Origin of the sequence: Dickeya sp. CFBP 2040 (assembly GCF_012273755.1) — a bacterium.
GTDB lineage: Bacteria > Pseudomonadota > Gammaproteobacteria > Enterobacterales > Enterobacteriaceae > Dickeya > Dickeya poaceiphila.
Genome location: NZ_JAAVXH010000086.1, coordinates 1 through 57,671, shown reverse-complemented (window position 1 = coordinate 57,671; position 57,671 = coordinate 1). Strand labels below are relative to the sequence as shown.

At 53.5% G+C, this 57,671-nt stretch carries 51 protein-coding genes and 1 tRNA gene (1 of these 52 running past the window's edge); 28 read left to right on the top strand and 24 right to left on the bottom strand.

Going from position 1 to position 57,671, the window contains the following annotated elements:
* Positions 1–1,083 carry the 3' portion of an oxygen-independent coproporphyrinogen III oxidase gene (hemN, locus tag Dpoa2040_RS11750; protein ID WP_168641357.1) on the top strand. 291 nt of this gene lie to the left of the window's left edge, so the window shows 1,083 of its 1,374 coding nt (coding positions 292–1,374); its start codon lies off the left edge, out of view; the stop codon is at positions 1,081–1,083.
* Between the two features lie 114 nt (positions 1,084–1,197).
* Here the strand turns inward: hemN and Dpoa2040_RS11745 are convergent, their stop codons facing one another.
* From Dpoa2040_RS11745 to glnA, 4 genes are all read right to left on the bottom strand, one after another.
* Positions 1,198–1,320, bottom strand: coding sequence for a YshB family small membrane protein (locus tag Dpoa2040_RS11745; RefSeq protein WP_022635449.1), 123 nt, complete (start codon positions 1,318–1,320; stop codon positions 1,198–1,200).
* A gap of 170 nt (positions 1,321–1,490) precedes the next feature.
* The gene (gene glnG / locus Dpoa2040_RS11740; RefSeq protein ID WP_168641356.1) at positions 1,491–2,903 is read right to left on the bottom strand and encodes a nitrogen regulation protein NR(I); all 1,413 of its coding nucleotides are present in this window, start codon (positions 2,901–2,903) and stop codon (positions 1,491–1,493) included.
* Between the two features lie 8 nt (positions 2,904–2,911).
* Positions 2,912–3,961: a nitrogen regulation protein NR(II) gene (glnL, locus tag Dpoa2040_RS11735; protein ID WP_042867534.1), complete on the bottom strand. Its 1,050-nt coding sequence runs from the start codon at positions 3,959–3,961 to the stop codon at positions 2,912–2,914.
* A 206-nt stretch (positions 3,962–4,167) separates the two neighbouring features.
* Positions 4,168–5,577: a glutamate--ammonia ligase gene (gene glnA / locus Dpoa2040_RS11730; RefSeq protein ID WP_168641355.1), complete on the bottom strand. Its 1,410-nt coding sequence runs from the start codon at positions 5,575–5,577 to the stop codon at positions 4,168–4,170.
* A 374-nt stretch (positions 5,578–5,951) separates the two neighbouring features.
* Between glnA and typA the strand changes: the two genes are divergently transcribed.
* The 4 genes from typA to fabY all read left to right on the top strand — a co-directional run bounded on the left by typA (position 5,952) and on the right by fabY (position 10,043).
* Entirely contained in the window at positions 5,952–7,775 is a 1,824-nt protein-coding gene (gene typA / locus Dpoa2040_RS11725; protein WP_042867539.1) for a ribosome-dependent GTPase TypA, read from the top strand.
* A gap of 218 nt (positions 7,776–7,993) precedes the next feature.
* Complete coding sequence (gene yihX, locus Dpoa2040_RS11720; protein ID WP_168641354.1) at positions 7,994–8,605, top strand: glucose-1-phosphatase; 612 nt, start codon at positions 7,994–7,996, stop codon at positions 8,603–8,605.
* A gap of 7 nt (positions 8,606–8,612) precedes the next feature.
* Positions 8,613–9,050 carry a D-aminoacyl-tRNA deacylase gene (gene dtd / locus Dpoa2040_RS11715; protein ID WP_168641353.1) on the top strand — a complete coding sequence of 146 codons (438 nt, stop codon included), beginning with the start codon at positions 8,613–8,615 and terminating at the stop codon, positions 9,048–9,050.
* A gap of 51 nt (positions 9,051–9,101) precedes the next feature.
* Positions 9,102–10,043: a fatty acid biosynthesis protein FabY gene (gene fabY / locus Dpoa2040_RS11710; RefSeq protein WP_168641352.1), complete on the top strand. Its 942-nt coding sequence runs from the start codon at positions 9,102–9,104 to the stop codon at positions 10,041–10,043.
* Positions 10,044–10,108: 65 nt separating this feature from the next.
* Here the strand turns inward: fabY and Dpoa2040_RS11705 are convergent, their stop codons facing one another.
* The 7 genes from Dpoa2040_RS11705 to gmk form a co-directional block, all read right to left on the bottom strand.
* The gene (locus tag Dpoa2040_RS11705; protein WP_168641351.1) at positions 10,109–11,866 is read right to left on the bottom strand and encodes an AsmA family protein; all 1,758 of its coding nucleotides are present in this window, start codon (positions 11,864–11,866) and stop codon (positions 10,109–10,111) included.
* A gap of 281 nt (positions 11,867–12,147) precedes the next feature.
* Entirely contained in the window at positions 12,148–13,536 is a 1,389-nt protein-coding gene (locus Dpoa2040_RS11700; protein WP_168641350.1) for an NCS2 family protein, read from the bottom strand.
* 169 nt (positions 13,537–13,705) lie between these two features.
* The gene (recG, locus tag Dpoa2040_RS11695) at positions 13,706–15,787 is read right to left on the bottom strand and encodes an ATP-dependent DNA helicase RecG (protein WP_168641349.1); all 2,082 of its coding nucleotides are present in this window, start codon (positions 15,785–15,787) and stop codon (positions 13,706–13,708) included.
* The gene (gene trmH, locus Dpoa2040_RS11690; RefSeq protein WP_168641348.1) at positions 15,788–16,480 is read right to left on the bottom strand and encodes a tRNA (guanosine(18)-2'-O)-methyltransferase TrmH; all 693 of its coding nucleotides are present in this window, start codon (positions 16,478–16,480) and stop codon (positions 15,788–15,790) included.
* Between the two features lie 6 nt (positions 16,481–16,486).
* Positions 16,487–18,589: a bifunctional GTP diphosphokinase/guanosine-3',5'-bis pyrophosphate 3'-pyrophosphohydrolase gene (spoT, locus tag Dpoa2040_RS11685; RefSeq protein WP_146410925.1), complete on the bottom strand. Its 2,103-nt coding sequence runs from the start codon at positions 18,587–18,589 to the stop codon at positions 16,487–16,489.
* Positions 18,590–18,613: 24 nt separating this feature from the next.
* Complete coding sequence (gene rpoZ / locus Dpoa2040_RS11680) at positions 18,614–18,889, bottom strand: DNA-directed RNA polymerase subunit omega (RefSeq protein WP_042867559.1); 276 nt, start codon at positions 18,887–18,889, stop codon at positions 18,614–18,616.
* A 54-nt stretch (positions 18,890–18,943) separates the two neighbouring features.
* Positions 18,944–19,567: a guanylate kinase gene (gene gmk / locus Dpoa2040_RS11675; protein WP_042867562.1), complete on the bottom strand. Its 624-nt coding sequence runs from the start codon at positions 19,565–19,567 to the stop codon at positions 18,944–18,946.
* Positions 19,568–19,584: 17 nt separating this feature from the next.
* Between gmk and Dpoa2040_RS11670 the strand changes: the two genes are divergently transcribed.
* The 3 genes from Dpoa2040_RS11670 to Dpoa2040_RS11660 all read left to right on the top strand — a co-directional run bounded on the left by Dpoa2040_RS11670 (position 19,585) and on the right by Dpoa2040_RS11660 (position 21,788).
* Entirely contained in the window at positions 19,585–19,827 is a 243-nt protein-coding gene (locus Dpoa2040_RS11670; protein ID WP_168641347.1) for a hypothetical protein, read from the top strand.
* A 31-nt stretch (positions 19,828–19,858) separates the two neighbouring features.
* Positions 19,859–21,544 carry an NAD-dependent DNA ligase LigB gene (gene ligB, locus Dpoa2040_RS11665; protein WP_168641346.1) on the top strand — a complete coding sequence of 562 codons (1,686 nt, stop codon included), beginning with the start codon at positions 19,859–19,861 and terminating at the stop codon, positions 21,542–21,544.
* A gap of 167 nt (positions 21,545–21,711) precedes the next feature.
* A tRNA-Pro gene (locus Dpoa2040_RS11660) sits at positions 21,712–21,788 on the top strand.
* A 392-nt stretch (positions 21,789–22,180) separates the two neighbouring features.
* On the opposite strand, the gene Dpoa2040_RS11655 is transcribed toward Dpoa2040_RS11660, so the two are convergent.
* From Dpoa2040_RS11655 to Dpoa2040_RS11630, 6 genes are all read right to left on the bottom strand, one after another.
* A complete protein-coding gene (locus Dpoa2040_RS11655; protein WP_168641345.1) occupies positions 22,181–22,336 on the bottom strand; it encodes a hypothetical protein in 156 nt (51 codons plus the stop codon).
* A gap of 23 nt (positions 22,337–22,359) precedes the next feature.
* Entirely contained in the window at positions 22,360–23,157 is a 798-nt protein-coding gene (locus Dpoa2040_RS11650) for an SDR family oxidoreductase (protein WP_042867566.1), read from the bottom strand.
* A 3-nt stretch (positions 23,158–23,160) separates the two neighbouring features.
* The gene (locus Dpoa2040_RS11645) at positions 23,161–23,805 is read right to left on the bottom strand and encodes an iron-containing redox enzyme family protein (RefSeq protein WP_168641344.1); all 645 of its coding nucleotides are present in this window, start codon (positions 23,803–23,805) and stop codon (positions 23,161–23,163) included.
* Positions 23,806–24,189: 384 nt separating this feature from the next.
* A complete protein-coding gene (locus Dpoa2040_RS11640) occupies positions 24,190–25,470 on the bottom strand; it encodes a histidine-type phosphatase (RefSeq protein WP_168641343.1) in 1,281 nt (426 codons plus the stop codon).
* A gap of 204 nt (positions 25,471–25,674) precedes the next feature.
* A complete protein-coding gene (locus Dpoa2040_RS11635) occupies positions 25,675–26,145 on the bottom strand; it encodes a GNAT family N-acetyltransferase (RefSeq protein WP_246867292.1) in 471 nt (156 codons plus the stop codon).
* 14 nt (positions 26,146–26,159) lie between these two features.
* Entirely contained in the window at positions 26,160–27,530 is a 1,371-nt protein-coding gene (locus tag Dpoa2040_RS11630) for a D-serine ammonia-lyase (protein ID WP_168641342.1), read from the bottom strand.
* A 394-nt stretch (positions 27,531–27,924) separates the two neighbouring features.
* Here Dpoa2040_RS11630 and Dpoa2040_RS11625 point away from each other — a divergent pair, with 394 nt between their 5' ends.
* From Dpoa2040_RS11625 to Dpoa2040_RS11600, 6 genes are all read left to right on the top strand, one after another.
* On the top strand, positions 27,925–28,206 hold the full coding sequence (locus Dpoa2040_RS11625) for a hypothetical protein (RefSeq protein WP_168641341.1): 282 nt from the start codon (positions 27,925–27,927) through the stop codon (positions 28,204–28,206).
* A gap of 186 nt (positions 28,207–28,392) precedes the next feature.
* Positions 28,393–28,644, top strand: coding sequence for a DUF1471 domain-containing protein (locus tag Dpoa2040_RS11620; RefSeq protein WP_168641340.1), 252 nt, complete (start codon positions 28,393–28,395; stop codon positions 28,642–28,644).
* Between the two features lie 571 nt (positions 28,645–29,215).
* Positions 29,216–30,169 carry a hydroxyacid dehydrogenase gene (locus tag Dpoa2040_RS11615; protein ID WP_168641339.1) on the top strand — a complete coding sequence of 318 codons (954 nt, stop codon included), beginning with the start codon at positions 29,216–29,218 and terminating at the stop codon, positions 30,167–30,169.
* 10 nt (positions 30,170–30,179) lie between these two features.
* Positions 30,180–30,878 (top strand): RraA family protein, encoded by a 699-nt coding sequence (locus Dpoa2040_RS11610; RefSeq protein ID WP_042867583.1) that lies wholly within the window; start codon positions 30,180–30,182, stop codon positions 30,876–30,878.
* The gene (locus Dpoa2040_RS11605; protein WP_371810648.1) at positions 30,854–32,032 is read left to right on the top strand and encodes a metallo-dependent hydrolase; all 1,179 of its coding nucleotides are present in this window, start codon (positions 30,854–30,856) and stop codon (positions 32,030–32,032) included. Before Dpoa2040_RS11610 ends, Dpoa2040_RS11605 begins: the two co-directional genes overlap by 25 nt.
* Before the next feature lie 188 nt (positions 32,033–32,220).
* Entirely contained in the window at positions 32,221–34,095 is a 1,875-nt protein-coding gene (locus Dpoa2040_RS11600) for a sigma 54-interacting transcriptional regulator (RefSeq protein ID WP_168641338.1), read from the top strand.
* 60 nt (positions 34,096–34,155) lie between these two features.
* On the opposite strand, the gene Dpoa2040_RS11595 is transcribed toward Dpoa2040_RS11600, so the two are convergent.
* Entirely contained in the window at positions 34,156–35,343 is a 1,188-nt protein-coding gene (locus Dpoa2040_RS11595) for an NAD(P)/FAD-dependent oxidoreductase (protein ID WP_168641337.1), read from the bottom strand.
* 307 nt (positions 35,344–35,650) lie between these two features.
* Here Dpoa2040_RS11595 and pitA point away from each other — a divergent pair, with 307 nt between their 5' ends.
* Positions 35,651–37,159 (top strand): inorganic phosphate transporter PitA, encoded by a 1,509-nt coding sequence (gene pitA, locus Dpoa2040_RS11590; protein WP_168641336.1) that lies wholly within the window; start codon positions 35,651–35,653, stop codon positions 37,157–37,159.
* Positions 37,160–37,315: 156 nt separating this feature from the next.
* Here pitA and uspB read toward each other — a convergent pair whose 3' ends face one another.
* Positions 37,316–37,651 (bottom strand): universal stress protein UspB, encoded by a 336-nt coding sequence (gene uspB, locus Dpoa2040_RS11585; protein WP_042867590.1) that lies wholly within the window; start codon positions 37,649–37,651, stop codon positions 37,316–37,318.
* Between the two features lie 41 nt (positions 37,652–37,692).
* On the opposite strand from uspB, the gene Dpoa2040_RS11580 reads away from it, so the two are divergent.
* A complete protein-coding gene (locus Dpoa2040_RS11580) occupies positions 37,693–37,956 on the top strand; it encodes a hypothetical protein (RefSeq protein ID WP_168641335.1) in 264 nt (87 codons plus the stop codon).
* A gap of 268 nt (positions 37,957–38,224) precedes the next feature.
* Complete coding sequence (uspA, locus tag Dpoa2040_RS11575; protein WP_042867592.1) at positions 38,225–38,659, top strand: universal stress protein UspA; 435 nt, start codon at positions 38,225–38,227, stop codon at positions 38,657–38,659.
* Between the two features lie 100 nt (positions 38,660–38,759).
* Here the strand turns inward: uspA and Dpoa2040_RS11570 are convergent, their stop codons facing one another.
* Positions 38,760–40,769, bottom strand: coding sequence for a methyl-accepting chemotaxis protein (locus Dpoa2040_RS11570; protein ID WP_168641334.1), 2,010 nt, complete (start codon positions 40,767–40,769; stop codon positions 38,760–38,762).
* 224 nt (positions 40,770–40,993) lie between these two features.
* On the opposite strand from Dpoa2040_RS11570, the gene yidA reads away from it, so the two are divergent.
* Positions 40,994–41,809: a sugar-phosphatase gene (gene yidA / locus Dpoa2040_RS11565; RefSeq protein ID WP_042867596.1), complete on the top strand. Its 816-nt coding sequence runs from the start codon at positions 40,994–40,996 to the stop codon at positions 41,807–41,809.
* Positions 41,810–41,845: 36 nt separating this feature from the next.
* Here yidA and uxuA read toward each other — a convergent pair whose 3' ends face one another.
* Positions 41,846–43,030, bottom strand: coding sequence for a mannonate dehydratase (uxuA, locus tag Dpoa2040_RS11560; protein WP_168641333.1), 1,185 nt, complete (start codon positions 43,028–43,030; stop codon positions 41,846–41,848).
* A 465-nt stretch (positions 43,031–43,495) separates the two neighbouring features.
* Here uxuA and Dpoa2040_RS11555 point away from each other — a divergent pair, with 465 nt between their 5' ends.
* On the top strand, positions 43,496–44,194 hold the full coding sequence (locus Dpoa2040_RS11555; protein ID WP_146410934.1) for a FadR/GntR family transcriptional regulator: 699 nt from the start codon (positions 43,496–43,498) through the stop codon (positions 44,192–44,194).
* Positions 44,195–44,291: 97 nt separating this feature from the next.
* Here Dpoa2040_RS11555 and Dpoa2040_RS11550 read toward each other — a convergent pair whose 3' ends face one another.
* A complete protein-coding gene (locus Dpoa2040_RS11550; RefSeq protein ID WP_042867600.1) occupies positions 44,292–44,552 on the bottom strand; it encodes a YdgH/BhsA/McbA-like domain containing protein in 261 nt (86 codons plus the stop codon).
* 248 nt (positions 44,553–44,800) lie between these two features.
* On the opposite strand from Dpoa2040_RS11550, the gene Dpoa2040_RS11545 reads away from it, so the two are divergent.
* The 7 genes from Dpoa2040_RS11545 (at position 44,801) to Dpoa2040_RS11515 (ending at position 54,199) form a co-directional block, all read left to right on the top strand.
* Positions 44,801–46,084: a DUF3748 domain-containing protein gene (locus tag Dpoa2040_RS11545; RefSeq protein ID WP_168641332.1), complete on the top strand. Its 1,284-nt coding sequence runs from the start codon at positions 44,801–44,803 to the stop codon at positions 46,082–46,084.
* 240 nt (positions 46,085–46,324) lie between these two features.
* On the top strand, positions 46,325–47,911 hold the full coding sequence (locus Dpoa2040_RS11540) for an FGGY-family carbohydrate kinase (protein ID WP_168641331.1): 1,587 nt from the start codon (positions 46,325–46,327) through the stop codon (positions 47,909–47,911).
* Between the two features lie 48 nt (positions 47,912–47,959).
* Complete coding sequence (locus tag Dpoa2040_RS11535; RefSeq protein WP_168641330.1) at positions 47,960–49,612, top strand: signal transduction protein; 1,653 nt, start codon at positions 47,960–47,962, stop codon at positions 49,610–49,612.
* 3 nt (positions 49,613–49,615) lie between these two features.
* Positions 49,616–50,575, top strand: coding sequence for a dihydrodipicolinate synthase family protein (locus Dpoa2040_RS11530; RefSeq protein WP_168641329.1), 960 nt, complete (start codon positions 49,616–49,618; stop codon positions 50,573–50,575).
* Positions 50,576–50,590: 15 nt separating this feature from the next.
* The gene (locus Dpoa2040_RS11525; protein ID WP_168641328.1) at positions 50,591–51,637 is read left to right on the top strand and encodes an exo-alpha-sialidase; all 1,047 of its coding nucleotides are present in this window, start codon (positions 50,591–50,593) and stop codon (positions 51,635–51,637) included.
* A gap of 113 nt (positions 51,638–51,750) precedes the next feature.
* The gene (locus tag Dpoa2040_RS11520; RefSeq protein WP_146410937.1) at positions 51,751–53,094 is read left to right on the top strand and encodes an MFS transporter; all 1,344 of its coding nucleotides are present in this window, start codon (positions 51,751–51,753) and stop codon (positions 53,092–53,094) included.
* 100 nt (positions 53,095–53,194) lie between these two features.
* Positions 53,195–54,199, top strand: a complete 1,005-nt coding sequence (locus tag Dpoa2040_RS11515) for a LacI family DNA-binding transcriptional regulator (protein WP_168641327.1) — start codon at positions 53,195–53,197, stop codon at positions 54,197–54,199.
* Here the strand turns inward: Dpoa2040_RS11515 and Dpoa2040_RS11510 are convergent.
* Entirely contained in the window at positions 54,193–54,564 is a 372-nt protein-coding gene (locus tag Dpoa2040_RS11510; RefSeq protein ID WP_042867614.1) for a YceK/YidQ family lipoprotein, read from the bottom strand. The two genes, Dpoa2040_RS11515 and Dpoa2040_RS11510, sit on opposite strands and share 7 nt — an antisense overlap.
* Positions 54,565–54,910: 346 nt before the next feature.
* On the opposite strand from Dpoa2040_RS11510, the gene ibpA reads away from it, so the two are divergent.
* Together ibpA and ibpB are read left to right on the top strand one after the other, a co-directional pair.
* Entirely contained in the window at positions 54,911–55,324 is a 414-nt protein-coding gene (ibpA, locus tag Dpoa2040_RS11505; protein WP_042867616.1) for a small heat shock chaperone IbpA, read from the top strand.
* 158 nt (positions 55,325–55,482) lie between these two features.
* Positions 55,483–55,929 carry a small heat shock chaperone IbpB gene (gene ibpB / locus Dpoa2040_RS11500; RefSeq protein WP_042867618.1) on the top strand — a complete coding sequence of 149 codons (447 nt, stop codon included), beginning with the start codon at positions 55,483–55,485 and terminating at the stop codon, positions 55,927–55,929.
* A gap of 85 nt (positions 55,930–56,014) precedes the next feature.
* Here ibpB and Dpoa2040_RS11495 read toward each other — a convergent pair whose 3' ends face one another.
* Complete coding sequence (locus Dpoa2040_RS11495) at positions 56,015–57,466, bottom strand: anion permease (protein WP_042867620.1); 1,452 nt, start codon at positions 57,464–57,466, stop codon at positions 56,015–56,017.
* Positions 57,467–57,671 lie beyond the last annotated feature (205 nt).

Sequence of the window (57,671 nt, the reverse complement as noted above, 5' to 3'; positions counted from 1 at the left end):
CCGTTATTTGCCAACCGCACAGTCACTCAGATGCACTGGGGCGGCGGAACGCCGACCTTTCTGAACAAGACGCAAATTAGCCGCCTGATGGCGTTGCTTCGCCAGCATTTTCGCTTTTCTGAACATGCCGAGATGTCGTTGGAAGTCGATCCGCGAGAAATTGAACTGGATGTACTCGATCATTTGCGCGCCGAAGGATTCAATCGCCTTAGCATGGGCGTGCAGGATTTCAATAAAGAGGTGCAGCGGCTGGTTAACCGCGAGCAGAATGAAGCGTTCATTTTCTCGCTAATTGAGCGGGCCAGGGCGTTGGGATTTGCCTCCACCAATATCGACTTAATTTATGGTTTGCCAAAACAAACGCCGGATAGTTTTGCCTTTACCCTGCAGCGGGTGGCTGAACTACGTCCGGATCGCCTGAGCGTGTTCAATTACGCGCATTTGCCCAGTTTGTTTGCTGCCCAGCGCAAGATCAAAGAGGCTGATCTACCGGATGCGGAACAGAAGCTGGCAATTTTGCAGCAGACCATCCAAAGCCTGACCGCTGCGGGTTATCAGTTCATTGGTATGGATCATTTCGCCCGGCCTGACGATGAACTGGCGGTAGCGCAGCGCGAAGGCAAGTTGCATCGCAATTTTCAGGGATACACCACACAAGGCGATACCGACTTACTGGGGCTGGGTGTATCTGCCATCAGCATGATTGGCGACAGTTATGCCCAGAATCAAAAAGAACTAAAGCAATACTACGCTGACGTTGAACAGCGCGGTCATGCGTTGTGGCGCGGTTTGTCGTTGACTCGTGATGATTGCATCCGCCGTGATGTAATTAAGGCGCTGATTTGTCATTTCCAACTAGACTTTGCTGCAATTGAGCAGGCTTATGGTCTGTCATTCGGTGACTATTTCCGCGAGGATTTGGCGCTGCTGGCACCGATGGCACAGGACGGATTGGTGAATATTCAGCCGGATCGCATTCAGGTTACACCCAAAGGACGGCTGCTGATCCGCAATATTTGCATGTGCTTTGATGTGTATTTGCGCAGCAAAATGCGTGAACGTCAGTTTTCCAGAGTGATTTAATTTTGTTCGGATCGACGCGTGTTGGTTGCTAGGCGCCTGGCATTGCTTCGGTGAGACGATGACAAAAGAAAAGAGCCTGTCGTTATGACAGGCTCTTTTCTTGTCAGCATTGGTTTAGCTGAAGAAATTGATCAGCGCTGCGCACAGCACTGCTGCAATCGCAGTTTGCGATGAGTGACCCACCGCACTGCTGATTTCAGCGCCGTGTGTTACGGCAGAAAAAATGGATTCCAGCATGGTTACCCTCTCCAGTCAGCGACACGATCATACTGCTGGTTCGGCGCAAGTAAAGTATAAAATAGTGGCGAAGTTGTGCGGTGTATTGCACTTTTTATCGCCACCTTATCGCTATCATCTACTACCACTGTAATTGATGATCGGTAATGGGATGAAACGGCGGATTGCCGTTACTCCATACCCAACTCCTTAAGTTTACGCGTCAGAGTGTTGCGACCCCATCCGAGTAGCCTTGCCGCTTCCTGCTTATGGCCTTGGGTATGGCGCAATGCTGTTGTCAGCAGTGTGCGTTCCATTTCCGGTTGCGCTTCGGCCAACAGGTTTTGATGACCGGCGCGTAACGCGCGGTCGGCCCATTGCGCCAGCAACGTGGCCCAACTGTCGGGCATCACATGCACAGTGGCATCCGGCGCGGTGGTTTCAAACAGCTCTGGCGGCAAGTCCTGAATCAGCACTTCCTGCCCGGCGGCCATCACCGTCAACCAGCGACACGTATTTTCCAACTGACGTACGTTGCCTGGCCAGGGCAAGCGGGTGAGCGCTGCTTCAGTTTCCGGGTGCAGGTTTTTCGGCTCCACTCCCAGTTCTTTGGCGGTTGCCTGCAGGAAGTAGCGCGCCAGACGTGGAATATCTTCCCGACGTTCGCGCAGCGGCGGTAAATGAACACGAATCACGTTCAGACGATGAAACAGGTCTTCGCGGAATTTGCCTTCCTGAACGCGTAATTCCAGGTTCTGATGTGTGGCGGCGATAATACGTACGTCTACTTTCACTGCGGCGTAACCACCGACACGATAGAACTGACCATCAGCCAGTACGCGCAGCAGGCGGGTTTGCACATCCAGCGGCATGTCGCCGATTTCATCAAGAAACAGCGTCCCGCCATCCGCCTGCTCAAAACGCCCCTGCCGAATTTGGTTCGCGCCGGTAAACGCGCCTTTTTCATGGCCGAACAGTTCTGATTCGATCAAATCCTTAGGGATTGCCGCCATATTCAGCGCGATAAAAGGGGCTTTGGCGCGTGGGCTGTGGCGGTGCAGCGCATGAGCGACCAGTTCTTTACCCGTGCCGGATTCACCGTTGATCAGTACACTGATCGATGAGCGGGAGAGACGACCGATAATGCGGAACACATCCTGCATCGCCGGCGCTTCGCCGATAATATCGGTGGTCGGCCCACTGATGGGCTGACTACGTACCGGTTGCTGCTGTTCCATGTAATGGCTGATGGCGCGTTCAACCAGCGCTACCGCTTCATCAATGTCGAACGGTTTGGGCAGATAATCGAAAGCCCCTTGCTGGTAGGCGCTAACCGCTGCGTCTAAATCAGAATGTGCTGTCATGATGATGACCGGCAGCATCGGGTGGCGCTGTTTAATCTGTTGCAGCAATGCCAGCCCGTCCATACCGGGCATACGGATATCCGACAACAGTACATCCGGCGTTTGGGTGGTCAGTGCGTTTAACGCCTGAGTGCCGTTATCAAAGGTGGCGCAAGTTAATCCCGCCCCGGTAAGCGCACGTTCAAGCACCCAACGGATGGAGCTATCGTCATCGACAATCCAGACTATCCCTCGTTGCATCGTGAACCTCACTGGCGAATAGGCAGATAAACCGAGAATTCGGTATGACCTGGCCAACTGTTAAATTCAATTTTTCCGGAATGCTGATCGATAAGGTTACGGGCAATCGACAAACCCAGCCCGGTACCGCCTTCCCGACCACTAACCATCGGGTAGAACAGCGTGTCCTGGAGATGGGCTGGCACGCCGGGACCGTCGTCTTCAATGTCGATGCGGGCAACCAGACGGTAACGCACGCCATGCAGCGTCAACTGAAATGCAGTACGGGTGCGGATGGTAATCGTGCCGCCTTCTTCTCCCAGCGCCTGCATGGCATTGCGGGTGATATTGAGCAACACCTGTTCAATTTGATCCGGGTCGTGCATCAGTTCCGGCAGGCTGGGGTCGTAGTCTCGTACCAGTGTTACGTTGTCCGCTTTTTCAAGCGATACCAGTTGGAATACCCGTTCGGCCACCTGATGAATGCTTTGTGTGACATGCAGACCGGGCTGCTGTGGGCCGAGCAGGCGATCAACCAGATTACGCAGGCGATCTGCCTGTTCAATAATAACCTTGGTGTATTCCATCAGTGCCGGATCGGGCAAGGCTTTGGACAGTAACTGGGCTGCGCCGCGCAAACCACCAAGTGGGTTCTTGATTTCATGCGCCAGACCGCGCACCAGATCGCGTGCCGCCTGCTGCTGGGAATGTTGAAGTTGTTCTTGACTGAGACGGCGTTGGTTATCCATTGGCGCCATTTCCAGCAGGATAAAATCGTGCTGAATGCGCTGAGCGGTCAGCGACATAATGTGCGCACGGCCATCTACGACAAGCGTCACTTCGTTGTCAGTAAAACCTTGCCCGGAATTGAGGCTTTCACGCATTAAATCGATATTCAGTGAAAAATAACCGAGCAGCTCCGGTAGTGGCGTTCCTGAGAGTTTGCGGGAACTTTGGGCTAAAAGCTGTTGGGCTGCCGGGTTAGAGTAGTGAATAGCCAGATCTTTATCCAGCAGCAAGATACTGTTTATTAAAGAATTGAGGATCTGCCCAGCATCGGGCAGCGTGCCTGTTGCCATAACGCAGACTCCCGCACCATTTTAGTGCACACTATTCTGGATTGTAATTTAAGTAGCAACTGTAAGATATCTTGTGGAGAAAAAAGCCCATCCGAAGATGGGCTGAAAAGTTTCCACGGCAACAAAAATAAACATAAATAAAAAACAGTCATCAGACGGCAGTATGAACATCATTTTCTTTGTCCTGCCGTCCAGATGTGGGGGGGTTACACACTGTAGTACAGTTCGAACTCAACCGGGTGCGGCGTCATGCGAACGCGGTCGTTTTCAACACGGCGCAGTTCGATGTAAGCATCGATAGCGTCGTCGGTGAATACGCCGCCACGGGTCAGGAACTCGCGGTCCGCATTCAGGGCATTCAGCGCTTCTTCCAGAGAACCCGCTACGGTTGGGATCTCTTTCGCTTCTTCCGGCGGCAGATCGTACAGGTTCTTGTCCATGGCATCGCCAGGGTGGATCTTGTTGATGATACCGTCCAGGCCGGCCATCAGCAGTGCAGCGAAGCACAGGTACGGGTTGGCAGCCGGGTCCGGGAAGCGCACTTCGATACGACGTGCTTTCGGGCTGGATACCACCGGAATACGGATGGAGGCAGAGCGGTTACGGGCAGAGTAAGCCAGCATAACCGGTGCTTCGTAACCCGGAACCAGACGTTTGTAAGAGTTAGTGGTCGGGTTGGACAGCGCGTTAATTGCTTTAGCATGTTTGATCACGCCGCCGATGTAGAACAGCGCAGTTTCAGACAGGCCGCCGTATTTGTCACCGGAGAACAGGTTGGCTCCATCTTTAGCCAAAGACATGTGGCAGTGCATACCAGAACCGTTATCGCCGAACATCGGTTTTGGCATAAAGGTTGCGGTTTTTCCGAAGGCGTGCGCTACGTTGTGAACAACGTATTTGTAAATCTGAATTTCATCAGCTTTCTTGGTCATGGTGTTGAAGCGGGTAGCCACTTCATTCTGACCAGCGGTTGCTACTTCGTGGTGATGTGCTTCAACCACCAGGCCCATTTGTTCCATGGTCAGACACATGGCGGAACGCAGATCCTGTGCAGAATCTACCGGCGGAACCGGGAAGTAACCGCCTTTCACAGCCGGACGGTGGCCTTTGTTGCCGTCTTCGTATTTGGTGCTGGAGTTCCAGGCACCTTCGATGTCGTCGATAGCAACGTGAGAACCGGAGATGCTGCTGCCAAAGCGCACGTCGTCGAACAGGAAGAATTCCGGCTCAGGCCCGAACAGCACGGTGTCAGCGATGCCGGAAGCGCGCAGGAAATCTTCGGCGCGTTTGGCAATGGAACGCGGATCGCGGTCATAGCCCTGCATGGTACCCGGTTCCAGAATGTCACAACGGATGATCAGAGTCGGCTCTTCGAAGAACGGGTCCAGAACCGCAGTAGTCGGGTCCGGCATTAACACCATGTCGGATTCGTTGATGCCTTTCCAGCCGCCAATCGAGGAACCATCAAACATTTTGCCGTCTTCGAAGAAGTCAGCATTAACCTGGTGGGCTGGAATGGTGACGTGCTGCTCTTTACCTTTGGTGTCAGTGAAGCGAAGGTCAACAAACTTCACCTCATGTTCATTCAGCATCGTCAAAACGTGTTCTACTGACATACTTGGTTCTCCCGATTGTGTCATTTATCGTCGTGGAACGAATATCGTTGTGGAATGATGTTGTTACCGTACAAAACATATAGCTAAAACTGTGCCAACTTTTAAGAATAGTTCTAATCGGCATTCCTGCTGGTTTTTTGTGTCCTCATGTATTGTACCAAGAGGGTTTTTTGCACCAATTTGGTGCTCTGTTTTGGTGTTGTTGCACTAAATAAGTGCTCTATATTTGCGTGGTGCTGATTTATTGCACCGTGAAAGGGATCACAGAGCGGCTATCTGCAGGTTGTTTGTGGAAGATGATTGTGATCTTGTTCAGTCGCTCGATTAATACGTGTACAATAGCGCGCTATTTCTAAAATGCCTGAGGCAAAGCTGTGATCGAAAATTTGCGTAACATCGCTATTATTGCGCACGTTGACCATGGAAAAACCACCCTGGTTGACAAGCTGCTGCAACAGTCCGGTACGTTGGGTGAGCGTAATGACGCTACCGAACGTGTTATGGACTCCAATGATTTGGAAAAAGAGCGTGGGATAACCATCCTCGCTAAAAACACTGCCATCAACTGGAACGACTACCGCATCAATATCGTCGATACCCCAGGACACGCCGACTTCGGCGGTGAGGTAGAACGTGTGATGTCCATGGTGGACTCTGTACTGCTGCTGGTAGACGCGATGGACGGCCCGATGCCGCAGACGCGTTTCGTGACCCAGAAAGCTTTTGCTCATGGCCTGAAGCCGATTGTTGTCATTAATAAGGTTGACCGCCCCGGCGCGCGTCCTGACTGGGTAGTCGATCAGGTCTTTGATCTGTTTGTGAACCTGGGTGCGACTGACGAACAACTGGATTTCCCGATTGTTTATGCGTCCGCGCTGAACGGCATCGCCGGTCTGGACCATAACGATATGGCGGAAGACATGACCCCGCTGTTTGAAGCCATCGTGAAACACGTTGAAGCGCCGAGTGTTGATCTCAACGGCCCGTTTCAGATGCAGATCTCCCAGTTGGACTACAACAACTACGTTGGCGTTATCGGCATTGGTCGTATCAAACGCGGTGTGGTGAAACCGAACCAGCAGGTCAGCATCATCGACAGCGAAGGTAAAGTACGCAACGGTAAAGTGAGTCAGGTGCTGGGTCACCTTGGTTTGCAGCGTATTGAAAGCGCGCTGGCGGAAGCAGGTGACATTATTGCCATCACCGGTCTGGGTGAACTGAATATTTCCGACACCATTTGTGATACGTCCTGTGTGGAAGCGCTGCCGGCGCTGTCGGTAGATGAACCGACCGTAACCATGTACTTCTGCGTCAACACCTCGCCGTTCTGCGGCAAGGAAGGCAAGTACGTGACATCACGTCAGATTCTGGATCGCCTGCGCAAAGAGTTGGTGCACAACGTGGCGCTGCGTGTGGAAGAAACTGAAGATCCGGATGCATTCCGTGTATCTGGTCGTGGTGAACTGCACCTGTCTGTTCTTATCGAGAACATGCGTCGTGAAGGTTTCGAACTGGCGGTATCCCGCCCGAAAGTTATCTTCCGCACTATCGATGGTCGCCGTCAGGAACCGTTCGAGCAGGTGACTGTGGATATCGAAGAACAGCATCAGGGTTCGGTGATGGAAGCGCTGGGCCTGCGTAAAGGCGAGATGCGCGACATGATTCCGGATGGTAAAGGTCGCGTACGTCTGGATTACGTGATCCCAAGCCGTGGCCTGATCGGTTTCCGTACCGAATTCATGACCATGACCTCCGGTACTGGCCTGCTGTACTCCACTTTCAGTCATTATGATGACATTCGTCCGGGTGAAATTGGTCAGCGTCAGAATGGCGTGCTGATCTCCAACGGTCAGGGTAAAGCGGTTGCTTACGCGCTGTTCAGTTTGCAGGATCGCGGTAAGCTGTTCCTGGGCCACGGTGCTGAAGTGTATGAAGGCCAGATCATCGGTATTCATACTCGTTCCAACGACCTGACCGTTAACTGTCTGACCGGTAAGAAACTGACTAACATGCGTGCTTCTGGTACTGACGAAGCCACCGTGTTGGTACCGCCGGTGAGAATGTCTCTGGAACAGGCGCTTGAGTTCATCGATGACGATGAACTGGTTGAAGTCACGCCGAACTCTATCCGTCTGCGTAAACGTCACCTGACGGAAAATGATCGTCGCCGTGCCAACCGTTCCGCTAAGGACGAGTAATTCACTTTTGAGTGAGACATAAGGCGGATTACGGTATTAACCGAGCTGCCTTGCGATAAGGCCCCAATTTGGGGCCTTTGTTTTTTTCAGACCACCATTTTCGGTTCCTGAACCGACTCTGCACCATTTTTGACCTTGAGATGAGCCTGCTTATCCTCCCTGTTCAGCATGGATTTTTCTCGCTACAGTGAAAACCTACTGGCCTATCTGGAGGACATATGCTGTATATCTTTGATTTAGGTAATGTCGTTATCGATATTGATTTCAATCGTGTACTGGGAGTGTGGAGCAACCTGAGCGGTGCGCCGCTGGCGATCCTGCGTGAGCGTTTTATTATGGGGCACACGTTTGAGCAGCATGAGCGTGGTGAAATCAGCGATGAAGAATTTGCGTCACGGTTGTGCCATGAGCTGGGGATTACGCTCAGTTTTGAACAGTTCTCGACCGGCTGGCAGGCAATTTTCATGGGGATACGCAAAGATGTGATCAATATCATGCATCGTTTGCGGCAGGAAGGGCATCGCGTAGTAATACTCTCCAATACCAACCGCTTGCACTGTCAATTCTGGCCGGATGAATACCCCGAAGTACAGCAAGCCGCAGACCGGCTTTATCTGTCGCAGGAGCTTGGCCTGCGTAAACCAGAGGCGGTGATTTACCACCATGTTTTGCGTGAAGAGGGATTTGATGCCGGTGAAGCGCTCTTTTTTGACGATAATGCCGCCAATGTGGATGCGGCTAATGCATTAGGCATCCGTTCTATTTTGGTCAGTGATCGGCAGGTGGTGCCGGATTTCTTTGCCAGTCAGGTTTTTAAGCAGGAGTCGTAAGATTGTTATGATCGCATTAATTCAGCGGGTATCTGCCGCCAGTGTGAAGGTTGATGGGGCGGTGGTTGGGGAGATTGGCCATGGTCTGTTGGTATTGCTGGGCGTAGAGCAAGGTGATAATCAACAAAAGGCCACCCGTTTGTGTGAAAAGGTGATCGGCTATCGGATTTTCAGTGATGATAACGGCAAGATGAATCTGAATGTTCAGCAAGCCGGGGGCAGTGTGTTGGTGGTGTCGCAGTTTACGCTGGCGGCGGATACGCAAAAGGGGATGCGCCCCAGTTTTTCCCGCGGAGCTGCCCCGGCAGAAGCTGATCGGCTGTATCAGTATTTTGTCGCCCAATGCCGTGAGCATGGGCTAACGACGGAAACTGGCCGTTTTGCCGCGGACATGCAAGTGTCTCTGGTGAATGATGGGCCTGTAACCTTCTGGTTGCAGGTATAGTCTGGTTATGGGTATGGGTTGCAGCATGAGTATGCGTTGAGAGGGACGGTTATGTATTACCTGAGAGTACCGGAAAGCGCTGAAGAGCTGGATGCCTATTACCAGTTCCGTTGGGAAATGTTGCGTAAACCGTTGCATCAACCGCTGGGTTCCGAACGAGATGCCTATGATGCGCTGGCGCACCACCAAACCATTGTCGATGCCCAAGGTAATTTGGTGGCGGTTGGTCGTCTCTCAATCAATGCCGACAATGAAGCGTCGATACGTTTTCTGGCGGTCCATCCTGATGTTCAACGTAAAGGACTTGGCACCCTGATGGCGATGGCGCTGGAGTCGGTGGCGCGTCAGGAAGGGGTAAAGCGGGTAGTGTGTAGCGCCCGCGAAGATGCAATGGCGTTTTTCTCCCGCCTTGGCTTTGTCAATCAGGGTGAAATCACCACACCGATGACCACGCCGTTGCGCCACTTTTTAATGATTAAGCCGGTGGCAACGCTGGATGACATTTTGCATCGCCCAGACTGGTGTGGTCAGCTACAACAGGCATGGTACAACCATATCCCTCTCAGTGAAAAAATGGGTGTACGCATTAGCCAGTATACCGGGCAGAAATTTATTACCACCATGCCGGAGACGGGGAACCAGAATCCGCACCATACGCTGTTTGCCGGTAGCATGTTCTCACTGGCAACCCTGACTGGGTGGGGGCTTATCTGGTTGCTGCTGCGTGAACGGAAACTGGGCGGCACCATTATTCTGGCTGACGCGCATATTCGCTACAGCACACCGGTAACCGGGCGTCCCTGCGCGGTGGCAGATTTAGGGTCGCTGAGCGGCGATCTGGATCGGCTGGCTCGTGGCCGTAAAGCACGGGTTCAGTTACAGGTAGAACTGTTTGGCAATGATAAAAAAGGTGCCGTGTTTGAAGGTGTCTACATTGTGCTGCCGCCAGATCAGAATGAATCGCTGGAGCAGGGGGGATCGGCCATTCGCTGATTTTAAAGTCGGATATAGAAACAGCCACCATGATGGTGGCTGTTTGTTTTATAGCGTTTCAGTGTTCAAGGCTGGGGGGATGCTGGTGAAGCTGACGATACCGCAGGTTCTGCCGGTGTGGTGACCGCAGCGGGCGCACTGTCTGCCACAGTTCCCTGATGCATGGTCTGGCTGATGGTGTGCCCGGCGCTGTCTATACCTTGCAGCGAACCGCTGAGTGTTGGTTTAAGCGGGCTTGCCGCTTCCAGCCGACCGTTCAGATGCAACTGCAAGTTGGTATTGCCGGTGGGGGCGGTGGCTGGTGTTGGCCAACCCCATCCGGTCAGCACATCAAACGCCACGGCTTTGCCGGTCAGATCCAGCGTAAAATTTCGCGTGGGCTGCTGTGCAATCACTGCCTTGGCTTCCAGTAAACCACTTTGGGTAAATGCGCTCAAATCTGTCAGCGTGATTTGGTTGTCGTTAGCGTTTAACGCCAGTGAGGGACGACGAACATCGACCTTGTTGAAGGTGGCGTCACTGGCATTCAGGTTTAGAGCACCTTGCCATACGCCCCACTGATGGTTACGTGCCAGCAGCAGATTATTGCCGAAGCCGTCCAGGGCGGTGAGCTGGAACGGGAACGCGGGGTTAATATCAATCAGCAGGTTGTGATTGGCGCTGAATTTTCTCAGCTCTACTTCCGCCAGCCAGTCGGGCAGCGTTTGCTGCCAGCGTTGACGCCAGTCCGTCGGCAGCGTGTATTCCATGCCGGCTACCACCAGTTCATCCAGCGTCAGTCGCTGGTTGCTGCGTTGCCAGTTGCCGTTGGTGCGCAGTAAACCTCCTTCCCAACGGGTGGAGAACTGTTTGATGTTTACACCCTGTTTTGACAAAACCAGGCTGACAATCGGGTCAACCAGATGCATGTTGCCGTTGACGATATCGGTAGCATTGAATGACAGCGAGCCGTCGTCGCTCTGCCAGTCATTCTGCCGGAAAGTCACGTTTTGCAGGGTGACGTCCAAATCGGTAAACGCCCAGTTTTGCCCTTCGATACGGGCATCGATCAGGTCGAAGCGATTGACGGTTACCGCAGGCAGACGAGTTATCGGTTGCCAGAAATCCGCCATTGATTGTCGGGTTTGCAACCGGACATTACTCAGCCGCAGGTTATTGACAAGCCAACTGCCGTCCGCCGCACGGGAAGCGTTACCGGTCAATTCGCCCCGCGCCACATCGGCGCCGAGGTTTTCCAGCGTCAATTGCTGACCATTAAACTGCCCTTGCACCAATACTTTGCTGGCAGGCAGGTCATTGAGGAGCAGGGAGTTCGCACTGAGCTGGAAAGCGGCCTTTTTACCCAGCAGAGAGCCGGGTTCTGGCTGCCACGGAGTAATACCGCCGGTTACCTGCTCACCTTTCAATCGCCAGTCGCCATCCTGCGCATGTAAAGCCATGGCTTTCAGTTGCAGAACATCCGCTTCAATCGGCAGTGTAAAATCGGTCTGACCCAAATTGAGCGTACCGCCTTCCAGCATCAGGCTGGAAAAATGGCGCGGCTCGGTAATCTGACGCACGCTGAATCCCACAGCTATGCGTTGCGCGACCAGTGTGACAGGTTGGTTTTTATGGCCGAAATTAACGTCCAGCAATTGAATACTGCCGGGGGAAGACCAGTCATGCGCCATCTTTCTGAATGACACCTGGTATTCGGTACGTTGATTGACCCACTGACTGATATGCCTGGCACCCCATTCAGTTTGGGCCAGTACGTACAGCACCACCACAGCCAGTAGCGCCAGTAACAGCATCGTGAGAAGAAGTTTCCCGATAAGTTTCATTGCTTAAGTCCGCGCCAGTCGCAAAGGATGATGGTGTTATGCCGTAATTATCCAGTCGTCTCAACAAGTAACTTATTACAGACAATAAATAAGGGCCGATATTATACCCGTCATACTTCAAGTTACAGGTGCGTTGGCTGCGCTCAGTCACCCGAATCACTTACCTGAGTAAGCTCATCGGGATTCCTTCCCTTGCCGCCTGCCTGAAACTCGAATTATTTAGGGTATACCGCCATCGGCCCTTATTATCACGTAAGACGAAAAATTTCTGGAAGCGCGGCTTACGCTTTTTCGTGAGGAAAGACCAGATTCAACACAATCGCTGTGATACCGCCCGCAGCAATGCCTGATGACAGCAGCGTTTTCAGCCATTCCGGCGCGAACTGCAAAATCAGCGGCTGCTGGGAGACACCCAGACCAACGGCCAGCGACAGCGCGATGATCATAATAGCGCGACGATTAAGCGGCTCGCGGGAGACAATTCGTACTCCAGATGCGGCGATAGTGCCGAACATGACGATGGTTGCGCCGCCCAGAACCGGCTCTGGAATATGCTGCACAAAACCGCTCACCGCAGGGAACAGACCCAGTACTATCAGCATCAACGCTACTACGAAACCGACATAGCGACTGGCAACCCCGGTCAGTTGAATCACGCCATTGTTCTGCCCAAAACAGGAGTTGGGGAAGGTATTGAACACGGCAGACAGGCAAGAATTCAGGCCGTTCGCCAGTACGCCGCCCTTCAGGCGCTTCATGTAGAGCGGGCCGCTGACCGGCTGCTCGGAGACGTCGGAAGTGGCGGTGATATCACCGATGGTTTCCAGCGAGGTCACCATGAATACCAGCATCAGCGGGATCAGAAGATTCCAGTCAAAGCCAAGGCCATAGTACAACGGGGTGGGGACGTTAATCAGCGAGTGGTTTGATGTGCCGGTGCTTTCCGGCAGCATACCCATTAGCCCGGCAGCCAGATAACCGACAGCCATAGCGATCACCAGCGACGCCACACGCAGGTAAGGGTTACGTTGACGGTTCAGGATGATGATCACCGCCAGCACGATGGCTGCCAGCAGCAGGTTCTTCGGTGCGCCGAACGTGTGGTTACTCATGGCGGCAAAACCGCCGCCGATTGAGGTCAGGCCAACCTGAATCAGCGACAGGCCGATGATCATAACGACGATGCCGGAAACCAGCGGCGTGATGATGCGACGCGCCAGGTGTAAAACGCGCGACAACAGGATTTCAGTGCAGGAGGCAACCATCAGCGTGCCGAATAGCGCTGCCATCATCGTCGGCACATCGGCACCGCCGTTTTTCAGCGCCATACCGCCCATGATTAACGGGGTGACGAAGTTGAAGCTGGTGCCCTGAATGGACAACAAGCCGGAGCCAACCGGTCCCCAGGTTTTGATTTGCAGAATAGATGCCAGGCCGGAAGCGAACAGCGACATGCTGATGATGTGCTGGGTATCCTGCGCTGGCAGGCCCAACGCCTGACAAATCAGCAATGCCGGGGTAATCACCGCGACGAACATGGCCAGCAGATGCTGGCAGGCGGCAAACAGGGTTTGCGGTAAAGGAGGCCGGTCCTCCAGACGGTAAATCAGTTCGCTGTGCGCTGGGGTGGCGGCATCGGCCTGAGGTAGCTCGGTGGTGGAAAGACTCATGATAGTGGGGCGCTCCTGAACGGCAAAAAGCGCATTTTAATCATCTGCACTGTAAAAGCAATCGATTGCGGGATGGGATTTACTTATCGCGGAACATAATGGCTTGTTAACCATCAGATATAAGGCGAACTTGAAACAAAGTGGGGGAAATAGAGCGCTGGAGTTATTCTCAGGCGTTGGTATAACGGGTGCGCTCTGGTAACCAGCGTTCAATCAACGCTCTGGCATGTTCCGGGTAGTGTTCATGGATATGCCGCGACACCCGCTGAACCTGTGGAATCAACGCCTGATCGCGCAGTAAATCCGCCACCTTGAAGGCGGCGTTACCGGTCTGACGGGTGCCCAGCAATTCACCCGGTCCCCGAATTTCCAGATCGCGTTGGGCGATCACGAAGCCGTCGTTGCTGTCGCGTAGAACCTGTAGCCGCATCTGGGCCGTTTTACTCAGTGGCGATTTGTACAACAGTACACAGTGGGAGGCGACTGCGCCGCGCCCTACGCGACCACGTAACTGATGCAACTGCGCCAGCCCCAGTCGTTCCGGATTTTCGATGATCATCAGGCTGGCGTTCGGCACATCCACCCCAACTTCAATTACCGTGGTGGCGACCAGCAAGTGGAGTTGATTGGCTTTGAATGCTGCCATGACGGCCTGCTTTTCCTGAGCTTTCATCCGGCCATGCACCAGACCGACAGCGAGGTCGGGCAACGCGGCTTTCAGTTCCTGACAGGTGGCTTCGGCTGCCTGCGCTTCCAGCAATTCGGATTCTTCGATCAAGGTACAGACCCAGTACGCCTGCCGCCCTTCCTGCAGACAGGCGTTGCGCACCCGCTGGATAATGTCATCGCGTCGGGTATCTGGAATAGCGACAGTAGTAACCGGCGTGCGACCTGGCGGTAGTTCATCAATCACCGAGGTGTCCAGATCGGCATAGGCGGTCATCGCCAGCGTCCGGGGGATCGGCGTGGCAGTCATGATTAACTGATGAGGATGGAAGCCCTGCTCCTCGCCTTTTTCCCACAACGCCAACCGCTGATGCACGCCAAAGCGATGTTGTTCGTCGATGATCACCAGCGCCAGACCGTTGAACTGCACCTGTTGCTGAAAAATAGCATGGGTGCCGACCACCATAGATACCTGTCCACTGGCGATAGCGTCCTGCTGGGCCTGTCGCGCCTTGCCTTTTTGCTTGCCTGCCAGCCAGCCAACCTCAATACCCAGCGGTTCAAACCAGCGACGGAAGTTGGCGGCGTGTTGCTCAGCCAGAAGTTCGGTCGGCGCCATCAGCGCCACCTGTTTGCCGTGAGCGATGGCTCGCAGCGCTGCCAGCGCGGCTACCAGTGTTTTACCAGAGCCTACGTCGCCCTGTACCAGACGCATCATCGGAAACGGTTTGTTCATATCCTGTTCGATTTCCGCCACCACACGCTGTTGCGCACCGGTGGGGCTGAACGGCAGGACGGCCAGCAGTTGTTGTTTCAGGTCGTCTTTGGTATCAAGCGCCAGCGCCAGGTGGCGTTGTGCACCCGCGCGCACCGCCAGCATACTCAGGTGGTGCGCCAGCAGTTCTTCTATTACCAGACGCTGCTGTGCCGGATGTTTCCCTTGTTCCAGCTCCGCCAGTTTCACATCCGGCGGTGGGCGGTGCAGGGTCCGTAATGCATCCGGCAGGCTTGTCAACCCGTGGCGCATCTCCTGGGGCAGCAGTTCGTCAATCGGGTGGGTATCTAGCAGTTTCAGCGCCTGATCGGTCAGTTTGCGCAGCGTAGCCTGCCGTATACCTTCGGTAGTGGGGTAGACCGGCGTCAGGGTTTCCTGCAATTCGACCTCGCTGCTTTCTCCCTGAACCCGGTATTCCGGATGGATCATTTCGCCGCCCAGCTTGCCGCGCCGTATTTCCCCATAAGCCAGCACACGCTGGCCCGGCGACAGGCTGTTTTTCATGGCAGCGTTAAAATTAAAGAAGCGTAGCGTCAGCATACCGGTGCCGTCGCTGATCTGGCAGGTTAACATCCGGCGGCGACCAAACGTGATGTCGCTGCGCAGCACTTCACCTTCGACGGTAACGTACATGCCTGGTAGTACATCGTTAATCGGGTAAAGGTGGGTGCGGTCTTCATAGCGCAATGGCAGGTGCAGCAGCAGATCCTGCACGGTTTCCAGACCGAGACGGGCCAGCTTTTCCGCCTGGCTGGCCCCGACGCCGGCAAGAGTGCTCAACGGCTGGGTATGCAGCAGGCGGCTATTCACTTATTGCTCCGTGGATTGCATCGCCGCCCACCAGGGCGCATCGGCAATCACCTGACCGGTCTGGTCAATATGTGGGCGCGCTAACCCTTTTCGTTTGGCGACGCGGGCCAATACCGGGTAACCCCCTTCAAACAGCAGGCGCTGCTGTTCCTCCTCATCCAGAGGGCTGCATTCGCGCTGGTACATACCGGCCAGTTGGCGCTGGCGTTGCGCTTCGTACAGAATCAATGCGGAAGCCACCGAGACATTCAGTGACTGCACCATACCGATCATCGGAATGATGATGTCTTGATCAGCAAGCGCCAGTGCATCGCCGGAAATGCCGGTTTTTTCCTGTCCAAGCAGGATGCAGGTAGGGCGGGTGTAATCTACATCACGGAAGTCAACCGCGTTGGCAGACAGATTAGTCGCCAGAATTTGCATCCCCTGCATTTTCAGCGTGCTGACTGCATCCTGAATGGTGCGGTGGGTTTTGACCTGTACCCAACTGTTGCTGCCTGCGGCGGTAGACACCAGGGTTTTCATGCGGTTGGTGGGCCACACGGCATGAACCTGATGTACACCAACCGCATCAGCTGTACGGATAACGGCGGAGACGTTGTGAGGCTTATGCACCTGCTCCATGCACACCGTCAGATCAGGCTGACGGTTGTTGAGCATCTCGCGGATACGTGTGTAACGTTCTGGGGTCATAACAGGCTAATTTCGGTTACGGTTCACTTTAATCACGTCCGGCATTACGCGGATCTTGCGCATAATATTCGCAAGATGGATACGGTCGCGTGTGGTGAGGCGAATAAAGGCGCTGTACACCCGGCCATCCCGTTCTTCGGTGTTGATACTCTGAATATTGGAGTTTGATGAGCTGATAGCCGCCGTCAGGTTGGCCAATGCCCCTTGATGGTTGAACATATCGACCTTGATCTCCGTCATGAACTCCTGCTCGGTCACTTCATCCCACTCTACCGCCATGAATTTTTCCGGTTCTTTTTGGTAGCCACGGATATTGCGGCAGGACTCATGATGAATCACCAGCCCTTTGCCGGGGCTGACATGCGCGATGATTGGGTCGCCGGGGATCGGGCGACAGCATTTGGCGAAGGTGATTAAGACACCGTCAGCGCCCTTGATAGGCAATTTGCGGATGCCGTCAGCACCGGTTTCGGCGTGTTCTTCCAGCAGGTTGCGCGCCACCACCACGCTCATGGCGTTGCCCAGACCAATTTCAGCCAGCAGGTCATCCAGTGAGGCGAGCTTCATACGATCCAGCTCTCGCTGAATATTCGGTTCCGGAATGTCAGACAGTTTACGGCCACTTCCCAATGCGTGGTTAATCAGACGACGCCCCAGGCTGACGGAATCGTCACGCTTGAGGTTTTTCAGCATCTGGCGAATTTTGGCGCGCGCTTTAGAGCTGACCACGAAGTTGAGCCAGGCGGCGTTAGGTCTGGCACCCGGTGCGGTAATAATTTCGATGGTTTGTCCGCTGGACAGCGCCTGAGACAGCGGGTACGGCTGGCGGTCAACGCGGGCGCCGACACAGGCGTGACCGATATCGGTATGCACCGCATAAGCAAAGTCCACCGGCGTTGCTCCGGCAGGCAGTTCGACGATGCGGCCTTCTGGCGTGAATACGTAAATTTCGTCTGGAAACAGATCGGATTTGACGCTTTCGATGAATTCGAACGAGCTACCGGCGCTTTGCTGTAGTTCCAGCAGGCTTTGCATCCAGCGTTGGGCGCGTACCTGCGCCGTGGTGGTACTGCTTTCGCCCTCTTTGTAAGCCCAGTGCGCAGCCACCCCCATTTCTGCCATCTGGTCCATGTCCTCAGTACGGATTTGGACTTCAACCGGCACACCGTGCGGGCCGATAAGGGACGTATGGAGCGACTGATAGCCGTTAGCCTTGGGAATGGCAATATAATCTTTCATACGGCCAGGGCGCGGTTTGTACAGGCTGTGTACCTGCCCCAGCACGCGATAACAGGTATCCACTTCCCGGACAATCACCCGAAAGGCATAGATATCCATAATCGAGTGGAAACGCTGTTCTTTCAGATGCATCTTGCAATAAATGGAGTACAGATGCTTTTCGCGGCCACTAACGCGACAGCTGATGCCGGCTTCTTTCAGGCGCCCTTCAATCTCGGAGAGGATTTTTTGAATCATCTCTTTGCGGTTGCCACGGGCGGCCTTCACGACCTCTTTAATGACCCGGTAGCGGTTGGGATAAAGCGCTTCAAACCCCAGCTCTTCCAGTTCAGTTTTCAGGTGATGAATACCGAGACGGTGAGCAAGCGGGCTATAGATTTCCAGCGTTTCTCTGGCGATACGCCGGCGCTTGTCCGGGCGTAATGAACCCAGCGTACGCATGTTGTGGGTGCGGTCAGCCAGTTTGATCAAAATGACGCGGATATCCTGCACCATCGCCATGATCATTTTGCGGAAGTTTTCTGCCTGGGCCTCTTTCTTATCGCGGAATTTCAGCTTATCCAGCTTGGAAACGCCTTCCACCAGTTCAGCCACGCTCTTGCCGAACAGCTGTTCTATATCCTGATAGGTGGTGGGTGTATCTTCGATGACATCATGCAGCAAGGCGGCCATCAACGTTTCGTAGTCGAGACGCATTTCAGCCAGAATGCCGGCCACCGCAACAGGATGGGTGATATAAGGCTCACCGCTGGAGCGAGTCTGGCCCTCGTGAGCATCACGTGCAACGAGATAAGCCTGCTTGAGGCGCGCTATCTGGTCTTCCGGCAGATAACGCTGAATCAGCAGATTGAGGCTTTCAAACAGATACAAGGGCGACTCTCGACCAGATGCGAATTAACGACGACCTTCAGCGATAGCAGTAACTGCTTGAATTTCTGCTGCTTCCTGCTCCTGCTGTTCCTGGCGGTCACGAGTATCCAGAATCTGATTGTTGATCAAACCCTCTTCGATTTCGCGCAGGGCGATAACGGTGTATTTGTCGTTTTCTTCCGGAACCAGCGGCTCTTTGCCACCCACCTGGATCTGACGGGCGCGACGAGCTGCGACCAACACCAGGTCAAAACGGTTACCAATTTTTTCTACAGCGTCCTGAACAGTTACGCGTGCCATAGTGTGTACTCCAGTGGGGAAATAAAATGACTGGGCATCATACTGAAAGTGCCGTCAGTCTGCCAATAGTTTGGTGATTAAAGCGTCATGTCGAACTTTCTGACGACTCAAGCGCAGACGTTCGGCGCGAATAATGGTTTTCAGATCCAACAATGCCAGATCGAAATCATCATTCACAATCAGATAATCGTATTCGGCGTAATGGCTCATTTCCGCCACCGCCTGTTTCATCCGGCGGGCGATAACCTCTTCACTGTCCTGGCCGCGCCCGCGCAAGCGCCGTTCCAGTTCTTCCTGAGATGGCGGCAATATAAAGATACTGCGCGCTTGCGGCATACGTTCACGAATCTGGCGGGCGCCCTGCCAGTCGATGTCCAGAAAAACATCAACGCCGGTGGAGAGTACTTGTTCGATAGCCGCACGGGACGTACCGTAATAATTGCCGAAAACTTCGGCATATTCCAAAAAATCGCCCTCTTCGATCATTTGCTTGAATTCATCTACCGGTACGAAGAAGTAGTGTTCGCCGTGTACTTCTCCGGGGCGCATGGCGCGGGTCGTGTGTGAAATGGAAACCTGGGTGTCATACAGCGGCTGCGTTTTCAGCAAGGCCTGAATTAAACTGGATTTTCCTGCACCGCTGGGGGCGGAAACAATGTACAACGTACCTTGAGCCATAGTGAATTCTGTGTCTGATGAAAAAGATAGGAGAGTGCGGCCAGTCGCGCATTTTCCCGTATTATACACGCCGTTGTGTGGGTCGTCGCGTGATGAAATACAGCCTGACGCTCTGCCTGTTATCTGTCATCCCGTTTCTTTCTGCTTTGCGAAGCGCTTTCCTGCTTTTATCTCGGTTGCTGCAACCGGCGCGATGCTGTGCGGCGCGTATCGTATTCCCTGATGTTCGTGCTCGTATTTCCTTCTTGTCTGCGCATTAATGCCTGGGTTTTCGCTCAGGGAGGAAAGACGATGCAATATCGATATGCGCTGGCTGCTGTGGGGTTGCTTATGGCGAGCGGACTGACCGAAGCGGCGTCTTGTCCGGCATGGTCATCAGCACGGGCTGAACAGGAGATAACCCAACTGGGGAAGCAACTTACGCAGTGGGACAACGCGTATTATGAACAGGGCCAGAGTCCGGTGGATGATCAGGTTTACGATCAGTTGCGTCAAACGCTGGCGACCTGGCAAGTCTGTTTTCAGGTGGATGGCGGGCGTTTTGCGCTCAGCTTGCCGTCAACCGGCAAACAACCGCATCCAGTGGCGCATACCGGCTTGAAAAAATTGTCGGAACCAACCGAACTGAAACAGTGGATTGCACAACATCATGATCTGTGGATACAACCCAAGATAGATGGGGTGGCGGTGACGCTGGTGTACGAACAGGGAAAACTGGTGAGAGCAATCAGTCGTGGCAATGGGCGTCAGGGCGAGGACTGGACCGACAAAGTACGTCAGATAAATGCGGTGCCAAAGCAATTCTCCGGTATGTCTGGCCGACTGGTTCTTCAGGGGGAGTTGTATCTACCTGTGGAGGGGCACCGTCAGCAGCAGTCCGGCGGTATCAACGCGAGATCTCAGGTGGCGGGTGAAATGCGGCGGAAACAGCCGTCGCCGCTGCTGCCGCGCATTGGCATATTTATCTGGGCCTGGCCGGATGGTCCTGTGGACATGCCGACGAGGCTTGCAGCATTACGGGAACTGGGGTTTGGGCTGACCGCCGATTACACGCAGCCTGTTTCCTCGCTGGAAGCGGCGACGCAGTGGCGTGAGCGCTGGTATCGTGCGCCGTTGCCGTTCGTGACTGATGGCGTGGTCGTGCGTCAGGCGCGTGAGCCTGCCGGGCGTTACTGGCATGATACGCCAGCGGAGTGGGCTATCGCCTGGAAATATCCGCTGGTGAACCGGGTAACGGAGGTCACCGGTGTTGATGTTGAGATTGGACGCACAGGCAGAATGACTGTGCTGCTGCAACTGCAACCAGTCATGCTGGATGATAAAACCGTCAGCAGGGTCAATCTTGGTTCGGTATCACGTTGGCGGCAATGGGATGTGCTGCCGGGGGATAGGGTCAGCGTCAGTCTGGCGGGGCTGGGTATTCCCCGGTTAGATGCTGTGGTGTGGCGTGGTGCTGTACGTGAAGCGATAACCGTACCGGACATGTCACATTTTGATGTTTTCAGTTGCTTGCGATGGAGCCGGGAGTGCCAGCCACAGTTTTTGGCCCGACTGGTATGGATGAGTGGGCGCAATGGCTTATCACTTAATGGCATCAATGAAGCCACCTGGCAGCGCCTGATCCAGCGTGGTGCGGTGGTTGACGTGGTGTCATGGCTGGCGCTTGAGCCAGCTCAACTGGCGACGGCTGGTGATTTCGGTGAACGACAGGTGGAGCGGATTTATCGCCAGTTTCAGCAGGCGCGCCGCCAGCCATTGCGACACTGGTTGCTGGCGTTAGGGTTGCCGGTGCCATCCAGCGCTCGACACGTGCTGGATGGCGTATCGCTTGAACAATTACAGCAGCGCTCAGTTGCACAATGGCAGCAGTTTTCCGGTATTGGCGTCCGACGAGCGCAGCGTATTCGGGACTTTCTGCACCATCCTGAGATTGTTCGGCAACTGACATGGCTCAACGAACAAGGGGTGAAATCATGACAGGTATACGTCAGAATTTATCAGGCCATAGCTGAGGTGGTCAGGGAGAGCTGATGGGCTATCACGATATTTCATCGCGGCGTCGGATACTTTGTCATCAACCTATTGGCTTTGATGAAAAAGGGATTGACGCTATGGTAGGCGCGCAGTAATATGCGCCCCGCATTCGGTGAGTGGCGCAGCCTGGTAGCGCACTTCGTTCGGGACGAAGGGGTCGGAGGTTCGAATCCTCTCTCACCGACCATTTTTAGAGCGGTAAAATCCCGATTGCCGTGACATAAAACTCGCATCTTACAGATAGCGAGTTTTTTTGTTTCTATCGTCTGGCGTGGTGTTTTTTTAACCGGTTCTTTCGCTTTTCAGATATGTTCATGTCAAATTCTGATTACAGTGTTATTTCTTCGAAATTTTAATGTCTTACTCCCCATTTTTTTGCCAGATTTTTTTTGGTTTTATTTATTATCTTGTTGTTTGTTTTTTATTTTTTTTCATTAATTTATATTATTGCTGCTTTTTGGGGTATTTTCGATTAGGTGAGAAAATAATCAAATTTATCATGAAATTATTAGGCTTTTTAATCTGGGTAAGCGAATAAAAGGTGAAAAAAACGACATGACTACGCCTGATAATTTTCAGTTAAGCCTGCGACTGCTGGCTTAGCGTGCCGATACAGGGTGCTTTCTGGGTTGCCAGCGTTTTGTACTGGCAGAGCAGCCATTGTCGGTGGATATCCATCGATATATCGCTGGCATGGGCCACAACTGCTATCAGTAGCCCACCGAGCAGTAACATTATCGACGGTTTATCATGCTGATTTATCTATTCTTCTGCGACGCTACATAACGCTGGATAACGGCTAACTGACGTTTGATAGCATTATCCACCACAGCAGGCAGCAGAGCATTGAGCCGAACGAACAACTTTTCCGGCCACCCCAGCCACCGACGTACGCTTTCCCGCTCCAGTACATTCACCGCGTGTTCCGCTACCTGGGACGGGCTGTCACTACGATAACCCAACTCCTGAGTCAGAATGTTTATTGCTGAGTTACTGTCGTTGGTTTTGATGGCTCTGGGTGCCAAATGCAGTACTTTAATTCTTTTGTGTGACAATTCGCGGTGCAGCGCTTCACTAAATCCGCGCAAGGCAAACTGGCTGGCGCAATATACGCTGTATCCCGGATAACCGATGCCGCCCAACGTAGAACCGATATTCATAATGATGCCGGGCGCATTGATGCTATCGAGCAGAGCATGAGTCAACAGGATCGGTGCTTCGGCATTCAGCAAAAGCTGTTGATGGATAGTCTCGTGGCTCTGATCCTCAAACAGACTGAACGTTGAAAGCGCCGCGTTATTAATCAGCACGTCCAGTCTGGCGTTGTCCGGAAAACATTCGGCCAGTGCGTCACGATCCTGTTCGTCGAAGAGATCCGCCAGCAGAATATTATGGTGATTGGCGTCAGGCAGCCTGCGCTGCAACGCCAGCAATGCCTGTTCGTTACGGCCAACCAAATAGAGTCTGGCACCTCTTGCAGCCAGCGCCAGCGCCAGTTCCTGGCCCAGATCGCTGCTGGCACCGGTCAGTAGAATACGTTTATTTTCGAGCTTCATAACTTAGTGCTCCGTGAAGCTGTGCAGCATATCGCCGTACAGCCGATACACCACGTGAGCGGCGTGAATAATGGCAGCCTGATCGGCTACATCGTTGATGTTATCCATCAGTTCCGCGCAGCAAGGGGGCAGAGTCTGATCTGAGTGATCTGGTGAATGCGGCTGGTGCGTGGCGTCGGATGACTGTTCGGTTGCAACTTGCCCGGCGATGTTGGGAGCGATATGCATATGAATGCTCTCTAATACATGCATCAGGCCGAAAATACTCATCGGATTGCCGCGTTGGATCTGGTCGTAAAAATAGGCTGCCATTAACTCTATCCACTGAGCGGACGCGCGCTGACGCCAGGTATCCGTTTCAACGCCACAGGCGCGAATGGTGTCGAGGAGCGATGCCTTATAGCCGTACTCGGCGTCAATGTACCGCACAATTGCCTGACGTACCCACTCCTGATGCTGGGGCACGCGCCCGCTCGCAGCCATTAATAGCGGCACGCTATAACTAACGTGATGGTAAATCTGTATCAGGAAGGCGATGTACATGTCCCCTGTAATTGTCCCCTGACGGCAGGCGTTAATCACCGGAGCCGACATCAACAGTTGTTGCGATGTTGACGTTGCTGATTGTAGTTGCTGATAAAAACTCATGTCTTACTCCTGTATGGCGCGTTGACAGTCGTTAAGGCGGCACCTGAGGATGCGATAGAGTCATGCTAGCGGGAGAGCATTAAGAGAGACTTAAGACAATTAAAAAATCGTTCCAATGTCAGCGCGTTGTTTTATTTGTTTGATAAACAGATAAATTTTCAATCATCAGGTGATGGCGGTCATCAGCGCAGGCATCGGCGTTGATGTTACTATCCGAAGGTGATGTTGATATCCAGTATAATAATCGGCCCGATAAGCAATGATAGAAACAGAACGGAGAAACGGCATGTTGACGTCGCGCCGTGCGCATCAGTTGGCGATTCTGGTGGTGATGGCCGGTGCCTCGCTAATCACGGACGCGACCCGCCCGTGATGGCCGTAAAATTACATCGTGTAGCGCACCCGCAACAACGCGGTGCGATCTACCGACCCGTTAAGACGCGCCATGACGGCATCGTATGGGCACAGGGTGCCGACCTCGGTTTTCTGACAGCCTTCCATTGAAAATTCACTGCGCAGCGGCGGATTTTCATTATCCAGCACGGTCAGCCCGCGAATCTGATCCAGTGATTGCGCCTGAAAGTAGATGCGTATGAAGCGTTGATCAGACCGCAGGTTGCGCCAGCGTTCGAAAACCAGACTACCAGCCGGTGGAATATTACCGCGCGGGTAATCTCCCATCTGCCAGGTGAAGCCCATCATGGCGCGTAGTCTGGCGATATTGGTATCGTGGGCTACGTATAACAGCCATTTGGCATCGGGCGGGTCATCTGCCTGATGCTTCGGGTTGAGCGCCAGCGCTATCTGGTTCATCAACACCGAACTGCCGCGACGAGCTACGTAGGGTAAGTCGTTAGTGAAGTCATAGCTAGCGGTTAGCAGCGGCATCAGTTCGGCGACCTCAGCGGCGGTTCTGACGTTACCGAATGCCACCTGACTGAGCGGATTATTGTTGCTGTAGGCCAGCACGATGGTTTCCACGATGTTGGCTAGCGCCTTGGGACCGTGCAGCGAGATGGTCCCTCTTTTGCTTTCCTTCACTTCCCAGGTCGTGCTGAATGCCGGGCAGGATTTATCTGGCAGGCAGACCGCGCGTTTCAGGCGGTCAATCGACGGCTGCCATTCCGCCTGGATCTGCGCGGCATTTTTGCCCTGCATCGCTTTTTGCAGGTCGGCTTTTACCCGCTCCTGATCAATCGATACGCCAGCCGTTTCGGCATGGAACAGCGGATCACTCTCTTCGCTTTCCGGGCCGTGAATGGCAACGCCACAGCCGGGGAAGACACCATCCATCAACGCCATAGCGGTTTCCCGTGTGCGTTGCAGCGGGCTGGCCCAGACGAACACATCGCCGGGCTTTGGGCAGCGTTGTTGAAGTAGCGCGTGCTGGCGTAGATAGCGCCCTTCATACTGTCCTTTTAATACTGCCGCCGCATAACCGTGACCAGTCAGTTCACCGTAATTTGTCAGCCAGGTCGGCCAGTTGCGACTGGTACCTGCCTGAATCGTTCTGACATTGCCTTCAGTCGGTGGTCGCACACCATGGCGGCTGACCTCCACCACTTTTTCCAGCGCCCAGCTTGTCGGGACGGTTTCCGCCTGTGCCCCTGCCCAGGGTAGGGTCGATAACAACAACCCGGCAACGCGCTTGCGTGTCAATAACATAATTAATCCTCAGTAATGTCTTTTGGCTACTGCCAAGGTTAAGCGATGGTGGCGACGGGAAGAATATTTTTTCTATGTAAGAAGCGAGGGGTTTTTTTTCAGTCTGTAAACAAGGCGGTGGTGGGAAAATATCTTTGGTTTTACCGATTAATCTGGGATGACAGTACATTAACTGAAACGTCGAAAAGCTGAGGTATTACAGCTTCAGGTGCATGAAAGTATCAGACGCATAGTCGTTAATTCCAGCCCCTTATCACCAAACGGTGCGACGGCAGCGATGTGAAAGTCAAGCGACTGATAACAGCGCATCGCGCTGTGGTTATGGCTAAATACCGACAACGAAATGGTATGCGCCCCAAATTGTTGCGCCGCCCGTTGGATGGCGGCCTTTAACATCGCTTGCGCCAGCCCAACCCCACGGAAGGCTGGGTCGATAAACACCCGACACAAGCGGCTGTGGTGTGGTTCTACCTGATACAACTCGATAAATCCCACAATGTTGCGCTGATGTTTGAACAGATAAGGGACAAACTGTGGGTTAGCAAGATGATTGGTAATCTGTGCGGTCGTGAGTGGAAACGAATAAGTGGGTCCGCCCCACAGCAGATTCAGTTCGTCACTCTCTATCCAGCGAGTCAGGCGCGGATAATCCGCTGGCGTAAAATCGATAAGCATCAGGGGTTGTTTCCTTACCTGTGTAGCGATTGGCGGCTGGCGACGCCAGCTTGCAGATAGCGAGTCATCTCGTCTTCCGGCACCATGCCGCCGCCGGTAGCCCAGATGACATGGGTACCTTGCAGACAACGCTGTGGCGTCAACGGGGCGCGTTGGCGGTAGCCCTGCTCTTCCTGCAGCAGCCGCAGAAAGCCCGGCGCGCCCGCCAGTGCGGACGGTTCCAGCAGAATGTGCTGGGTGTCGTGCATCACATGCAACAGCGCCAGCATGTCCTCATCCGTCAGCGTGTAGTAACCATCAATCAGTCGCTGCATGGCTTTGCCGACAAAGCCGGAAGGACGGCCAACCGCCAGACCGTCCGCCGTGGTGCGGTTACTGATACCAAAGTCCTGCACCGCTAATTGATCATGCAAGCCGGTGTAGACGCCCATCAACATGCAGGGGGATTCGGTCGGTTCGGCGAAAATGCAGTGCACGTGATCGCCAAATGCCAGTTTCAGCCCGAAGCTAATGCCGCCGGGTGCACCGCCGACGCCGCACGGCAGGTAGACGAACAACGGGTGATCGGCATCCACTGCCCGGCCCTGCTCGGCAAACTGTGCTTTCAGCCGTTCGCCTGCTACGGCGTAACCAAGAAACAGCGAGGTGGAGTTTTCATCGTCGATAAAGTGGCACAGTAGGTCGGACAGCGCTTCCCGGCGGCCTTGCGCCACCGCCTGACCGTAATCGCCATCGTACTCCACCACCCGCACGCCGTGCGTACGCAGCCGGTCTTTCTTCCACTGTCGGGCGTCGGCGGACATATGTACGGTGGTATCAAACCCCAGCCGGGCGCTGGCAATGCCGATCGACATGCCCAGATTGCCGGTAGAGCCGACCGCTATCTTGTGACGGCGCAAGCACTGTTGGCAGTCGTCATCCAGCAGGCGGCGATAATCATCGCTTTCCCGCAGCAGACCGTGGCGCAACGCCAGCTGTTCGGCATGGTACAACACCTCGTAAATGCCGCCGCGTGCTTTGACCGAACCTGCTACCGGCAAGTGACTGTCCAACTTCAGTAAAACTGACGGCGGCGCTTCCAGCCCGGCCTGTTGGGCGATGGTAGCGGCAAATGCCGGCACGGGCACCAGCTCTGATTCGATGATGCCGTTGCTGGCTTCCAGCTCCGGAAAAGCCTGTTGCAGCAAGGGGGCGAAACGTTGCAAACGCTGACTGGCGTCGGCCACGTTGGCAGCGGTTAACGGCACGTCACTCAGCGCGTCATTTACGGAAGTTGCCGCTGGGTTGAACCAACACACCGGCTGGCGATTCACCAGCAGAGCCAGCAGCGGAAAGTCGTGGAACCATTGCTGCAACGGTTTGCCGTGTAAGGTCTCGGCCATCATCGTCGTCTCCTGTTAATCGCCGTTGGTCATGTACTGTCGTTCATGCAGTAGTTGTTCATGCATGGTTGTTCATCATGCCTGTATTGACGGGAATTTGCCTGCCAACATAGCGGCTCTGATCGTTGGTGGTGTGGTTTTTTTATTTAATAATCAAATTGATATTTATTTTTTTATTCCCTATACAGAATTTTTATACTGGGACAAACGGCTTTTACGACAAATTTACCGCCCGGCGAGTAGCCTGACTGCGTGTCCCCGAATGGTGCGGCGGTAACCGAAGACGAATGGGGCCGGCAGGGGACCGTGATATGGCTCAGATACGCTGTGCGGCAGGCCCATTTCATCGGTGAAGTGAGCCTGCCATAGCGGGTCGTTGCAAGAGGAGGAGGCAATCATGAAAGTAAACGTGCTGGCAGCAGGTGGACTGTTACTGATGTTGCCATTAGGTGTGCTGGCGGTAGCGCCTTATCCGGTGGATGACAGCCATGAATTTACCGAGGCACAACGGGCGGAAATCCGTCGAATTGTGACGGAATATCTGCTGGCGCACCCGGATAAAGGGCAGGCGAGCGACCAGGCGCCTACTGGCGACAGATGCAGGTCGGCACATCCGGTGGCTGACAACGGCAAACTGAGTTCGTGCACCAACACGCAGTGGATGTGTTTGTCACAGTAAACCCGCGGGAGAAGCAGGAGGAAAAGGTAGTAAACAATAGGGTGGTTTTATTTCATTTATTTTGAATAATATCTGCAAATAAACTTGATTTTAACACTGAGTTAACAGGTCTATTATCACTTCCATCGAAAGCGAAGACGCTTTCAGTAAAGAAATAAACCGAATTCAACGTGAAGGATATTGACCATGAACGCTATCAAAAATATTGTTGCAGTTATCACCCTGACTACCGTTTCTTTCGGCACTTTCGCCGCAACAGAAGTTCAGCAGTCTGCCAGTCAGTCCATCGGCACCGTCAGCGCGACTGCCAATACGCTGGATGGTCTGCAGGCCAACCTGTCTGAAAAAGCGAATGCCGCTGGCGCTAAATCGTTCCGTATCATCTCTGCGACCGGCAGCGATAATCAACTGCGTGGTGTGGCTGAACTCTATAACTGATAACCGGTTTATCGTTATCACGCGCAACAATGGCCGCCTTCGGGCGGCTTTGTTGTTGGTGTACTACGCTGAACCTCGCATCACTTGCGTCGCTGATACTGACCTGATAGCGGTTATCAGGAAGATGGGCAACGTTCTGCGGTGCCTTGCTGAGTACATGGTGCAAATGCTGTTGTCCTGAAATAAGGTGGATAAAAACATTTATTCATTCCATATCGATTACCCACTCTCTATCTACATCCCCCAAATAAGCATTGAATGCTTTATCTCTCCAATAGAACCATCAAACAATCAGTCACAGTCAATCAATAAATAAATGTACGACCATGCTTTGTGACGCCGGTTAAATTAGTCATTTCAAAATGAAATTCATTGTTTTCATATTTAAATGCAGTGAGTTTGCAGAGTAATCAGAAACGTGATTCATATCACCAGGATAATCAACAACAAGAAAACAACATTTTTTAAATGGCTTTAAATATCAATGTATTGTGAGTGTAAGGGCGAGTGTGGATGGTTCTGGCATACGACGTGCATTTATAGGAGGGTAATTAATACTGGAGATAGTTAAATGGCGTACAAAATTTTGCTTCCTCAAGAAATTATGCAAGAAGGAAGAGAATATCTGGAAAGTCGTGGTTATGAGTTAATCACAGGTTCCGGGATGGAAGAAGAAGATATTATCCGTGATATCCCGGATTGTGACGGCATTATTGTCCGTTTATCTAAAATGTCCGACCGTGTATTTGAGGCGGCGAAAAAATTGAAAGTCGTGGTGCGTCATGGCGCAGGCTACGACACCGTAGATTTAGAGTCTGCGAAACGCCATGGAGTCGTGGTATTAAATGCACCGCTCGCCAATAGTATGTCTGTAGCCGAACTGGCAATATTTTATATGTTGCATTGCTCGCGTAATTTCAAGCTGGTTGAAGAAAAAATGCTTGAAGATTATTACTGGGCAAAACTGCGTACGCCGAAAGTCGAATTAGATGAAAAAACGCTGGGTTTAATTGGTGTAGGTAATATTGGCTCACGCGTGGCAATTAAGGCGTTACATGGCTTCAATATGAAAGTCATTGCTTATGATCCGTATAAAAACCAGGACCAGGTTCCTGAAGGCGTTGAGCTGACCGACGATTTCGACCGTATTTTTAAAGAAAGCGATTTTGTCTCTCTGCACTGCCCGACAACCGTAGAAACCATGGACTTTATTGGTGAAAAACAATTCTCAATGATGAAGCCGACGGCTTATTTCATCAATACGGCACGGGGCAAACTCGTGGATGAAAAAGCGTTGTATCACGCGTTAACCAGCAATGTAATTGCAGGCGCGGGTGTTGATGTGTTGAAAAAAGAACCCTTCGACCCGAACGACCCTATTTTCCAATTAAACAATATCGTTATTGGTCCGCATATCGGTGCGGCAACCAAAGAAGCGACTGATCGTGCGTCGCTGCATTCCGCCATCGGCATTGATGAAGTGCTGTCAGGTAAAAAACCATCCTGGCCAGTGCCGGGTTTTTAAGGAGAACATCATGTCTATTGGTAATCGTGTTTTTACTCAACGCCCGGCATTTGACGTTGAATTACTGAAACAGTATGAACAACTTCCGGCTGCGAATATCGCGGATACGATGAACCGAATTGCCGTACTGGGAAATGGTATTAAGCGCATATCTTCTCCCAAAAAGCCGATTATGGCGGGCTACGCCATTACGGTAAAAGCGCGTGCTGGCGATAATTTAATGTTGCACGCCGCACTGGATATGGCTAGCGAAAATGATGTGATTGTGGTGTCAAATGAAGGCGACCGTTCTCGTGCATTAATGGGCGAAATTATGGTGGCCTATGCCCATTACACCAAAAAAATCGCCGGTATTGTGCTGGATGGCCCAATCCGGGATATCGATGCCCTTTCAGTACTGGATTTCCCTCTTTATGCCACGGGCTCCAACCCGGCGGGTCCTTTTAAAGAAGGTCCCGGCGAAGTCAATACGCCGATTGCGGTCGGCGGTGTTGCGGTATGTCCTGGCGACCTGATTGTCGGCGATGCGGATGGCGTTATTGTCGTCCCTTTGGGTGATGCCGCTGCATTACTGGAAAAAGCAAAGGAATATGCAAAATTTGATGCCAGCAAAGTCGAAGCCGCTAAGAACGGCGCAGCAAGTCGTGCATGGGTGAAAAAATCATTAGACGAAAAAGGCGTTGAATTTATCGACGATATTTACCGCTGAATATTCTGATTAAAAATGGACGGGTTGTTGATACCGATAATGATGATTACGTTAGTCGTGATATTGGCATCATTGGCAACCGGATCGTCGATCTTAATCAAGCTGATATTTCTGAGGTCGAAACGGTTATTGATGCAGCCGGCTGTATTGTGATGCCGGGGCTGATTGATTTCCATTTGCATGTTTTCCATGGTGGGACAGCAATCAGTGTCAACCCCGATGTTATCTGTTTACCCAACGGCGTAACCAGTGTGGTGGATGCGGGAAGCAGTGGTTGGGTTAATTACCCCGTTTTTCGCAATACCGTCATTAACACATCCATGGTGAAAATAAAAAGTTACCTGAATGTGGTTAATGTCGGTCTTTCAACATTGGGCGGTGGTGCTACCGGGTATCTTGAAAATACCAACCCCGCTAACTATAACGTAGAAAAAATTGCGCAAACGCTGGCGGAGAATAAAGAAAATATTCTGGGTCTAAAATTACGTTATAGTCAGGATATCGCCAGAGGAAAAAACTACGCCAGCGATCCGTTCTTTGCATCAGTCGCGCTGGCACGGCAGCTTGATACCTCGATTTGTGTACACGTCACAGATTCGTTGCTGTCGGCAGATGAGCTGATTAGCCATTTCCAAACTAACGACATTTATGCTCACTGCTTTCACGGCACGGGGAACGCCATTCTCGATAAAAATGGAGATCTCTATCAGGGCATTAAAGAAGCGAAAGACAGAGGCGTTATTTTTGACTGTTCAAACGGCGTGGCGCATTTTGATTTTAATGTTGCTGGCAACGCGATGGAACAAGGTTTCTATCCCGATATCATCAGTACCGATTTAACACTGAGAAACAGTCTGCGTACCGACAAGGTATACAGCCTGCTTTTCGTCATGTCGAAATATCTCAATATGGGGATGTCTTTGTTTGATGTGATTCGTGCTGTAACGGTGACGCCTGCACGCCTGATGAACATGCAAGGCCGTATCGGTACATTACAACCTGGCGCGTTTGCGGATATCGCCATCGCTAAGCTGTGCAAGCAGAAGATCACATTTGAAGATACAAAAGGCAAGAAAATCGTCGGCGACCATTATATTGATAACTGCGCAACCATCTGTAATGGTCAGATTGTTTATCGTCGTTATAGCTTCTAGTTTTCGTTGATGATCAGCATTAGCTGATGACAAAAAAGGCTCTGTGTATACTCTGCATAGAGCCTTTTTTTATCATCCATCCGGATACAGGATATGCAGAATAGTGTACGTGATTTATATTATTGATAAAAAATAACTTAGTTATATAATTATTATGCATATTGTGTGGTATAACGGTTGGTGGATATATGAAAAATAATGATATCGTTATTTTTTCAGTTTCAAAGACGATTACTCAAAGAATTTCAAACGTGTTGATCGAAAGAGAGCTGGATATTCCTTTGTACGAATTTAATTACCTTGATGTTGTGGAAAAGGCGCTTGAGCTTATCCAATGGGGAACAAAGATTATTATTAGTCGTGGCGGGACCGCAGCATTGCTAAGAAGTAGTGTGAACATTCCCGTCGTTGAAATAGCACATGATATCTATGGCATTTATCGTATCATTCAGGAAGCTAAAAATAAATCTCAGAAAATTGCTGCTGTAGGGTTTCCGCAATTCTGCAATGTCCTTAGACATTATCAGAATATGACTAATGAAGAATTTAAAATATGTCAGGTATATAATCATTACGATATTGAAAGTGTTGTAAAAAGTCTCGCAGATAATGATTATCAGCTGGTGATTGGTGGACTGGCCGTTGCAGAGATGGCTAAAAAGTACAACCTTAATGTCGTGATGGGAGATACCGATAATGTCTCTATTGAGCAGGCGCTTAATGAAGCGTTTAATCTTTTAAAATATATAAATAAAGAAAATGAAAAGCTCTCAATGAGTTATTCAGCTTTAAACCAGTCTCGTGAAGCTATTATGTGTATCGATCAGACTGGAGAGATTATTAGTATAAATGAAAAAGGGAGTGAATTATTTCAGTGCAATCCTGGTGATAAGATTTTTAAAAAAGACGCTTTCAAAGATATTTTTGGCAGTATAATCAATGAAGTTGATGTTAAAGATCTGGTCATGGAAATTGATGGGGATATTATACATATCACTATTAAGCACTTCTCAAATAAGCAAAGCTTTTATAGTGTGATAACCGGGTTTAAACAAGATAATTCGCTGTGGATTAACTTGCGTAGTAATAAGAAGAGTAACCTTAAAGGGTTTGCGGCTACTTATTCTTTCTCCGATATTATAGGAAAATCAAACGCTATCTCTAAAACGATTGAAAGAGCAAAGCTTTATGCTCATCACGATTTACCTGTTAATATTTTTGGCGACACGGGAACCGGTAAGGAGTTATTCGCACAGAGCATTCATAATGCCAGCGCCAGATGTGCGGAGCCTTTTATTGCCATCAATTGCGCAGCAATTCCTGAAAGTATTCTTGAGAGCGAGTTGTTTGGTTATGCAGAGGGTGCATTTACCAATGCCCGAAAGGGAGGAAAACCCGGTGTCTTTGAAATGGCGATGAATGGTACTGTCTTTATCGATGAAATTAGTGAAGCGCCGCTATCAGTACAAGTGAAGTTATTACGAGTATTGCAGGAAAAGACGTTTACCCGCCTTGGTGGTGACTCGTTGATTGCGGCTGATTTTCGACTGATCACTGCCAGCAATAAGGATTTGAGTGAGCTGGTGAAATCCGGGGACTTCAGGCAGGATTTATACTATCGAATTAATATCCTTGAATTAAGATTGCCTGCCTTACATGAAAGATCTGATGATGTAATGCTGATTATTCATGATCTGCTATCCCGACAGGGTAAAAATCTCACATTCACTGATGATGCTGTAGATTTCATGAGTAATTATTCGTGGCCAGGAAACATTCGGGAATTACAGGCAATAATATACAGACTAATCGTTTTGATTAATGTTGATGTTGTTGATGAAAATATTTTGCGTAATATAAGTAAAATTACACTTTCCGATACGCATGATTTTACTGAAGATGCAGGATCGGAAGAGGTGGGTTTATTAAAGAAACAAGAGGAAAAACTGATTTGTCATATAATAAAGAAAACTGATGGTGATCGAATAAAAGCCTCTGTCATTCTTGGTATCAGCCCAACGACACTCTGGCGGAAAATGAAAGAATATAAAATTAACGATTGAGGCTCAGGCTACTGCCCAGATGCTCAAATCAGGAGGGGCGAATTAACCCTAACCCATGACTCAATTATCCAATGCCTGCGCGCACGCCCAGGCGGAACTCCAGGCCCATTGAAAATTGTAGCCGCCTAGCCAACCGGTGACATCCACCACTTCGCCGATGAAGTAAAGACCCGGCACCTTGCTGGTTTCCATTGTTTTTGACGACAGTTCGCGGGTATCAACGCCGCCGAGCGTCACTTCCGCGGTGCGGTAGCCTTCGGTACCATTAGGCTGAACCCGCCACTGTTGCAGTGTGGTTTCTACCTCGATTTGCTGCGGCTTATTAAGTTGTTTCAGTGTGACATCCGGCAACTGCCCTAATGTTTGCAGACATTCTACCAGCCGCTTCGGCAACCACTTCGACAACGTGTTTTTCAGGTTCTGGTTCGGGTGTGCCTGACGCTCGGCATTAAGACACTCAGCCAGATCAATCGTAGGCAACAGATTGATGGTGACGAATTCCCCCGGTTGCCAGTAGCTGGACAGTTGCAGAATCGCCGGGCCGGACAGGCCGCGGTGAGTGAACAGAATGTTTTCGCGGAATATGGTGCCGTTTTCAGCGCTCACTACCGCTGGCACCGACACGCCTGAAAGCGCCTGTAACTGTTCCAGCAGCGGCTTGTGCAGGGTGAACGGTACCAGTGCGGCGCGGGTTGGCAACACATTGAGGTCAAACTGTGCCGCCAGTTGATAACCGAACGGTGTAGCGCCTAATCCCGGCATCGATAGTCCGCCGGTGGCGATGACCAGCGCGCGCGCCTGCACTGGCCCGGTGCTGAGCTGCACCTGAAACTGCGCGTTTTTTTCCACCGAGACAACCTCGCTGCGCAGGCGCAGCGTCACCTTACCGGCTTCGCACTCTTTCATCAGCATATCGACAATATGTTGCGCAGAATCGTCGCAAAATAGCTGGCCAAGGGTTTTTTCGTGATACGCGATGCCATGGCGGGTTACCAGACTGATGAAATCCCACTGGGTGTAACGGGCAAGGGCGGATTTGCAAAAGTGCGGATTATGCGACAGGTAAGCCGCAGGTTCGGCGTACAGATTGGTAAAGTTGCAACGTCCACCACCGGACATCAGAATTTTGCGGCCCGGTTTTTTGCCGTTGTCCACCAGTAGTGCACGCAGCCCTTTCTGGCCTGCCTGTGCCGCGCAAAATAACCCAGCTGCGCCTGCGCCAATGATGATTACGTCAAACTGTTCCACGTTGTTCTCCTGCTATGCCGCCCGCTGATTAGTGGGTGGCCGATTATAGGTGATGTCCGATTGCAGATCACCTGACAAGGCGAGCCTTGCATCAGGCCGCGCCTTCGCTGGAACCCGTGTTATTTTTTCAGGTAACAAAATGTGTTTATGATAAAGAGTAATAATGCATTGATTTTAATTAATTAAATGGTTATCAACGGCAGGGTTGGCGTAAATTAAGTCAAAATAATGTCATATTTTTCTTTTCCCGTTTCAGCTTGTCACCGATAATGCGCCGCGTTCATGACCACTACATGGCCTAACACATATGTTACATTTATTTGCCGGGCTTGATTTCCATACCGGTTTAATGTTGATTCTCGCTCTGCTGTTTGTCCTGTTCTACGAAGCTATCAATGGCTTTCACGATACCGCCAACGCGGTGGCTACTGTTATCTATACCCGTGCGATGCGTGCCCAACTGGCGGTTGTCATGGCCGGTGTTTTCAATTTCCTTGGGGTATTGCTGGGGGGGCTGAGCGTGGCGTATGCCATCGTTCACCTGCTGCCAACCGATTTGCTGCTGAATGTCAGTTCTACTCACGGGCTGGCGATGGTGTTTTCTATGCTGTTGGCGGCGATCATCTGGAACCTGGGGACCTGGTATTTCGGGCTGCCGGCTTCCAGTTCTCACACCCTGATCGGTGCCATTATTGGTATTGGTTTGACCAATGCGCTGGTGACCCATACATCGGTGGTGGATGCGCTCAATATTCCTAAAGTCGTTAGCATTTTCCTGTCGCTGCTGGTATCGCCGGTGGTCGGTATGATCATCGCCGGGTTGATGGTGTATCTGCTGCGTCGTTACTGGAGCAGCAATAAGAAGCGTCAGCGCGTTCACCTGACGCCAGCCGAACGCGAGAAACAGGATGGTAAGCGCAAGCCGCCGTTCTGGACCCGTACGGCGTTGATCTTGTCTGCGGTGGGGGTGAGCTTTTCTCACGGCGCCAACGACGGTCAGAAAGGTATTGGCTTGCTTATGCTGGTGCTGATTGGCGTGGCGCCTGCCGGGTTTGTGCTGAATATGGATGCGTCGGGTTACGATATCAGCCGTACCCGCGATGCGGTGATGAACCTGCAAAGCTATTACCAATCTCACCAAACATCACTGGCGCATGTGATCGATTTGTCGCACCCGGTGATCCCGGCTCCGGAAAACGTGATTCCGTCTACCGGCAACAAACCGGATTTTCACTGTGATACCTCTCGCGCCTTGATCGCCATTGACCGTGCGCTGGGTCTGCTGAATAACGTAAAAAGCTACGGTGAACTGGCTGCGGAAGATAGAGCCCGTGTTCGTCGCTTGTTGATGTGTATCTCCGATACGCTGGATCACGTCGTCAAGCTGCCGGAAATTCCGGCTGATGATAAACGCCTGCTCAATAACTTGCGTAGCGACCTGCTGTATACGGTGGAATATGCTCCGCTGTGGATTATTGTGGCCGTGGCGCTGGCGCTGTCGCTCGGTACCATGGTGGGCTGGAAGCGCGTGGCGGTCACCATTGGCGAGAAGATTGGTAAAAAAGGCATGACCTACGCGCAGGGCGTTTCAGCGCAGGTGACGGCAGCCATCTCGATTAGCATCGCCAGCTATACCGGTATGCCGGTTTCCACGACGCATGTGCTCTCATCGGCTGTAGCCGGAACCATGATCGTCGATGGCGGCGGCGTGCAGGGGAAAACCGTGAAAAGCATTCTGCTGGCCTGGGTGTTTACCCTGCCGGTATCGATGCTGTTGTCCGGCGTGCTTTACTGGCTGGCGTTAAAACTGATTTAACCTGCGGTGATGAAACCGCAAGGTGACAAGGCAAGACAAATAAGAAAGGCGGCCACCAGGTCGCCTTTCTGCTTTTCGTGTATAGCGTTGATGAGTTGATAGGTTGATAGGTTTATAGGAACACGACCGGTTTATGCCGTCCGCTGGTGTCTCGCTTCAGTGCCAGATGATCAGGCCAACGAGGCTCACTACCACCAGCCCGCACAAGGCGGAAGTCAGCAGAAACTGACCACGCACCCGTGCGCAGCGACGGATGAATTCAGGGTCGTGATGGTCAAGATAACGTTGTGCGTAGATATAGCGAACCAGCCGTAACTGCTTGCTGGGCTGCCCGTGGGAGGTGAAAAAGCCACCTCCGTCCACATACTGATAAAGCAGCGGGTCACAGTCTCTCAGTATCAGCAGCAGCACTCGTAACGAAGAATAATATCGCGCCATATTGATGACACAGACGACACATAAAGCCCAGAAAAGCGCAAATGTACTAATCATCATGCTTCCCTCCCGGATTATGACCCTCCAGATGCTGGTATGTGTCTGATCCTGATGACATCACATCTGTGGGTATTTATGCCACACGTTATTCACGCGATGTTATGGGGCTGCCAGATCATGGCGAGTTGCCCAGGTGCTTTTCTGCACCCTCTGTATCCCTGCCGGAAGATGGACTAGCACAGCCCTTCTTCAATTTCATTGTAGAAGAGCCTGGTGCTTTTTTTCCATACCTGACGCAAGGTTCATTACCCGCCCAAAACATCATCACGTCTTTTGATCTGGCATCGGCTTCTACGCCGTAGGCCCTGTTCTTTTCAACTACACTTTATCTATGTGCGTGCGAGAGTCTTACCCGTTATTAAGGCTTCACTCTTGTAGGTAGTATCGGCGCGAACGGGTGGTCACTTCAGGGTACATCCGTAAAACCGTTACAAAATATGTGGTGTTGTGATCTATTGAACATAACCCTGAATTATGTGGGTGTTATGCTCATAACAGCCATTGGTTATCAGACTGGCAGGAGAAATATCTGCTGACCCATCAGTTAGTCATTACGGAAGGAGCTTAATTATGGCTTACAAACACATCCTTATTGCGGTTGATCTGTCACCGGAAAGTAAGGTGTTAGTGGAAAAAGCGGTCTCCATGGCGCGACCGTATGATGCCAAAGTCTCTTTGATCCATGTTGACGTGAATTACTCCGATCTTTACACCGGGCTGATCGATGTCAACCTGGGCAACATGCAGCAGCGCATTTCCGAAGAAACCCATCATGCGTTGAAAGAGTTGGCGGACAATGCCGATTATCCTATCTCGGAAACCCTGAGCGGCAGTGGCGATTTGGGTCAGGTGCTGGTTGACGCTATCCGTAAGTATGATGTTGACCTGGTATTATGCGGTCACCATCAGGATTTCTGGAGCAAATTGATGTCGTCTGCACGTCAGCTGATCAATACCGTGCATGTCGATATGTTGATTGTGCCGCTGCGTGATGACGAGGAGTAAGCTGCCTGAACGGTTCTGATGTGCATAGTGAATAGATAGACGACATGGATGGCAAAATAAAGGCATAGCCAGCGGCTATGCCTTTATTGGTTGCAGTGCGCTAATGAGTACGGAACACCTGTATCAGTTGCATCAACTGCCGGGCTTGTTCCTCCAGTGAGGCTGCCGCAGAGGTTGCCTGTTGTACCAGCGCGGCGTTCTGTTGGGTAACGCCATCCATTTCATGCACGGCCTGCGTTACCTGACTGATGCCGCGTGATTGTTCATCGGAGGCGGCGACAATCTCGCTGATGATGTCGTTGACCGAGGTGACGGCAGACAGCATGTCTCGCATGGTTTTCCCGGCACTTTCCACCATGTTGACCCCATGACCTACCCGTTCGGCGGACTCACTGATCAGCGCGGTGATGTCCTTGACGGCACTGGCGCTGCGTTGGGCCAGGCTGCGTACCTCGCCGGCCACCACCGCGAAACCGCGGCCCTGTTCGCCAGCGCGTGCCGCTTCCACCGCCGCATTGAGCGCCAGAATATTAGTCTGAAAGGCAATACTGCTGATGATTGTCGTGATCTCACTGATTTTCTTTGAGCTTTCGTCGATGTTACCCATCACGCTGACTACCTGACTGACAATCTCGTCGCCGCGCTGGGCAATCTGTGCCGCGTTTTGCGTTAGCCGGGTGGCGCTGTGCGCGTTATCGGCGTTTTGCTTCACGGTAGCGGTAATTTGCTCCATGCTGGCGGCGGTTTCTTCCAGCGCCGACGCCTGCTGCTCAGTACGGGATGCCAGATCGACGTTACCGGCTGAAATTTCCGCCGCACCGTGACTGACCGATTCGCTGGTGGACATCAGTTGCTCTACGATATTGCGCAACTGCTGCTGCATTTCCGACATCGCATAAAAGATGCTGCTGGTGTCTTTGGGTTGCACTGGAATGTGGAGCGTCAGGTCCCCTTGCGCCACGGCCAGGGCAATTTTTGCCGCTTCCGTCGGCTCACCCCCTATCGGGCGTAACACCTTGCGGGTGAGGATAATGCTAATCACCCCGGATACGACCAGAATACTCAGTAGCGTCATGAATGCGCTGATGTAACGTAACCGCACTAATTCGGCCATCACCACCTGTTCGGGTACCGCTACGCCCAACATCCATGGCGTGCCGGTATTGCCGATAGTAATTGGCAGATAGGCATTCATCATTTCTGTTTTGGTGAAAGAGCTCATGCGGGTGGAAAAAAACGGCGTGCCTGATTGAATGCTTTCCAGCAGTTTGGGGTCGCCTTCCAGTTTTTTGGTAATGCGAGCCGCATCCGGATGGGCGATATAGTTACCATTGGATGAAAACATCATGGCATAGCCGGCTCCACCAAACGGCTTAATGTCATTGATCGTTTTTTGCAGCGTCGCCAGCGAAAAATCTGCCGTGACGGAGCCATAAAATTTGCCGTTAATCATGATAGGCACAGCGATGGAGGTGAGCAGCACATTGACCCCGTTATAAGGATAGCTGTAAGGCTCCAGGATCACCTCTTTTTGCAGTTTGCGAGGCAGTAAGTAGTAGTCGCCGCTACCGGGAGTTTCGTAGTCAGTCAGGGTGTGCAAGGCAACGTTGCCATTATTGTCGCGGTCTACATAGCGTACGAATCGACCTTTCGGGTCTTGATCGGGTTGGCCGGCGTACTGTGCATCTTTCCCATCAAAGGCATTCGGTTCGAAAGCCAGCGACATAGACAGTAACTCAGGGTGGTTCTTGAGGGTACTTTTCAGTATTTGTTCCGTCGTGGCGCGATCCGGCAAACCGGACTCACGCAAGCTGACAACGTCTTGCATCAGACTCCGTGCGGCAAACAGCGCTACATCAATACGACTTTGCACGGAATAGGCGCTGGCCGTGGCGGTTTGCTCCAGTACCTGTTGGACGCTGGCTTTTTGCTGTTGACCTGACTGCCATAGCAAAAAGCCAATAATAGTGGAAAATCCTATGGCGATGATGATGACAGTGGTGACGAGCACCAGCGTCCGGGTAGAGAGCGTATTTTTTCTTGTCTGCGTGTCTACCGTACTGACTGAAGAAACCGCAGAGGAAGCATAAGGGACCAACGGGTTAGGCATAGCAGTACTCCACTGTACAACTCCATTAATGAATTAAATAAACATAACAGCGGTAATGAATACAGCCAGGCAAAAAGATGAATTTTTTACTGTATTCATAGCTAGCATCGGTCTTAGTGTAAGTTTCTTTAATCAATAACAGATGACATGTCAGTGGATTTTCTGGCCTCTCCCGGCGAAATCGCGTTAGCATATCGATAATGAAGTTGATTACTGGGGAAATCATGGCGATAAAACTGATTGCGATTGATATGGACGGCACGTTGCTGACGCCGGAAAACCATATTTCGCCCGCGGTGCAACAAGCGATTGCCGCTGCCCGTGAAAAGGGCGTGTATGTGGCACTGGCGACCGGGCGTCCGTTCATTGGCATCGAACGCTACTTGAAACAACTGGCGTTGCAGCAGGATGGACATTACTGCATCACCAACAATGGCGCGTTAGTGCAGAGCACATTGACGGCTGAGTGTGTGGCACAAACGACGTTGAGCTTTGAGGATTACCTCTATTTCGAGGCGTTGTCGCGTGAGCTGGGCGTGCATTTCCACGCGCTTGATTTCAATTATGTGTATACCGCTAACAAAGACATTAGCGCCTACACCGTGCATGAGTCTCACCTGACCAGTATGCCGCTGAAATACCGGGCGGTAGAGGAAATGGACCGCAATCTGCGTTTTCCAAAAGTGATGATGATAGATGAACCCGACGTGCTGGATGCCGCTATCGCCCGCATTCCGCGTGAGGATTTCACGCGTTACACCATCATGAAAAGCGCCGCGTTCTATCTGGAGATTCTGGACAAGCGCGTGAATAAAGGCGAAGGGGTAAAAATGCTGGCGCAACACCTTGGCCTGGAACGTGATGAAGTGATGGCGCTGGGTGATCAGGAAAATGATTTGGCGATGATCGAGTTTGCCGGGCTGGGTGTGGCAATGGGCAATGCGATTGACAGCGTCAAGGCGGCGAGCCAGTTTGTTACCCGCTCTAATCGTGAAGATGGCGTGGCTTACGCGATTGAGAAGTTTGTGTTGAATGTCTGACCTGTGCGGGCCAGACATTCAGGAGCGTGCGGCAGGTTAGTCGTTAAAAAACGTCTGTTTGATGGCCAGCTCGACGCCGCGCACTTCCGCCAGCCCTTTCAGCCGCCCGATGGCAGAGTAGCCGGGGTTGGTTTTCTTCTTCAGGTCATCCAGCATCTGGTGGCCGTGGTCAGGTCGCATCGGAATGGCGCGGGTGTTGCCCTGCTGACGACGACGATGTTCTTCCGCCAGAATCGCTTTCACCACCTTCACCATGTCCACATCGCCATGCAAGTGAGCCGCTTCGTGGAAACTTTTCGGGTTGTCCTCGCGGCAGGTGGCACGCAGATGGGTGAAGTGGATACGATCAGCGAAGGTTTCGATCATGTTCACCAGATCGTTGTCTGCCCGCACGCCGTAAGACCCGGTACACATGGTAAAGCCATTATGGATGCTGTCCACGGTGTCTTTTAACCACTGCATATCCTCGATGGTGGAAACGATGCGCGGCAGGCCGAGAATCGGGCGCGGCGGATCGTCTGGATGCACCGCCAGTACAATGCCGGCTTCTTCCGCCACCGGTACGATTGCCCGCAGGAATTCCGCCATGTGTTCACGCAGTTTCGCCTTATCGATACCGTCGTATTGCGCCAGTTGGGCGCGGAACTGCTCCAGTGTATAGCCTTCTTCAGCACCCGGCAGGCCGGCGATGATATTGCGGGTCAGCTTGTCTTTGTCGGCATCGGTCATGGCGGCGAAATACGCGGCAGCCTGACGCTGTTCTTCATCGCTGTAGTCGGCGGCAGCGCCAGCGCGCTTAAGCAGGTGCAACTCAAACGCCGCGAAAGCGGTGTGATCGAACCGCAGTGCTCTGGAACCGTCCGGCATCGGGTATTCCAGGTCAGTACGGGTCCAGTCCAGCACCGGCATGAAGTTGTAGCACACGGTATCGATGCCGCAAGCGCCCAGATTGCGCAGTGACTGCTGGTAATTGGCGATATAACGTTGGTAGTCGCCGGTTTGGGTTTTGATGGCTTCGTGCACCGGCACGCTTTCCACTACCGACCAGGTCAGCCCTTTTTCCGCCAGTATTGCCTGACGTTGCTTAATCTCTTCAATGCTCCACACTTCGCCATTAGGGATGTGGTGCAGCGCGGTGACGATACCGGTCGCGCCCGCCTGGCGGGCATCATCCAGCGACACCGGATCGTTGGGGCCGTACCAGCGCCAGGTGTGTTCCATAATGTAGCTCCTTAAGCTATATACCCGGCATACTTCAAGTTGCAGATGCGTTGGCTTTCCTCACTCACCCCAGTCACTTACTGATGTAAGCTCCTGGGGATTCGCTGCGTCGCCGCGTTACAAGGCTCTTGGCGAGCCTTGCCCTGTCGGGCCAACGTACTACGTTGTTCAACACGCAAGCGTGTTGTCCTGCAACTCGAATTATTTTGGGTATAGATTGGGAAATAGTGAATATTAGATGGTCGGTCTGGTGGCCTGACCGCCTGACCAGCTCACTATTCACCACCTGTAGCGATATTTCTGTGATTTAGATCACGTAAGCACCAGCCAGGAGAGCGATGTGGAAGCCGCAGGTGAGGCGGGGGCATTTACTTTTCTGGCGTTTTAGCGGCTATGGTAAGCTGTGGGGTGTTGTTTACAGAACATATGGTTAGGACACGACTGACGGGGGAATCCGGAGGGGATATGGTATTACCCACACTGAAGGTTGAGCGGCTGTACCGGCAGATCTCCACACTGCTGATTAACTGCATCAGGAACGGTCAGTTTGTGGCCGGGCAACTGTTGCCTTCGGAGCGTGAGCTGGCGAAACAACTGGGGGTGAGCCGCTCGTCCATCCGTGAGGCGCTGATTGCGCTGGAAATCACCGGTTGGGTGGAAATCCGCACCGGCAATGGCGTCTATGTCAATGATCCGCTGCCGGAAACGCTACCTGCGGCGTTGCCGGAAGACGAATTCAGCCTGCGGGCGTTTATTCAGGCCCGTCAGGTCTACGAGGCGATGATGGCGGAACTGGCGGCGATACATGCCAGCGACGAACAGCGCGCCGCGCTACAGGAAATCACCCGCGATTTGTCCCGCCTGCATATTAATGACGCGCAGTTTTTGCATGAAGACAAGCGCTTCCACCTGCTGGTGAGCGAAATGTCTGGCAATGAAGTATTGCAGGACATGATGGAATACCTGTGGAACAAGCGTCAGAGTAGCCGGTTTGTCCGGCTGGAAACGCTTTACGCCGACTCCGATTTTCCCCGCACCATGAATCAGGATCATACCGATATCGCGGATGCCATCATCGCGCGCGACCCTGCCCGTGCGCGTATCAGCATGGAGCGTCACCTCCAGCATGTGTACGATCATCTGTTCAGTGGTGCTGATGAATAAACCATGAATCAGTTGGCGTGTACGGTGTCTGAAATGAAAAAACCCCAGTGGGACACAGGCACCGGGGTTGAGGGATAATGATGAATATGCGGGCGATTTATTTGTAGATCGTCGCGTTGCCGTGCAGGGTATCGTCGCCGCCAGCGTAGGTAATGGTGTAGGCGGAAGCGCCGGCTGCGCTGGCTTTGTGCGCCAGTTTGGTTTGCAGCGACGTCAGGTCGTTGGCGGTGGCGGAAACTGCGCCGATTTTTTCCAACTGCTGAGCCTGTTCATAGCTAACGTTGTGAGCGGCGGCAAAAGAGCCAAAAGATACGGTGGTAAGAACGGCTGCGATAGCGATAGTTTTGATGTTTTTCATGTCTCTTTCCTTTTTTTCGGTAACCCTGGTGAAGGCGTTTGTACTTTCGATAACGGAATTCGATAAGGAAAGGTTACGCCCTGTTGGCCTTCGTGAAAAACGGAGGTTGTTGACGCTATCTTTCTACTTTTTTGACCAACAATACAGTCAGGTATTGTAAACAAACCGCTGATTTTCATTGTTTTTGTCATTCATTGCGCGGTTTTTTATGATATGCCAAGTTAATTGGGTAAGGCGGGGAATCTGTGATGAATGAAGACAGGCAGATAACATTTGGGGCGTTTTCACATCAGCTCACCAACATCAATATCTGGTCATGTGATGGAAACTGGCTGATTTATGATGTCCGGCCACATGGGTCTTCATTTACCGGTTTGACGATTGAGCGCGTCAATGTAGAAACCCGCGAGTGCGAGGTGCTTTACCGTGCCGGGCAAGGCGCGCATGTTGGTGTCGTGACCGGCAGCCCGGTACCGCCGCAACGTTATGTGTTTATCCACGGGCCGGAAAACCCTGACGCGCACTGGCAGTACGATTTCCACCATCGCCGTGGCGTGGTGATAGCCGATGATGACCGCCAGCAGGCCACGACGCTGGATGCCTGCGTGCTGACGGCACCCTATCTGGCTGGCGCGCTGCGCGGCGGTTCTCATGTGCATGTGTTTAGCCCGGACGGCAGTCGCCTGAGCTTTACCTATAACGATCATGTGCTGCATGAGCGTGACCCGGCGTTGGATCTGCGCAATGTCGGGGTGGCGGTGCCGCTACATTCGGTGACGGCGCCACACCGTCATCCGCGTGAGCACGACGGTAGCCATTACTGTGTGCTGGTGAGTCATACCACGCCGCAGCCACGCCCCGGCAGCGATGAGATCAACCGCGCCTACGAGGAAGGCTGGGTAGGGACTGAGGGCTATTTGCGCCCGGATGGCCGTCGCCAGCGCTGGGCGCTGGCGTTTATCGGCGATACGTTGTCGGCGCGCGGTGAGAAAGTGCCTGACGTGTTTATTGTTGATTTGCCAGAACAACTGGACGATTACGCCCACCCCGGCGAGAGGCCGTTGGGCGGTACTGATGATGCATTGCCTGCGCCGCCTGCCGGCGTGCATCAGCGGCGGCTCACTTACACCGCCGACAGGCCGCACCCCGGCGTGGTCAATCAGCCGCGCCACTGGCTACGTAGTTCGCCGGACGGCAGCCAGATTGCCTTTCTGATGAAAGATGATCACGGCATTGTGCAGTTGTGGACGGTATCACCGAATGGCGGCAAGCCGCGTCAGGTCACGCAGGGCGACTGGCCGGTGCAGTCGGCATTCAGCTGGCATCCTGACGGAAAACATCTGGCGTTTATTTGCGACAACAGCGTGATGCTGTGCGAGGCGGCAACCGGGCAATTGATTCGCCAGACCGTGCGCAGCGAATTACCGCCAGTGGGGGATGCCGTGGTGTTTTCACCAGACGGTAATCGCATCGCTTATCTGCGGGATATTGATGGCTGTAACCAGATTTTTGTGGTGACGGTCAGGCGTTAACAGTCGTTTTTCCTGACCGGCGGCAGGTCCAGATTGACCCGTCGCCCATGGTTTTCCCCTCTTCTGTTGTTCCCTTACGGTCTTCACCCCATCGTGGTTTGGGTTACCTGATAAAGCCGTTTCCTTTCAAGCGATTGTTTTTTATTCACCGATCTGCCTCACAGTTCGTAACAAAAATCATTGTCATCGGTCTTGTGCTTCAAATACATTGCTAACTCGACGCAGCAAAGAGGTTTCAACATGAAAGACGGTTGCTTTATCGGTGTGGATGTCGGGTCGGCCAGCGTCAGAGCTGGGGTGTTTGACGGCAATGGTCAGCGTCTGGCGTTTGCGGTTCGGCCTATCGAACAGTTTCATCCCCGCCCTCACGTGGTGGAGCAATCGTCGGTGGATATCTGGCAGGCGGTCGGTACTTGTGTGCGTGAAGCGCTAAGCGTGGCGGCGGTTGATCCTTCGCAGGTGCGCGCCATCGGCTTTGACGCCACCTGCTCGCTGGTGGCGGTGGGGATGCAGGGGCAGCCGGTATCGGTGGCGGAACAGGACGACCCGCAGCGGGACATCATCATGTGGATGGATCACCGTGCCGCAACCGAAACCGCTGATATCAACGCCACCGGCGACGAGGCACTGCGCTATGTGGGTGGTGAGGTCAGCATTGAGATGGAACTCCCCAAGATCCTGTGGCTGAAACGCCATTTCCCGGCACGTTATCAGCACGTCTGGCGCTTTTTCGATCTGGCGGACTATCTGGTGTGGCGTGCCACCGGCACAGATGCGGCCAGCGTCTGCACGTTGACCTGCAAGTGGAACTATCTGGCGCACGAAAACCGCTTTAGCGACAGCCTGTTGCAGGCGGTTGGGCTGGCTGACTTGCCGCAGAAAATTCCGCCGCGCATCCTGCAACTGGGTGAGGCTGCCGGAACGCTGGCGGCTGACGTGGCGCACGACTGGGGATTGCCGGAAAACGTGGTGGTCGCCGGCGGCATTATTGACGCTCATGCTGGCGGGCTGGCGCTGGTGGGCAGTGAACCGCAGGGGAGTCTGGCCATCATCAGCGGAACGTCTAACTGCCATATGCTGGTCAGCCGTCAGCCGGTCGAGGTGCCCGGCGTATGGGGACCGTACTGGGGAGCGATGTTGCCGCAGTGGTGGCTCAACGAAGGCGGGCAGAGCGCGGCGGGGGCGCTGGTGGAGTGGACCTTGCGCCAGCATGTGCAATGGCCGGTGTTGACCGCGCAGGCGGAACAACAGCGCCGTAGCCCGTATGCCGTGCTGAACGAGTGGGTAGCGTCGCTGGAGCAGCGTGAACTATTGCCGACCCGTCATCTGCATGTGCTGGCGGACCACCACGGCAACCGCTCACCGCGCGCCAACCCGGCTGCACGCGGCATGGTGATGGGGCTGACACTGGAACAGGGACCGGACGCGCTGGCGCGGCTCTATCTGGCGACGTTGCAGGCTATCGCCTACGGCACCCGGCACATTATTGAGGCGTTGAATCAGGCCGGTCATCGTATTACCCGGCTGGTGATGTGCGGCGGCGCGACCAAAAATCCGCTGTGGCTGCGGGAATACGCCGCCATTACGGGTTGCGATATTCAACTGGCGAGTGAGGAAGATGCGGTCACGCTCGGCGCGGCGTTGCTGGGGGCGGTGGCGTGCGGGGCGTATCCTTCGCTGCCGCAAGCGGCACAGTCGCTGGTGCGCCCCGGCTTGCTTATCCGCGCCGATCACCGCCATCAACCGTTTCACGATGCTAAATATCAGATTTATTTGCAGATGTATGACTACCAGCAGGCCGCACAGCAACAGATGCGCCGTCACTGATAGCCGAATTTTTCCGGCACTGTCCGGAGCCGACACCAGGAGTTACCTATGTTGACACTGAATCTTCCCGTTTCACCCCGCTGGCTTTCCGTCGGCGAGCGCGAGGTCTTGCTGGTTACCAATGCGGACTTGCGGGAATCCGCCAACCTGACCTGCTGGCCAACCCAGCAGCAGTTTGAAAGTCGCCTGCAGAGCGCACTGGAGCACCTGGGATACCGCATGACGCGCGCTCATGCGGTGGACAACGCCCGTGGGCACGGTTTCATCAGCAGCCAGCGGGAAGGCAGCGACGTATTCGCCGCGCTCGACCCTGATGCGCCAGTGATTGTGTTGCTGACCGCCTGGCAGTATTCCCACCATATCGCCCCGTCGCTGGTGCATCATCGCGGCCCGGTGCTGCTGCTGGCCAACTTTGACGGCACCTGGCCGGGACTGGTGGGGATGTTGTGTATGGCGGGCTGTCTGACCAGCCTGGGGCGCGGTTATTCCCGGTTGTGGTCGGAAACCTTTGATGACGACGCGTTCCGTCAGGGGCTGGCGACCTGGCTGCGCGACGGTGCGGTGAACCACAAAACCGGCTACCTGCGCCCGGTGTCGGCCTCTCACCCGGTGCTGGCGACAGCTGCCGGACAGCTTGGCCGTCAGGTTGGGGAATACATTCTGCGACACAAGGCGATTATCGGGCTGTTCGACACCTTCTGCATGGGAATGATCAACGGCATGTTCCCGCAACAGGCGATGATCAATATCGGTATGCCGATTGAATCGTTGTCTCAGTCGGCGTTGCTGGTGGAGATGGCGAAGGTGCCGTTCGCCCTGCGGGAAAGCTGCCTGACATGGTATGAACAGCGCGGTATGCGCTTTGAGTTCGGCGATGACGGCAGCCGCCAGTTGACGCGCGATCAGGTGCTCGAACAGTGTGCGATGATGATTGCCATGGCGCGCTTCGTGCAGCGTTTCGGGCTGTCGGCGGTTGGCGTGCAGTATCAACAGGGGCTGAAGGATAGCTGCGCCGCGTCCGATTTCGCCGAAGGCGCGATCGGCAATGCGGAGCGTTTCCCGCTGCCGGATGAGCAAGGCGAGCCGATTCGTCCTGACGTCGCCATTCCCTGTATCAACGAGGTGGACATGGGCAGCGCCATTCCGCAGGTCATGTTGTGGCACTTGTTGCACGGGCTGGGATTACCGGCAGAAACCACGCTGCACGATATTCGCTGGGGCAGCGAATATCAGGGCGTGTTTTACTGGGATTTGGAAATTTCCGGCGCGGTGCCGTTCGCTCACCTCAAAGGCGGCATTGCCGGTGCTACCGGCTATCGCCAGCCGCCGATGTTCTTCCCGTATGGCGGTTCAACTATTGCTGGTCAGGGCAAAGCGGGGCGTTTTGTCTGGGCGCGGGCGCACTACGAAGGAACGCAGGTTGTCATGCATGTCGGTACCGGTACCGCGGTGGAACTGCCTGCGGACGAGTTCGAGCGCCGTCGCCGTGCCACCAACTATGAGTGGCCGCTGCTTAATGCGGTACTGGATGGCGTCACCCGCGACGACCTGATGGCAGGCCACCAGAGCAACCACCTGACGGTGGCGTATGTAGACGACGATAAACTTGCTGAGGTGCTGAAAGCTTTTGTTGCTCAGGCACTGACGCAGCATATCCGGGTATGGGCGGCGGGCGATGCTCACCAACTGCTGGCGGAGTAAATCATGACTAACGACAATCCATCCTTCAGCGATGAAAACCAGTACACTGGCATTTGGCCGGTGATGCTCACCCCGTTCGATGTGCGTGGTGAAATCGACTACGCCTCGCTGGCGCGGTTGGTGGAGTGGTATCTGAATGCCGGCGTACACGGACTGTTTGCCGCCTGCCAGTCCAGTGAGATGTTTTTCTTAAGCGATGCGGAAACCCGCGAGCTGGTGCGTTTTATCGTCGCGCAGGTAGATGGCCGGGTGCCGGTGGTGGCGTCGGGTCATACCGCCAGCGCCTTCAGCCAGCAGGTGGATCAGCTTAACGGCGTGGCGGAAACCGGCGTTGACGGCGTGATTCTGATCAGTAACCGGCTGGCGCTGGCGGGCGAGCCGGATGAGCTGGCACTGGCCCGGTTGCAGGCATTGACGGCGCAACTGCCTGCGCAGGTGGATCTGGGGATTTACGAATGTCCTTATCCTTACAAGCGGTTGCTGTCTGACGAGATGGTTGCCTGGTGTGCACGCAGTGGCCGCTACACCTTCATCAAAGATACCTGCTGCGATCTGCCGACGATTCGTCGGCGGTTGCAACTGGCACAGGGTTCCCGCCTGCATCTGGCCAACGCCAACAGCCAGACGCTGCTGGCATCGCTACAGGCCGGTTGTCAGGCTTACAGCGGCGTGATGGCTAACTTCCACCCGCAATTGTACGTGTGGCTGTTCGAGCACTGGCGGGAGCACCCGGAAGCGGCGGCGCATTTGGCGGACTACCTCGGTACGGCAGCGCTGGTGGAGTTTCTCGATTATCCGGCCTGCGCCAAGTTCTATCAGCAGCAATGTGGTACGTTCTCGACCCACGTTTGCCGGGTGCGCAACAGCGCGGCTTACGGCGAGAGTTTTTTCCCACAGGCGATTGAGAGCATGATTCGGCTCGGCCAGACGCTGGAAACCCGGCTGCCGCTATCGCCCCGGTAACTAAAGGACATCCTGATGATGCTGACGACGACAACACGGCAATGTGTCCTGCCCGAAGGGCACGACTATTTCGGCAACTGCCACGCCTCGACCGTGGTGGCATTGTCGGGCGGACGGCTGCGGGTGGCCTGGTTTGCCGGTGAAAAGGAAGGCAGCGGCGATACCGCCATCTGGCTGGCCTGTGCTGAGCAAGGGAGCTGGCTGCCGCCGGTGCGGGTGGCGTGGGAAGACGGGCTGGCGCACTGGAACCCGGTGTTGCACTGGCAGGCAGGCACGCTGTGGCTGTTCTATAAGGTGGGTGCTGACGTACACCACTGGCAGACGCGGGTCATGGTGTCGGTGGATGAGGGCGCAAACTGGTCCGCACCCTGTGCGCTGGTGCCGGGCGACAGCGCGCCGCGAGGGCCGGTGAAAAATAAGCTGCTGGTGATGTCCAACGGCGAATGGCTGGCTCCCGCGTCCATTGAGGATGACCGCCACTGGGATGCCTTTGTCGATCTCAGCGGTGATCAGGGGCGGAGCTGGCAGTCAGCGCCGATTCCGCTGACTCACCGTGTGCCCGGCGAGCATGACCGCGAGGCGCTGTGGTCGGGGCTGGAGCAGGCGGCGTTGTGGGAAAACGACCTGACCCGCGTATTCCAGTGGGACGGCGTGATCCAGCCGTCGGCATGGGAGTCGTCACCGGGGCAGGTGCATGTGCTGATGCGCAGCACCCGCGGCGCGCTGTACCGCAGCGATTCTCAAGATTATGGTCGTCGCTGGTGCGAGGCTTACCCCATTGATTTGCCAAACAATAATAGCGGCGTCGATCTGGTGCATCTGGGCGAAGGCCGTCTGGTTCTGGTTTACAACCCGGTGACCGGCAACTGGCATCGTCGCTATCCGTTGGCCGTGGCCTGTTCCACGGATAACGGCGAACACTGGGAGAATGTTGTCTGTCTTGAGCAACAGCCCGGCGAGTTTTCTTATCCCGCCATTATTGCTGATGGCGACACATTACATGTGACTTACACCTGGAATCGAAAAAATATCGTTTACTGCGCGCTGATATTCAGCAGGTAGTCGTTGTAGCACACCAAAAAAACTGTACCCTACACCCCCTGCCGACCTGTGGGTTCGGCGGCGTCCGGATGGTTTTGCCTGAAGGGCGGTAAAAACATAAAGCGAGGAACATCATGTCGATTTCCGTGGAATTATCCCAACACCAGGCGATGCACAATAAATCCAACATTCGCCGCGTGGTGATCTCCAGTTGGATTGGCAACACCATCGAGTTTTACGATTTCCTGCTCTACGGACTGGCAAGCGCACTGGTGTTTGGCAAATTGTTCTTTCCCACCGTCAGCCCGGTAGCGGCCATGCTGGCATCGTTCGCCACCTTTGGCGTGGGGTTCATTGCCCGCCCGCTGGGCGGTATCTTTTTCGGCCACATGGGCGACACCCTGGGGCGTAAGCTGACATTGCTGATTACCCTCGGCGGCATGGGACTGGCGACCTTTCTGATCGGCTGTCTGCCCACCTATAACCAGATAGGCGTATGGGCGCCGATATTGCTGGTGGTGCTGCGCTTCGTGCAGGGTTTTCTGGTGGGCGGCGAATGGGGCGGCGCGATGCTGATGGTGGTGGAAACCGCGCCAGCCAATCGCCGCGGCCTGTTGGGTTCCATCCCGCAGACCGGCGGGTTTTCCGGGCAACTGCTGGCGACGGCGATATTCGCCATGGTATCAACGCTGCCGGAAGAGCAACTGATGTCCTGGGGCTGGCGCGTGCCGTTCATGCTGAGCGTGGCGCTGGTGCTGGTTGGGCTGTATATGCGCCGCAAGGTGGATGAAACCCCGGTGTTTCAGCACATCCAGCAACAGCAGCAGGCGCATCAGCGTGATACCGCGCCTCGTCAAAGCCCGGTGGTGGAAGTGCTGCGTAAACAGTGGCGCAGCATCTGCCTGATTATGGTGCTGCGTTTTGCGGAAAGCGTGCCGTTTTTCCTGGCAACCGTGTTCGCCGTGTCTTACGCCACCGTGCAGTTGGGCGTGCCTAAGCAAACTATGCTCAACGTGATCATGGCGACCTGTGTGCTGGCGTTTCCGATGCACGCGCTGTTTGGCGCGCTGTCTGACCGGGTGGGTCGCCGTCCTGTCTATATCTTCGGCGCGCTGTGCGCGGCGGCGATGGCGTTCCCGTTCTTTTATCTGCTGGAAAGCGGTTCGTTTGGGTTGATGGTGTTGGGTTACATTCTGCTGATCAACATCGCCCACAACTCCATCAATTCGGTGCAGCCGGCGTTCTTTACCGAACTGTTTGGCCCGAAAGTGCGCTACAGCGGCGCGTCCATCGGCGCACAACTGGGGGCGATTGTGGCAGGCGGTTTTACCCCGTTTATCGCCAAGGGACTCACCACGCTGGATAACGAATCCTGGACGCTGGTGGCGACTTACGTCACGGTGGCGGCGTTGGTAGCGGCATTTGCTGCCTGGAAAGCACCGGAAACCTCGCGTCGTGATATGACCAAAGACATATGATTTATTGATCGCGGCCAGGATAGGCCGCGCTTTAGCTGCGTCGAGTTAGTTATTCCGCTACACTGGCCATCTTTCAGTTATCACAGGGATATTCTGTTGCATGGCGAAAACAGTTGAACAGATTGCCAGTGCCTTGAAGCTGTCCGTGACTACCGTACGTCTGGTACTCAATGGAAAAGCGGAACAGTATCGAATCAGCGCCAAAACCCAGCAACGCATCCACCACTATGTGACCGAGTACGGTTATACCGTTAATCACGTTGCCCGCAGCCTGAAGCTGAACAAAACCGAAACGCTGGGGCTGATCGTTCCCCGTTTATCCAACCTGTTTTTCTCGACGCTGGCCGAAAAACTCGAAACCTGCTGCCGCGAGGTAGGTTATCAACTGATGATCAGCTGTTCTTACAGTGACCCACAGTACGAAAACCGGCTGGTGGAGGCACTGTTGCAGCGTAATGTCGATGGGCTGTTTGTGGTACCGTCGTCGTTGCAAGCCGCTCAGCACCACGCGAAGGTGGTGAAAAAGCCGCTGGTACTGCTGGACCGTGATTTTGGTATCGAACAGTTGCCGCTGGTAATGAGTGACAATCTGCAAGGCGGCGCGGCGCTGACACAAGCGATGCTGACTGCCCAGCCCGCCGCACCGTTGTTTTTCATGGCAGGCGACGTGCGGCAGCCGGCGATCCGCGACCGTCTGCGCGGCTATCATCAGTCAGTGCAGCAGGCTGGTTTGGCCCCAGCGGTGCTGGAAGCAAGCCATAACCGCCGTGAGGACGGCATGTTGATGATGGAACAGTTTCTGCATCAGCATGATGCGCCGCCGCCCGCGTTCATCGCATCGTCGCTCCCGGTGTTGGAGGGGATGCTGAGTGTGGTTCGGGAGCGTTATGGCTATATTCCGGCGCACATTAATATCGGCACCTTCGATGAACACGCCATGCTGGGATTCCTGCCGAATACGCTGTGGTCGATGCGTCAGAACGAGGATGCGTGGGCAGAACAGGCGTTTGCGGCGATGCAGCAGGCGTTAAACGGTGAGGCGCAACCGCATAAGGCGGTGATCCCCATGACGTTGATTCACCGCCGCCAGGCCGGACATCAGTGACCAGCGTTATTCGCTGATGCCGGCATCACCAGCCGTTGAGGCGCAGAGTCCATCGGCTGACGGCGCTCGTATTCCTCCAGCCGGTCACGTGCTGACGTGTTGCGTTGGTCGCTGTGAACGCGGTAATAGTCATAGGGTAACAACATCGTATCCAGCATGGCGGAGAAGGGGAGGTCCATGGCCGCCATCGGCATCATCGCCCAACTGGTGTCATCATCTTTCAGTGTGGTCATGCTGGCTTTGGTGCCGGAATAGTACCCCTGCTCGCCGCCAGAGTGGGTCATTACGCTGGAGCAGCCGCCGCATGTCGCCAGTATCCCGCCTGACAGCACCAACGACAATGAGGCATTTTTCAGAATGGTCATCATGTTACCTTGAGGAATATCGTCCCGGTTACGTGGCTGGCTGCGCTGATATCGACCTGCACGTGGGTTACGGCTTTCACCTAGGTTACGGCCTTCACCTGTTTTAGCAAAATGTGCTCGTTATCCAGTGTATGCGATTCCATCGCAGCAGGGTAAAGAATAAGAAAATTTTCCCGCTTCCTGTGTTGAAAAGCAGAGATAAATCACCATATCTCTGTCAGACCTGCAGAAATACGCCGACAGGGTATTGCCGCTGTGTTCCTTAAATACAGCGACTGCGGTCCGGAGCCTGTCCGAATGGAGGGCTGTAATGTATATAACCTCGCTGCACGCCAGGAGATAGTTTATGCGTAACCCCGATTTTTCCCCGTTGTATCGCTCCGCGATTGGTTTTGATCGTCTGTTTAATCTGCTGGAAGCTGGCCAAAGCCAGGGAAATGGCGGATATCCTCCTTATAACGTTGAACTGGTTGACGAAAACCACTATCGCATCGCCATTGCCGTGGCGGGTTTCGCTGAAAGTGAACTGGAGATCACCGCGCACGACAACATGCTGATTGTTAAAGGTTCACACAGCGGTGACGCCACACCGCGTAATTACCTCTATCAGGGCATTGCCGAGCGTAATTTCGAACGCAAATTCCAGCTGGCCGAACACATTCAGATTAACGGTGCCAGCCTGGAGAATGGTTTGCTGTTCATCGAGTTACAGCGGGTGATTCCTGAAACGCTGAAACCGCGTCGTATCGAAATCAAATAACCGTGTTGGCCGCTGGCGCGTAACGCCGCGGCGGTGAGTGGACAGATACGGAGTGATAGATATCGCTCTGCGTCGGTATATCTATGCGTCCGCCGAATGGGGACCAGCCGGTCATTGGCCGGAAACCAGTATCTCGCTTCACAGAAGGAGTTATGAATATGCGCAATTACGATTTATCCCCCCTGCTGCGTCAGTGGATTGGTTTTGACAAACTCGCCAGTTCCATGGGTAATCAGGAGGCTGTGGAGTTCCCGCCTTACAACATCGAGAAAATCGATGATAACCATTACCGCATTACACTGGCGCTGGCCGGATTCCGTCAGCCGGAGCTGGATATTGAAGTGGAAGGCCAGCGTCTGACCGTGAAAGGCACACCGACATTGCCGGAGAAGAAAGTGCAGTATCTGCATCAGGGGCTGGTATTTAAACCTTTCACGCTGAGTTTTACCCTGGCCGAACATCTGCATGTATCACAGGCGGAGTTTCAACATGGGTTGCTGCATATCGACCTGATCCGCGAGGTGCCGCAGGCGCTACAACCGCAGCGTATCGCCATCGGTAATCATCACCCTGAACCGGGTGAGGTGATAGAGAATGGTGAGTAAAATCTGACGGTTGTAACGAAAAACGGGTAGCACATGTGCTACCCGTTTTTTTACTGTTTTCCGACAACGGCATTGTCGGCAGTGATTAGAACATCATCAGCATCCACGGATAGCCGATCACAATCAGCAGGATCAGGAACAGAACCCCGAAGATACCACCAAGACGCCAGTAGTCTTTAGCCGGCAGATAGCCGCTGCCGTAGTAGATCGGACTTGGACCGGTGCCGTACGGTGTGATGATCCCCATGATACCCAGAGAGGTCAGCAGCAACATGCAGAAAACGGTCATATTCAGGCCAGGGACAGCGGAACCGATAGCCAGCATGGCGGGCAGCAGCGCTGTAGTGTGCGCTGTGGTGCTGGCGAACAGGTAGTGCATTGCATAGAACGCGACCAGCAGGGCGATGGTGGCGATGCCTGGGCTGATTCCGCCCAGCAGGCTGCCGCCTATTTTACCCAGCCAGGTGATGAAACCCACGTCGGACAGACCGGCAGCCAGTGCGACCAGCGTGGCGAACCAGACGAAGGTGTTCCATGCGGCTTTGTTGCCGGTGATGTCTTTCCATTCCAATACGCCGGTAACCAGCATCAGCGTGATGACCAGCAGCGCGGCCATGGCCGGTTCAACCCAGGCAGTGGCGAAAATCCACAACACCAGCGCCAGGCAGACAAACGCCAGCAGCAGAATTTCGTTACGGGAGAGTTTGCCTAGTTTTTCCAGTTCACCCTGTGCCCAACGCGGCACTTCGTCGTTGACTTTAACTTCAGGCGGATAGAGCCAGTAAGCCAGCAGCGGCACTGTCAGAATCAGCAGCACGCCCAGCGGCAGGAAGGCAATAAACCAGTTAGTCCAGGAGATGTTCAGACCGATGGCGCTTTTCACCAGTGCCAGTGCCAGCAGGTTGGGTGCCAGCGCCGACAGGAACATGGAGCTGGTGACGCAGGTTGCGGTAATCGCTACCCACATCAGATAAGAGCCGATTTTGCGGGCGCTGGGATCGTTCGGTTTTGAACCGTACAGCGGCGGCAAGTTGGAAATGATGGGGTAGATGGTCCCACCGCTACGTGCGGTGTTGGACGGCGTGAACGGTGCCAGCAGCAAATCGGCGAACGTGATGGCGTAGCCCAGCGTCAGCGTACGCCGGCCCAGGTATTTCACCAGAATCAACGCCAGACGGCGGCCAAACTGGGTTTTTTCATAACCCGCGGCAAACATGAACGCGCCGAAAATCAGCCAAACGGTAGAGTTGCTGAAACCGGCAACAGCCCATTTAAAGGACTGTGCTGCCATCTGAAACTTCGGTGATGCTACCTGTTCAGGGCTGAACAGCACCCACGGGCTGAACAGAGAGATAATCACCACTGAAGCGATGCCGATAACGGCACCCGGTAAGGGTTCCAGAATTAGCCCCACAATAGCACCTACAAAAATGGCAAAGAATCGCCAGGCGTAGGGCGCCAGACCTTCTGGCGTGGGAATCAATAACAGGATAACTGCCACGATGATGGGCAGCAGTAGAGATATCCCGCGTTTCATTATTGCCTCCTGATGAATGATTAAAAATCAGTGAAAGATTCTGGTGTGAAATTTTTTCGCTTCTGATGCCGTAAAATATAAAAATATGTTTTATTTTCTGGAAAACCGAATGCCGCCAGAACATCGTTTATTGGTAATCCATGCCGTTCCGTTTTCTGAGGATGATTAATTCAATAAAATCAGAAAAATAATGGAATTACCGGGC

Coding starts and splice junctions, on each gene's coding strand:
- uspA (WP_042867592.1), top strand. CDS start 38,225: ATGGCTTACAAACACATCCTTATTGCGGTTGATCTGTCACCGGAAAGT.
- ibpB (WP_042867618.1), top strand. CDS start 55,483: ATGCGCAATTACGATTTATCCCCCCTGCTGCGTCAGTGGATTGGTTTT.
- Dpoa2040_RS11670 (WP_168641347.1), top strand. CDS start 19,585: ATGAAAAAGATAGGAGAGTGCGGCCAGTCGCGCATTTTCCCGTATTAT.
- Dpoa2040_RS11630 (WP_168641342.1), bottom strand. CDS start 27,530: ATGATGGCCGAGACCTTACACGGCAAACCGTTGCAGCAATGGTTCCAC.
- Dpoa2040_RS11545 (WP_168641332.1), top strand. CDS start 44,801: ATGAATGAAGACAGGCAGATAACATTTGGGGCGTTTTCACATCAGCTC.
- Dpoa2040_RS11745 (WP_022635449.1), bottom strand. CDS start 1,320: ATGCTGGAATCCATTTTTTCTGCCGTAACACACGGCGCTGAAATCAGC.
- dtd (WP_168641353.1), top strand. CDS start 8,613: ATGATCGCATTAATTCAGCGGGTATCTGCCGCCAGTGTGAAGGTTGAT.
- uspB (WP_042867590.1), bottom strand. CDS start 37,651: ATGATTAGTACATTTGCGCTTTTCTGGGCTTTATGTGTCGTCTGTGTC.
- Dpoa2040_RS11705 (WP_168641351.1), bottom strand. CDS start 11,866: ATGAAACTTATCGGGAAACTTCTTCTCACGATGCTGTTACTGGCGCTA.
- Dpoa2040_RS11495 (WP_042867620.1), bottom strand. CDS start 57,466: ATGAAACGCGGGATATCTCTACTGCTGCCCATCATCGTGGCAGTTATC.
- Dpoa2040_RS11520 (WP_146410937.1), top strand. CDS start 51,751: ATGTCGATTTCCGTGGAATTATCCCAACACCAGGCGATGCACAATAAA.
- uxuA (WP_168641333.1), bottom strand. CDS start 43,030: ATGGAACACACCTGGCGCTGGTACGGCCCCAACGATCCGGTGTCGCTG.
- glnL (WP_042867534.1), bottom strand. CDS start 3,961: ATGGCAACAGGCACGCTGCCCGATGCTGGGCAGATCCTCAATTCTTTA.
- trmH (WP_168641348.1), bottom strand. CDS start 16,480: ATGACCCCAGAACGTTACACACGTATCCGCGAGATGCTCAACAACCGT.
- yihX (WP_168641354.1), top strand. CDS start 7,994: ATGCTGTATATCTTTGATTTAGGTAATGTCGTTATCGATATTGATTTC.
- Dpoa2040_RS11625 (WP_168641341.1), top strand. CDS start 27,925: ATGAAAGTAAACGTGCTGGCAGCAGGTGGACTGTTACTGATGTTGCCA.
- Dpoa2040_RS11615 (WP_168641339.1), top strand. CDS start 29,216: ATGGCGTACAAAATTTTGCTTCCTCAAGAAATTATGCAAGAAGGAAGA.
- Dpoa2040_RS11655 (WP_168641345.1), bottom strand. CDS start 22,336: ATGTTACTGCTCGGTGGGCTACTGATAGCAGTTGTGGCCCATGCCAGC.
- Dpoa2040_RS11700 (WP_168641350.1), bottom strand. CDS start 13,536: ATGAGTCTTTCCACCACCGAGCTACCTCAGGCCGATGCCGCCACCCCA.
- Dpoa2040_RS11610 (WP_042867583.1), top strand. CDS start 30,180: ATGTCTATTGGTAATCGTGTTTTTACTCAACGCCCGGCATTTGACGTT.
- Dpoa2040_RS11555 (WP_146410934.1), top strand. CDS start 43,496: ATGGTATTACCCACACTGAAGGTTGAGCGGCTGTACCGGCAGATCTCC.
- Dpoa2040_RS11600 (WP_168641338.1), top strand. CDS start 32,221: ATGAAAAATAATGATATCGTTATTTTTTCAGTTTCAAAGACGATTACT.
- fabY (WP_168641352.1), top strand. CDS start 9,102: ATGTATTACCTGAGAGTACCGGAAAGCGCTGAAGAGCTGGATGCCTAT.
- Dpoa2040_RS11570 (WP_168641334.1), bottom strand. CDS start 40,769: ATGCCTAACCCGTTGGTCCCTTATGCTTCCTCTGCGGTTTCTTCAGTC.
- Dpoa2040_RS11540 (WP_168641331.1), top strand. CDS start 46,325: ATGAAAGACGGTTGCTTTATCGGTGTGGATGTCGGGTCGGCCAGCGTC.
- Dpoa2040_RS11645 (WP_168641344.1), bottom strand. CDS start 23,805: ATGAGTTTTTATCAGCAACTACAATCAGCAACGTCAACATCGCAACAA.
- gmk (WP_042867562.1), bottom strand. CDS start 19,567: ATGGCTCAAGGTACGTTGTACATTGTTTCCGCCCCCAGCGGTGCAGGA.
- ligB (WP_168641346.1), top strand. CDS start 19,859: ATGCAATATCGATATGCGCTGGCTGCTGTGGGGTTGCTTATGGCGAGC.
- ibpA (WP_042867616.1), top strand. CDS start 54,911: ATGCGTAACCCCGATTTTTCCCCGTTGTATCGCTCCGCGATTGGTTTT.
- yidA (WP_042867596.1), top strand. CDS start 40,994: ATGGCGATAAAACTGATTGCGATTGATATGGACGGCACGTTGCTGACG.
- Dpoa2040_RS11525 (WP_168641328.1), top strand. CDS start 50,591: ATGATGCTGACGACGACAACACGGCAATGTGTCCTGCCCGAAGGGCAC.
- Dpoa2040_RS11530 (WP_168641329.1), top strand. CDS start 49,616: ATGACTAACGACAATCCATCCTTCAGCGATGAAAACCAGTACACTGGC.
- Dpoa2040_RS11535 (WP_168641330.1), top strand. CDS start 47,960: ATGTTGACACTGAATCTTCCCGTTTCACCCCGCTGGCTTTCCGTCGGC.
- Dpoa2040_RS11515 (WP_168641327.1), top strand. CDS start 53,195: ATGGCGAAAACAGTTGAACAGATTGCCAGTGCCTTGAAGCTGTCCGTG.
- Dpoa2040_RS11550 (WP_042867600.1), bottom strand. CDS start 44,552: ATGAAAAACATCAAAACTATCGCTATCGCAGCCGTTCTTACCACCGTA.
- glnG (WP_168641356.1), bottom strand. CDS start 2,903: ATGCAACGAGGGATAGTCTGGATTGTCGATGACGATAGCTCCATCCGT.
- Dpoa2040_RS11510 (WP_042867614.1), bottom strand. CDS start 54,564: ATGACCATTCTGAAAAATGCCTCATTGTCGTTGGTGCTGTCAGGCGGG.
- Dpoa2040_RS11620 (WP_168641340.1), top strand. CDS start 28,393: ATGAACGCTATCAAAAATATTGTTGCAGTTATCACCCTGACTACCGTT.
- Dpoa2040_RS11635 (WP_246867292.1), bottom strand. CDS start 26,145: ATGCTTATCGATTTTACGCCAGCGGATTATCCGCGCCTGACTCGCTGG.
- pitA (WP_168641336.1), top strand. CDS start 35,651: ATGTTACATTTATTTGCCGGGCTTGATTTCCATACCGGTTTAATGTTG.
- Dpoa2040_RS11650 (WP_042867566.1), bottom strand. CDS start 23,157: ATGAAGCTCGAAAATAAACGTATTCTACTGACCGGTGCCAGCAGCGAT.
- rpoZ (WP_042867559.1), bottom strand. CDS start 18,889: ATGGCACGCGTAACTGTTCAGGACGCTGTAGAAAAAATTGGTAACCGT.
- glnA (WP_168641355.1), bottom strand. CDS start 5,577: ATGTCAGTAGAACACGTTTTGACGATGCTGAATGAACATGAGGTGAAG.
- Dpoa2040_RS11640 (WP_168641343.1), bottom strand. CDS start 25,470: ATGTTATTGACACGCAAGCGCGTTGCCGGGTTGTTGTTATCGACCCTA.